This window comes from Terrabacter aeriphilus (genome assembly GCF_039542985.1).
Taxonomy (GTDB): domain Bacteria; phylum Actinomycetota; class Actinomycetes; order Actinomycetales; family Dermatophilaceae; genus Terrabacter; species Terrabacter aeriphilus.
Genome location: NZ_BAABIW010000006.1, coordinates 338,155 through 393,999 on the forward strand (window position 1 = coordinate 338,155; position 55,845 = coordinate 393,999).

Genomic DNA, 55,845 nt, shown 5'->3' on the forward strand with positions numbered 1-55,845 from the left:
ACGGTGTTGCGCGCCTGGGGCAGGAGGTGTTCGAGGTGGTGCACGACGCGCCCACCCGTCGCCATGCCCGACGCCGAGACGATGACCGACGGGCGCCCCGGAGTGTTGAGCCGCATCGACTCCTCCGCGGTGTGCACGGCCCGCAGGTCGGGCAGCGCCGTGATCGCGTCGACGGCGCCGGGGCGGGTCTCGGCGCGGTGCGCGGCCGCCCGGTAGACCTCGAGCGCGGCGAGGGCCATCGGGCTGTCGACGTAGACCGGCACGTCGGGGATCTCGCCGCGCTCGCGGAGGTCGGCCAGCGCGAGCAGGACGATCTCGGTGCGGTCGACGGCGAACGCCGGGATGACGACCGACCCGCCGCGCCGCACCGTGCGCCGGATCGCGTCGGCGAGACCGGCGTGGTCGGGGTCGCCCTGCTCGTGCACGCGGTCGCCGTACGTCGACTCGATGACGACGGTGCGGGCCGCCGGCGGGCGGTCGCGGCCGAGCAGCAGCGGGTGCGAGGTGCGGCCGAGGTCGCCGGAGAAGAGCACGGAGGCCGCGCCCGCCTGCACGAGCGTGCTCGCCGACCCGAGGATGTGACCGGCCCGCACGAAGGCGACGGTGACGTCGCCGCCCACCCCGCCCACCCCCTCCGGCCCGACCCGCACGGCCTCGCCGTATGCCTGGGGCTCGATGAGCGCGATGGCGCGCTCCGCGTCGGCCGCGGTGTAGAGCGGCAGCGGCGGGTCGTGCTTCGACCAGCCGCCGTGGCGGGCCGCGACGCTCTCCTCCTCCTGCAGGTGCGCGCTGTCGCGCAGCACGATGGCGGCGAGGGCGGCCGTGCCCGACGTGGCGAGCACCGGGCCGGCGAAGCCGCCGCGCACGAGGGCGGGCAGGTAGCCGCAGTGGTCGAGGTGGGCGTGCGATAGCGCCACGGCGCCGAGGCTGTCCGGCGGCAGCGGCAGGGAGTCCCAGTTGAGCGACCGCCACCGTCGCTCGCCCTGGTAGAGGCCGGCGTCGACGAGGAGGCGGGCCCCGGCGTCGAGCAGGAACTTGCTGCCCGTCACCGTGCCGGCCGCGCCGAGGAAGGTGAGCACGGGCGCGTGGCCCGAGGTGGTGAGGTCGGCCATCGTGCACCTCCGCGACGGGGCCGACGGGCTGTGGCCCACGGTCCCAGCGTCGCCCCCACGGGTGCGGACCCGCCAGGGGCTTAGGTCCCGCGAGAGCCGAGGCGGCCGTTGCCGTGCGGTGCGGGGTCAGCGGCTCCCGGTCGCCTTGTCGATGGCCTTCTGGGTCGCCTTCTCGGCCTTGTGCTTGGCCTTGGCCAGCTTGCGGTGCGCCTTCTTGTCGTCGGGGGAGGCCGTGTTCTCCTCCAGCGCCTTGGGCAGGTGGCCGGTCGAGCGGCGGTAGTAGGTCGCCGCGCCGCGCTCGGCGGCGACGCGGGCGGCCGCGACCGCCATCGACGAGAGGGCCGTGAAGAGGATGACGTCGCGGGTGCGCTCGCGCTCGAAGTCGCCCTTGACCGGCACGTTGCGGCCGGTGGCGAGCTTCCACCCCTTCTGCGCGGCGTCGGTGGCGATCTTCGTCGCGAGGATCGTCGAGCCGACGCTGAGGATCTTGTAGACCGCACCCCCGGCCGGGGAGTGCTGCGTCCCGCCGGCCTTGGCGGCGGCCTTCTTCGTGCGCTTGGAAGCCATGCCCGAACTGTACCCACGGAGCCGGGAGTAGAGTCGGGCCCACAACTGAAGAGCACCACCCGTTCATCACGACAGGGGAGCGCCCTTCGCGCTGAGAGTGCGGCAGCCCAGACGGCCCAGCCGCAGACCCTCGAACCTGCTCCGGTTAGCACCGGCGAAGGAAGTCGGGATTTCTCGGGTCGCCGGAGGGCTCGCGCAACGACGTCACCCGGTGACCTCCCCCAGGTATCCACTCGTTTCCACTGGAGCCCGGGAGTCACACATGTCCAGCACCACCACGTCCACCGGCAGGGCCCGCACCATCACGGCGAGCGGCCCCCTCACCCGCTGGCGCACCATCGACCTGCTCACCTGCGCCTTCCTCGGCGTCGCCTTCGGCGTCGCCTACTGGGCCTGGGGCCTCGTCTACGCCGTTCCCTCCGGCGTCGTCTCGGCGGGTTTCCCGCCGCTCGGCGCCCTCTTCAACTGGCCCTGGCTCGTCGCCGGCATCGTCGGCATGCTCGTCATCCGGCGCCCCGGCGCGGCCGTCTTCACCGAGCTGCTCGCGGCCGTCGTCTCGGCGCTCGTCGGCACCCAGTGGGGCCTGACGACCGTCGTCTCGGGGCTGCTGCAGGGCCTCGGGGTCGAGCTCGGCTTCGCCGCGTTCGGGTATGCCGTCTACCGCTGGGGCCCGCTGCTGCTCGGCGGCTTCCTCGGTGGCGCCTTCGAGGCCGTCTACGAGTGGTACTCGTACTGGAGCGACTGGGGCTGGGGCTACAAGGTGTCCTACCTGCTGCTCCTCGGCGGGTGCGTGGCCGTGCTCGGCTCCCTGCTCGCGCTCGGCCTCACGCGGCTGCTGGCCGGGGCCGGGGCCCTCAACCCCTTCCCGCCCGGCCAGGAGGTGCGCGAGCGGCGTGCGGTCTGACCCGTCCGTGCCACCTGCCGACGCGCCGGGCGCCACGACCGGGGAGACCCTGGCCGGGGCGGCGGCGGGCGCGGGCATCCGCGTCCGCGACCTGACCTGGCGACCCTACGGCCGGGCCCGGCCGGTCCTGCGCGACCTCGACCTCGACGTCGCGCCCGGAGAGCGCGTGCTGCTCGCCGGGCCGAGCGGCTCGGGGAAGTCCACGCTGCTCCGGGCCGTCGCCGGCCTGCTCCACACGGCCGACGCGGGGGACCTCTCCGGCGCCGTGACCGTGGGCGAGCTTGCGCCGCAATCGATTCCGGGCGCTGTGGGCCTCGTGCTCCAGGACCCGGGTGCCGGGCGGGTCGCGTCCAGCATCGGACGTGACGTCGCCTTCGGCCTCGAGAACGTCGGCTGCCCGGCGGCCGACATGCCGGCGCGGGTGGCCGCGGTGCTGGCCGAGGTCGGCCTGACGATGCCGCCCGAGAGCAGCCCCGACACGCTGAGCGGGGGCGAGTCGCAACGGCTCGCCCTCGCCGGCGCCCTCGCCATGGAGCCGTCCGTGCTGCTGCTCGACGAGCCGACGGCCATGCTCGACGCGACCACGGCGGCGCAGGTGCGCCGGGTCGTCGACGGGGTCGCCACCCGGCGCGGCCTGACGCTCGTCGTCGTGGAGCACCGGCTCGACGGCTGGGTCGACCTCGTCGACCGGCTCGTCGTGATCGACGACGACGGCCAGGTCGTGGCCGACGGCCCGCCGGGGGAGGTCCTCGAGCAGCACGCGGACTCCCTTGCCAGGCAGGGCATCTGGGTGCCCGGTCTGCCAGAGCCCGAGCCGCTCCGCGTCGACCTGCCCCCCGTCGGGTCGAGGGCCGCCGGTGGAGTCGTGGCCGGTGGAGTCGTGGCCGGTGGCGCGTCGGTCGGCGAGGTCGTCGTGCGGGCTCGTGGCCTGCGCGTCGAGCACCGGAGCCGGCGGCTCGGGGAGCCCTCGCGCACGACGCTCGCCGTCGACGGCACCGACCTCGTCGCGCGGTCGGGCCGCGCCCTCGCCCTCGTCGGGCCGAGCGGGGCGGGCAAGTCGACCCTGCTCACCGCCCTCGGCGGCCTGCGCGAGCCCACCGCAGGGCGGGTGAGCCTCACCGTGCCCCACGAGGCGACGGTCGACGGTCCGCCCCACCGGTGGACGTCGCCGGAGGTCGCCCGCGCCGTCGCCTGGGTGCCGCAACGCGCCTCCACCGCCATGCTCGGGCGGACCGTCCGCGGTGACGTGCTGACGACACCGGACGCCCTCGGCCTGGACCCCGCCATGGCGGCCGCGCGCGCCGACGCCCTCCTCGCGGCCCTGGGGCTGCAGCACCTGGCCGATGCCGACCCGCGTCACCTCTCCGGTGGGGAGCAGCGCCGCCTCGCCATGGCGTCAGCCGTCGCGCACGCGCCGGCCCTCCTCCTCGCCGACGAGCCGACGGTCGGGCAGGACCGCCGCACCTGGGCCGCCGTGACCGGCCTGCTCGCCGCGGCGCGGGAGGAGGGCGCGGCCGTCGTCGTCGCGACCCACGACGCGGGCGTCGTCGCGTCCGCCGACGACGTGCTCGCCGTCACCGCGCCGGCCGGGATCCCGACGACCCCGACGACCCCGCCCGAGCAGGCCCGGCGCCCGCTCGTGGCGCGGGCGGGACCGCTCGCGCTCCTCGCGGCCGCCCTCTGCGTGCTCCCGCTGCCGGCGCTCCTCGACACGTGGCGCCAGGGCCTCGTGGTCCTCGGCGTCGAGGTGGTGCTGGCCCTGCTCGCGCTGCTCGCCCCGGGAGCGGGCCCCGCCCCGCAGGGCCGCATCCGGGGCGTCGCGGCCCGGCTCGTGCCGGCCGTCGTCGCGGTCGCCGGCGTCGCGTGGTCGGCCTGGCTGCTCGGCGGGCGCGACCTCGAGGTCGCGGCCGGGGCGGCCCTGCGGGTGCTCTGCCTCCTCGTCCCCTCGGCGGTCGTCGTGGGCCACCTCGACCCGGAGGCGCTCGGCGACCACCTCGCCCAGCGCCTCCACCTGCCGGCGCGACCGGTCGTCGCCGCGACGGCCGCCCTCCAGCGGCTGCAGTCGTTCGACGCCCTGTGGCGCGAGCTGATGACGACCCGGCGCGTGCGCGGGGTGCAGGCCGGCCGGCACGCCGTGGCCGCCCGGGCCCGGGAGGCCGTCGTCGTCACCGGCGGACTGCTCGTCGGTGCGCTCGGCCAGGCGTCGAGCCTCGCGCTCGCGATGGATGCCCGGGGCTTCGCCGAGGCGCGGCGGCGCACGTGGGCCGGCCCCGCGCCGTGGCGCGCGGCCGACACCGTCGCCGTCGGGGCGGGCCTGCTCGTCGTCGTGGCCGCCGTGGCGGCCCGGCTGCTGCTGGGTTGACCGCCGTCCGGGGCACAATGGGCCGCGCACACCTCGCGACAGGAAGGGGCCGCTCGTGCCCAGGACAGGCCGACTCCGTCGGGACGCCGCTGCTCACCGCTTCCGGACGGCCGGGGCGTGGTGCGCCGCCGGGGCGCTCGTGGCGGCGCTGGGCGCGTGCGGGCAGCCGCAGCCGTCCCCGGACGACGGCGTGGCCCCCACGGTGAGCGTGCCGGTGCAGCCGACGATCACCGCGGTCACCCCGAGCGACGACGTCATCGACCCGTCGGTCGAGCCGAGCGACGGCGAGCTCTTCGACGCCGCCTCGAGCCTGACGGACGCGTCCTGCGAGGCGACCGGTGGGGTGTGGAGCTTCACCGGCACCCTGACGAACTCCGACACGGAGAAGCACACGTTCACCGTCGCGGTCTTCATCGTCAAGCGCTCCGACGGCAGCGACGTCGCCGGCAAGGAGGTCGACATCACGCTCGAGCCCGGCGCCACCGCCCCCGTGTCGATCCCGAGCTTCCACACCGGCCCCGGGACCGGGGTCGAGTGCCTGAGCGGCGTCACCGTCAAGGGGCTGTGACGATGCGACTCTTCCTCGTGCGCCACGGGCAGACCCACGCGAACGTCGCCCGCCAGCTCGACACCGCGGTGCCCGGCCTCGACCTGACCGACGAGGGCCGGGCCCAGGCACGGGCGCTCGCCGACCGCCTCGGCGGCGAGGACCTCGGGGCCATCTACACCTCCGACCTCGTGCGCACCCAGCAGACCGCCGGGCCCCTCGCCGAGCTCCTCGGGCTCGAGATGGTGGTGCTGCCCGGCCTGCGCGAGATCCAGGCCGGCGACTACGAGATGTCGACCGACTGGCAGCCCTACGTCGACGCCGTCATCCGCTGGCGCGACGACCCCGCGCACGCGATCCCCGGCGGCGAGAGCGGCGCCGGCTTCTTCGCGCGCTACGACGACGCCATCGCGCGAATCGCCGCCGACGGGCACGCCTCGGCCGTCGCGGTGAGCCACGGCGCCGCGATGCGCGTCTGGTGCTCGGCGTCCCTCGGGCTGCCGCCCGAGTTCTTCGACGGGCGCCGGCTCGACAACGCGCACGTCGTGACGATGGAGGGCGACCCCCGCTCGGGATGGCGACTGCTCGCGTGGGGTGACGAGCCGGTCACGCATGGCTGACGCGCGTCGCCCCGCGGCGTGGCGCTGGGCCGGCTGCGCCGGGGCGGTCGTGCTCGCCGCGGCCTCGTGGGGCTCGGGCGCGCTGCCCCGGCCGAACACCGGCGTCCTCTGGCCCGGCGTGGCCGCCTGGTCGGGCCAGGGCGGCTCGCCCCTGCTCGCGACCGTGTCGGTGCTCGCCCTCGCCGTCCTCGTCGTCGCGTGGTGGCGGCTGCGCGAGGCCGACGTCGGCGTCCGGTGGTGGTGGACGACGACGGCGCTGTGGTTCGGCCCGCTCGTGCTCGCCATGCCGCTCTACAGCCGCGACCTCTACTCCTACGCCGCCCAGGGCCTGCTGTGGGACCAGGGGCTCAGCCCCTACGACCACGTCGTGCGCGAGCTCGACTCCCCGTGGCGCAGCTCGACCGCGCCCACCTGGCTCGACAGCCCCACGCCCTACGGCCCCGTCTGGCTGCTCCTCGCCCGCGCGGTGGCCGCCGTCTCGGGGGAGCTCTGGGTGGCGCTCCTGCTGCTGCGCCTGCTCGCCGTCGCCGGGGTCGTCGTGCTCGCGTGGGCCGTGCCCGACGTCGCGCGCCGGCTCGGGTGGTCGCCGGTGCGCGCCACGTGGCTCGGCGTGGCGGTGCCCCTCGTCGGGGCGCACTTCGTCGGCGGGGCGCACAACGACGCCCTCATGGTCGGCGCCGTGCTCGGCGGCGTCGCGCTCGCGCTGCGGCGGCGCTTCGGGCTCGCCTGCGTCGTCATCGCCCTCGGGGCCATGGTCAAGGTCACCGCCGTCGTCGCGCTGCCCTTCGTCGCCGTCCTCTGGGCCCGCCACCTCGCGACGGGGCGGGCGGCGCGGACGGGAGCGGCGGCATCCGTGCGCTGGTCGGAGGTCGTCCGCGCGGGGCTCGCCACCGTCGTCGGCGCCGGGGTCCCGATGCTGCTGGGTGGCCTGCTGACGGGCCTCGGGTTCTCCTGGCTCAACCCGACGGGCACCCCGGGCAAGAACGAGCAGTGGACCTCCCTGCCGACGTCCGTCGGCATCGCCGTCGGCGCGGTCGGTCACCTGCTCGGGCACGAGGAGTGGCGCGACGCCGGCATCGCCGCCGCCCGGGCGGTCGCGCTCGTCGTGCTCGCGGTGCTGCTCGTGCTCGTCTGGCTCGCCGCGCTCAAGCCGGCCGACACCGCCGGCCTGTCCGCCGAGGAGGCGGCTGCCGAGGCGCGGCTGCGGCCGGTGCGGGGCATCGGGTGGGCGATGCTCGCCGTCGTCGTGCTCGCGCCCGTCTTCCTCGGTTGGTACTACCTCTGGATGCTGCCGCCGCTCGCCGTGTCGCTCGGCGCCCTGTGGCGCGACCGCCTCGAGGGGCCGCTCGCCGTCGTCGCCACCGTCGTCTGCTTCGCCACCCTCCCCGAGGGCTACAGCCTCGGGCTCACGACGACGGTCGTCGGGGTGCCGTTCGCGCTCGTCGTGCTCGTCCTCGTCGTGCGCCGCGGCCTGCGCACGGTCCGGCGCGCCGACTGGCCCGGCCTGCTCGACCTCGACCGGCCCCTGCTGCGGCGTCACGGCTCGGCGACAGTTGCCGCACGTGCTTCCGGTCCGGACCGGGGTGCCCGAGACTGACCCGGTGAGCGACTCCGGCTTCGTCGACGAGGCCGAGGCCGGTCGCGGGCACCGCTCCCGACCGCGCCCGGTGCCGAGTGGTGTCGCCCGGGACGCTCCGGACGGGCGCGCTCCGGAGCCTCGGGCCCGGCGACGGCGTCGACGTGCCGTGCTGGCCGCCTTCGCGCTCGTCGTGGTGGGCCTCGTCGGTTTCGGCGGCTGGGCCTGGGCCGGCCGGGTGCACGCCGACGACCTCGCGGCCTACACGTCCCTCGCCCACCAGGTCGAGGAGCTCGACCGCACGATGACCCCGCTCGGGCACGGTGAGGTCCCGCCCTGCCGCGAGGCCACCGACGGCAGCGTCACCCGCACCTACCCGCCCTCGACCGGCCCGCAGGCGGCCGAGCTCGTCGGCTTCCTGCTCCAGAAGGGCTGGCGGCAGTCGTCCGGCGCGGCCCCCGCGCCCGTCGTCGCGCACCTCTCGCGCGACGTCGCCGGCCACGAGCTGACGATCGACGTCTCGGCGGCGTCGATGAACCAGCTCGTCGAGGCGCTCACGGCCCGCAGCCCCGCCTCCGCGTTCGGCTGCCTGGGGCGCTGACCGGGGCGCTGACCGGGGCGCTGACCGGGGCGCTGACCGGGGCGCTGACCGGGCCACCCGGCATACCTGCTCGGCACGGGGACGTGACGGACACGTCAGGTCACATGGTGGGAATCGCCCGGAGACTCGCCGGGTGGGGTGCGACCCTTGCCCCATGCGCGCGGTCACCCAGAGCAAGAAGCTGCAGAACGTCTGCTACGAGATCCGGGGGCCCGTGCTCGCCGAGGCCAAGCGGCTCGAGGACGAGGGGCACCGCATCCTCAAGCTCAACATCGGCAACCCGGCGCCGTTCGGCTTCGAGGCGCCCGAGGACATCCTCGTCGACGTCATCCAGGAGCTGCCGACGGCGCAGGGCTACAGCGACAGCAAGGGCATCCTGTCGGCCCGGCGCGCCGTCAAGCAGCACTACGAGCTGCGCTACTTCCCGGCCCTCGGCGTCGAGGACATCTACCTCGGCAACGGGGTGAGCGAGCTCATCGTCATGGCGATGCAGGGGCTGCTCGACAACGGCGACGAGGTGCTCATCCCGGCGCCCGACTACCCGCTGTGGACGGCCGCGGCGAGCCTCGCGGGCGGCACGGCCGTGCACTACGTCTGCGACGAGCAGGCCGGCTGGGCGCCCGACGTCGACGACATCCGGAGCAAGATCACCGACCGCACCCGGGCCGTCGTCGTCATCAACCCGAACAACCCGACCGGCGCGGTCTACCCCCGCGAGGTGCTCGAGGCGATCGCGCAGGTCGCGCGCGAGCACGAGCTCATCGTCATGGCCGACGAGATCTACGACAAGATCCTCTTCGACGGGGCGACCCACACCTCGATCGCCTCGCTCGCGCCCGACCTGCTGTGCCTGACCTTCAACGGGCTCTCCAAGGCCTACCGCGTCGCGGGGTTCCGGTCGGGGTGGCTCGCCATCACCGGCCCCAAGGAGCACGCCCGCAACTACATCGAGGGCCTCGACATCCTCGCCAACATGCGGCTGTGCGCCAACGTGCCGGCGCAGCACGCGATCCAGGTCGCGCTCGGCGGCTACCAGTCGATCAACGAGCTGATCCTGCCCGGTGGCCGGCTGCTCGAGCAGCGCAACGTCGCCTGGGAGATGCTCAACGCCATCCCCGGCGTCTCGGTGACCAAGCCCGAGGGGGCGCTCTACCTCTTCCCGCGGCTCGACCCCAAGGTCCACGACATCCGCGACGACCAGCGCTTCGCCCTCGACCTGCTGCGCGAGCAGAAGCTGCTCGTCGTGCACGGCACAGGCTTCAACTGGCCGACCACCGACCACTTCCGCATCGTCTTCCTGCCCCGCGTCGAGGAGCTCGAGGACGCGGTCGGGCGCCTCGAGAAGTTTCTCGCCACCTACTCCCAGTAGCCCCCGCCCCGTGAGCCAGCCGTGGCCGGATGCCGGTGGCGCGGGGGCGCTGCTCCGCTCGGCGAGCCCGCCGTGGCCGGATGCCGGTGGCCTGGGTCGGCAGGGCGGCAGGTCAGGTGGCGCGGCGGGTCAGCGGGAGCGGGCCCACCACTTGAGGAGCAGGCCGAGCACGACGGCCCAGACGAGCGTGAGCGCCAGGCTGATCGCGACCGCGAGCAGCGCCGGTCGACGGCCACCGGTCTCGCGGCGGGCCAGGCTGAGGCCGGCCAGGGCCAGGCCGAGCACCTGCGGCAGGAAGACGAAGCCGAAGACGACGGCCGAGAGGGCGGCCGCCACCGCGCCACGGGCCAGCGGTGCGTCGGCGGCCAACCGGGCGCCGGACGCGAGGCGGGGACGTTCGGGCTCGCTCACGCGTTCAGGGTAACGATGGAAGCCATGACCGAGCGCGGTGGAACGAGCCGAGCCAGCCACGCAGGCCGACCCGGCCGACCCGGCCGGTGGAGCAGGGGAGCCCTGGCGGGTGCCGGCGTCGTGGCCGTGCTCGTGCTCGGCGGGTGCGGCGGCTCCGAGCCGACGCTCGCCGACCTGCCGGCCGGCGTCGCCGAGGCGCGGCCGAGCATCTCCGCGGAGGAGGCCGACTTCGTGCTGGCCGCGCAGGAGCTCGGCGCGACGGTCACCGGCGCCACGGTCGACGACGACATCGAGACCGGCACGACGACCTGCTGGGCGCTGCAGAACGGCGGGGTCGACCTCGCGCAGATCGCCGTCGACGACGAGACCGGCAAGCCGCTGGCGAACACCGGCGAGGCCCTGCGCACCAAGCAGCTGATGGCCGCCGGCGTGCAGACCTTCTGCCCCGACCACGACGACCAGATCGGCCAGCTGCGGCTGCCCTGACCGCCCGGCCCCGGGCCCGAGGGCCGGGCCTCAGAGCCAGTCGGGCGGCCGGGGCACGACGATGCCGACGAGCGGCGACCCGTCCGACGCGGTGCCGAGCTGGACGACGGACGCACGGTCGGCCTGCTCGCCGATGACGCGGCACTCGACCCCGACGCACCAGCGCGGCACCGAGCCGCGCTCCTGCTGGACCGCCATGAAGAGGGTGCTCGCCATGAGCCGGCCGTCGCGGGTCTCGCGCACGGCGGGGTCCTGGTAGACGACGATCGTCGGCGTCGGCGTGGCCGCGGGATGGGCGGCCGCGGCGGCGGCGATCGCGGCGTACTGCGCGCGGGTGGCCTGGTGGGGCCCGAGGTCGGCCCGCCAGGCGAGCACCCCGCCGACCGCCAGCACCGCGAGCAGGGCTGCTCCGACGGACTCGCGCCGGAGGATCCCACGCCGGCCGGGCGTCGGCCGGTCGGTGTGGTGGTCGCGCGGCAGCAGGAGCAGGGCGGCCGGCAGCACCGCCGCGAGCCAGCTCCAGAGCTGGCCCCGCGCCTCGGTGACGAGGCCGGTGGCGACCGTCTGCGCGGCGTCGACCCCGCAGGCCACGACGAGAGCGACGAGCAGGCGCTGCAGCCGGGGCCGCACGGCCGGGTCGCGCCAGCCCACGGCGATCGCGACGACGGCGACGACGGCGACCCACCACTGGGCCGACCACAGCTCACCGGCGGTCGAGAGCCACCGGCCGACGTTCTCGACGAGTGCCGCGGGCGAGGTGAGCGGGTTGGCGTGGCGCCAGGCCGCGAGCTGGAGGCCGAAGTGCCCGTTGAGCACGAGGTTGAGCGTGTAGGCCACGCCGATGCCGGCCGCGAACCCCACGCCCCACGTGACGACGGTGAGCCCGATCCGGCGCCACCGCGCCTCTCCGAGCGCCACGACCGCCAGCACGAGGAGCACGACGCCGGTCGGGGGGTAGGTGAGCACTGCGCCGGCCGCGCCGAGCACGAGCCAGGCGGCGAGGCGGGCCCGGCGCCGGGTGGCCCACGGCAGGAGCCAGAGCGCCGCAGCCCCCCACATGACCGAGGGTGTCAGCGTGCCGGGCCAGTAGAGCAACTGCACCCAGACGCACGACGCGTAGAGCGCGACGCCGAGGAGCGCGTCGACAGCAGGACGAGGACGGATGCCGGCGACGTGCAGCACGCGCCAGGCGCCCGCGACGAGCAGGGCGTAGGCCACGGCATACGTGAGCGCGGCCGTCAGGGTGGTGCCGTGCTGGCCCACGAGCCACCACCACGCGCTGTTGAGCCAGCGGCCCTCGCTCGCGTTGTAGTAGGAGGGCGGCACGGCACCCGGGGTGCCCTCCGGCAGCAGGAAGGCCCAGTCGTCCTGCCGGATGAACGGCGTGACGGCCTGCGTCACCCCGCCGCTCACCAGGAACGCGGCGAGCAGGACGACGGGCACGAGCACGCGCCGCCGCGCGGTCGCTCCGCTCACGGGTGCTGCGTGCTCGGCAGGGTGAGGATCTCGGCGCCGTCGGCGGTGATCGCGATGGTGTGCTCGCTGTGCGCGGACCGGCCGCCCGTGGCGCTGCGCAGCGTCCAGCCGTCGGGGTCGACGACGAGCGAGGCCGTGTCGAGCATGACCCACGGCTCGAGGGCGAGCAGCAGTCCCTCGCGCAGCCGGTAGCCGCGCCCGGGACGGCCGGTGTTGGGCACGTGCGGGTCCTGGTGCATCGTCGAGCCGATGCCGTGGCCGCCGAACTCGGTGTTGACCCGGTAGCCCGCCGCGGAGAGCGACGAGCCGATGGCGTGCGAGACGTCGCCCAGGTGGGCGCCCGGCCGGGCCGCGGCGATGCCGGCCGCGAGCGCGCGCTCGGTCGCGACGACCATCGCCACGCTCTCGGTGGGTCGGGCCTCGCCGACGATGAAGCTGATGGCGGAGTCGGCGGCGATGCCGTCGGTCAGCACGGCGAGGTCGAGCGTCAGCAGGTCGCCGTCGGCGAGCACGTAGCCGTTCGGGAGCCCGTGGAGCACGGCGTCGTTGACCGACGTGCAGACGTAGTGGCCGAACGGGCCGCGCCCGAAGGACGGCGCGTAGTCGACGTAGCAGGACACGCCACCGGCACCGAGGATGAGCTCCTTCGCCCAGGCGTCGATCTCGAGCAGGGTCGTGCCGACGGTGGTGCGGCGACGCAGCTCGGCCAGCACGTCGGCGACGACGCGGCCCGCCGCGCGGGCGCGCGGCAGCTCGGCGGGGGTGAAGATCTCGATCATGGTCTCTCCCTGTAGGTGCCCCACACCTATCCCGCCGCGCGGGGCGTTCGCAAGCCGGGCGCGGAATACCGGGGCCTGCGTGGCCCGTTGGCACCCACGTGAGTCCTGCCCCGACAGCCCAGCTGAACATCCTCGACCTCGTGCCCGTCCTCGACGGCGGCACCGCCGGTGAGGCGATCGCCTCGACCGTCGACGTCGCCCGTCACGCGGAGAAGTGGGGCTACCAGCGCTACTGGATGGCCGAGCACCACAACATGCGCGGCGTCGCGTCGAGCTCGACGGCGGTGCTCATCGGGCACGTCGCCGACCAGACGGAGACGATCCGGGTCGGTGCCGGCGGCATCATGCTGCCGAACCACGCCCCCTACGTGGTGGCGGAGCAGTTCGGCACGCTCGCGACGATCCACCCCGGGCGCATCGACCTCGGCCTCGGCCGGGCGCCGGGCACCGACCCGTTCACGACGCGCGCGCTGCGCCGCAGCGAGGCCGCCGCGATGAACTTCGCCGGCGAGGTCGAGGAGCTCATCGGCTACCTCGGTGACCCCGACCCCGACGCCAGGGTTCGCGCCATCCCCGGCGAGGGCACCCACGTGCCGATCTGGATCCTCGGCTCGAGCCACGGCGGTGCCCAGGTGGCGGCCGCGCTCGGCCTGCCCTACTCGTTCGCCTCGCACTTCGCACCGGCCGCGCTGATGAGCGCCCTCGAGGTCTACCGCTCGCGGTTCACGCCCTCGACCGAGCCCGGCGGCCTCGACGCCCCGCGCACCATGGCCGGCGTCAACGTCATGGTGGCCGACACCACCGAAGAGGCCGAGCGCCTCTTCACGAGCGTGCTCCAGCGCTTCCACGGCATCGTCACCGGCCGCCGGGCCGGGCTGCCCGAGCCGCAGGGCGACATCGCGAGCCTCATGGCGACGTGGTCGCCGGCCGAGCGCCAGGCCGTGAGCGAGATGACGCGCGTGTCGCTCGTCGGCACTCCCGACGAGGTGCGCGACGGCCTCGCCGGCTTCGTCGAGGCGACCGGCGTCGACGAGGTCGTCGTCACGTGCGGCGCCCACGACCACGAGGACCGCCTGCGCTCCTACGAGCTGCTCGCGGACGCCTGGCTCTGACCGCGCCCGGCTCCCGACCGACGTCTGAGAGGCTGCACCCATGAGCGAGAGAGACCCCCAGGACCTGCGCCGCGTCACCCTGACCCGTGACGCCGTCGGGCGCTACACGGTGCGCAACGACCGCGGCGGCTCGATCACGACGAGCTCGGGCACCGACGAGCTCTCGCCCGTCGAGCTGCTCCTCGCCGGCATCGCCGGCTGCACGGCCGTCGACGTCGACACGGTGACGACCCGGCGCGCCGAGCCGGAGCAGTTCGAGGTCGAGGTGACCGCCGACAAGGTCAAGGACGAGCACGGCAACCACCTGCAGGACATCGAGGTGCGCTTCCGCGTGCGCTTCCCCGACGGCGACGGCGGTGACGCGGCCCGCGAGATGCTGCCCAAGCTCGTCAGGCGCTCGCACGACGAGTGGTGCACGGTCAGCCGCACCGTCGAGCTGGGTCAGCCGGTCACGACCACCGTCGAGTGAGGGGCCCGGTCCCGCGACAGCGCTTCGGTCCGGCGACCTGCATCCGTTCGGGTGACAGGTCACCCGACCGAAGCCCGTTCCGGGCGCCCGAGGCCGTATGCCGTCAGGCGCGGTGCGCGGCGTCGATCCACTCGATGGGGTCGCCCCACCCGAGCCGGGTGACCCCGTGCGCCTCGAGCGCGCGCACCGCGAGGGTGCGCCGGTGCGCGGCGAAGGTCAGCACGTGCGCGACCATCGCGCCGTAGGAGCAGACGTAGGGCGGGTCGCTCGAGGCGTCGACGAAGACGTCGTCGAGCCGACCCTGCTCGACGGCGTCGCGCACGTGGCCGAGGAAGACCGGCGCGGCCTCGGCGAGCCGGCGCCGCGCCGACGTCAGCGACTCGTGCTCCTCGACGGAGAAGTCGTAGTCGCGGCTGGCCATCGTCGCGTTCCACATCGCCATCTGGCCCACGAGCCGGCTGACGATGCGGCGCAGGGTCGAGGGGTCGGGGTCGTCGTCGATGCCGATGACGATCGGCTCGTCGAGCTGCTCGTCGGTGAGCGCGGTGGCGCACTCGATGAGCTCGCCGGTCAGCCAGATGTGGTGCTCGACCATCTTCTGCACGAGGTCCATGGCGGTGACCTTTCGCTGGGCCGGCAGGCGGATGCCGCCGGGCGGGTGGAAGTGGATGTCGTTGGCCGCCTCGAGCCGGATCGTCCCCGGGGCCCGGCGCCACGCGCTGGGCGTCGAGCCGTAGGCGCGACGGAACGCCCGAGTGAACGCCTCGTGCGAGCCGTAGCCCGCCTCGACGGCGACGTCGAGGACGGTACGGCGGCTCGCGGCGAGGCGGTAGGCGGAGCGTTCGAGCAGCACCCTGCGGCGCAGGGCGCTCGGCGCCTCACCGGCGCCCGCGCTGACGATGCGGTCGAGGTGGAACCGTGACAGGTGCAGCCGGCCCGCGATCTGCTCGCCCGTCAGGCCGGGCTCGTCGAGGGTGTCGACGAGCACGTCCAGCCAGGCGCTGAAGGTGTCTCGGGGTCCGGTCACGTCACGATCCTGCGCTCCGCCACCCCACGCATACCTGATCGGTTTTGCTGTGTGGGCAAGGGAACCCGGTCAGTGGTGGACGACCACCTTGTCGCCGACGCGGACCTTGAAGAAGAGCGCCTTGATCTGCGCGTGGTCGGCGATGTTGACGCAGCCGTGGCTCGCGCTCGCGTAGCCGAGCCGCGCGAAGTTCGACGAGTAGTGCACGGCCTGGCCGCCCGAGAAGAACATCGAGTAGGGCATCGGCGTGAAGAAGAGGTTCGAGATGACGTACTCGTACTTGCGCGACACGCGGAAGGTGCCCTCGCGCGTCTCGAGGCCCTTCTTGCCGAAGCGGGCCCACATCACCATGAGCGGCTTGCCGTCGACGACCCAGGTGAGGGTGCGGGTGTCCTTGTCGACGCACATGACCCGACCGGTGCGGCACCGCTTGTCGAGCGACGACGCGGCAGGCATGAGGGGGCGGGCGCCGGAGAGGTAGCGGTGCTGGTCGAACGTGCCGGGCGTCCACGTGAGGGCGCGCAGGCGGGCCCAGGTGCGCGCGTCGACGACGCCGGACTGCGGCACGTCGTAGGTGCGCTGGAAGGCGAGCACCTTCTGGCCGAGCGTCCACCCGTAGACGCCGGAGAACGCATACGGCCACAGCTTCTTGGCGCCGAGGCGGCGCTGCAGCTCACGCACGGTGATGACCGACGCGCTGGTGCTGACCACGAGCGGCGACCGGGTCCTCGACACGAGCTGGTCATAGGTGCGCTGGTCGAGCACACCCGACTGCGGCAGGTCGTAGGTGCGCTGGAACGCGAGCACGTTCTGGCCGAGCGTCCAGCCGTAGTAGCCCGAGATCCGCAACGTCCACCACGACGGGCGGACGATGCGGATGCGCACCTGGAGGTCCTTGACGAGGTTGCTCTTCGTGCCCTCCTTGGCGAGCACCTTCGTGGACGTCAGGCGCACGAGGCGCGACCACGTGCGCTCGTCGACGACGCCCGACTGGGGGAGGTGCTGGGCCCGCTGGAAGGCGAGCACGCTCTGGCCCAGCGTCCAGCCGTAGACGCCGGAGATCCGCAGGGTCCAGTAGTCCGCCTTGACGAGGCGCAGACGCACCTGGAGGTCCTTGACGCGGTTGCCCTGGGTGCCCGAGGCGATGACGAGACGCGAGGCGGTCTGCTTCACCAGGGTGGCCCACGCGTCGCGCGTCACCTGCTGTCCGGTGCCGGGCAGGTCGTTGGCCGTGAGGAAGGTGCGCACGGCGGCAGCCACCGCGCTGTCGTAGCGGCCGTCGACCGAGCCCGAGGCGATGCCGAGCACGGCGAGGCGCGCCTGCAGGTCCTGCACGGCCCAGCCGGTGTCACCGCTGCGCAGCACGACGGGGCTCGGGGCGGTCGTCGTGGGGGCCGGGGTGGTCCGGGTCGACGTGGTCGGGGCCGTCGTGGTCGGGGCCGTCGTGGTCGGCGTCGTCTGAGTGGCGGTCGTCGCGGTTGCCGTCGCGGTTGCCGTCGCGGTGGTCGCCTCCGCCGGGCCGGCCGCCGTCGTCGACGGTGCGGAACCCGACGTGGTCGGGGCCGGCGTGCCGGTCAGGTCGTCGGCGCGGGCGGCCGGAGCGGCGGCGACGAGCGCCGTCGTGACGAGCGTGGCGGCGAGCGCCCGAACGGCCCGCCCCCGGTCCATGCGGTTGGTCCTCACGGTGTCCCCTGGTGTCCTGACCGCCTCGCGGTGCGTGGAGTGCGCGCGACCGCGCCCCTCATTGTGGCAGGCCGAGGCCGGTTTGGCCCGCTATGCGCGCAACGGTTCCCGCGGGGTTCTTCAGCGCGGCGGCGGCATCCGGCGCACCGTGAGGATCTGCTCGGCGCGGCCGACCGGACCCTGCTCGTCGTGCAGCGTCGTCGACGTCAGACCGAGCCCGGTCGGACCCATCGACACGCGCGTGTCGAACCCGACCCAGCCGCGCACCGGCTCGCGGAGGAGGTGCACCGTGAGGTCGACGTTCGGGAACATCCACTCCTTCGGCGAGACCCGCACCGCGATGCCGTTGGCGGTGTCGGCGAGTCGGACGAGATCCGCTGTGGGGGAGACGAGCTCGCCGTCGACGAGGGGGTGCCGGGCGCGGATCCAGGTGCGGGTGCGGCCGGGGCGGCGCGCCGGGTCGGCCCGGAACTCCAGCCCGGCGATGAAGCCCCCCTCCCAGGTGTCGGTGCCGGCCCACGCGGGCAGGTCGTCGGGACCGGGGATCGGCTCGAGCTCGACGCCGGCGACCGGTGTCGAGTCGTGCGCCGCGAGGCGCCACGCGTGGGCGCGCACGACCGCCCGGTCGTCGACGGTCATCGTCGCCTCGACGAGCTCGATGGTGCGCCCCGGCCGGGTCGTACGCACCTCGACACGGCTCGGCCGGGCGGGGATGACACCGAGGATGTCGAAGGAGAGCCGCGCGAGCAGCAGTCCCTCGCGCGGCTCGTGCAGGTCGATCTCGTGGGCGAGCAGGCCGCTCACGGGAGCCATGTGCTGCTCGTCGTCGCGCCACGCGCCCTGGGTGTGCACGGTCGGCGCGTAGTGCCCGGGCCCGAGCCGTCGGTAGGAGGCCGGGGTGTCGTGGTCGAGGCCTGTGGTCCGGTCGGTGCTCACCCGCCCCACCCTAGGAGCGGTCCAGGCCGCCGAGGAGGACGTCGAGGCCGAAGCGGTGCGCGGCCCGGGCGTCGGCCGCGGCGTCCATGGCCTCGCCCGCCGCCCGGCCGATGCGGCTCGCGCGGGGGTAGCGCTCCTCGACGCCGAGGGCGGCGAGCTCGGCGCCCTCGCGGGCCCACCACTGCTCCGGCGACTCCTGCGTGCGCTCGCCCGCCGCGGCCTCGAGCGCGCGCGCCGAGGACCGCACGAAGGTCAGCACGAGCGCGAGCGCCTGGTCCCTGGCCGCGTCGTCGAGGGGGAGGGGCTCGACGGCCGCGAGCTCGCGCTCGTACTTGCCGAGCGTGCCCGGGCCGAGCACGGCGCGCTCGGTCTCGACGTGGGCGAGCCACGGGTGGGCCGCGAAGAGCGCGAGGTTCTCCTCCGCCACCTGCTCGAGCATCACGCGTGGCGTCCCGGCGAGCGGGCTCCACGCCATGTCGAGCCGGCACTGGTCGACCATGAGCTCGAGCAGCGTCGCCTTGTCGTCGACGTGCCCGTAGAGGGTCATCACCCCGACCCCGAGGCGCTCCGCCACGCGCCGCAGCGACACGTCGTGCAGCCCGTGCGCGTCGGCCTCCCGGATGCCGGCGGTCACGACGTCGTCGACGCCGATGCGGGGGCGGCGCCCCGGGCGGGCGGGCTGGGGTCGTTCGTGGCGCCACAGCAGGCGCACGCTGCCCATGCATCCTCCGTCGGTCGTCGGAACAGATCCGGTATGCCGTACGTTAACGATCCGTACGCCATACGGAAACAACCCAGGAGGGTGTCCCATGACCGTCACCGTGACCGGCTCCGCCATCTCGCTCAACGTCGCCGACCCCGAGGCGTCCGCCGCCTTCCTCGTCGAGCACCTCGGCCACGCCGTCGAGATGCGGGCCGACGGCTTCGTCTCGCTGAGCCACCCGTCCGGGGGGTCGAACGTCGTGCTGCTGCGCACCGGGCTCGCCTCCTTCAAGCCGGCCGAGGTGGCGGGTGCGGCGGGCCCGGGCCTGCTGCTGGCCTTCGTCGTCGAGGGCCTCGACGCCGCCCACGAGCGCCTCGTGGCAGCCGGGGTGCCGGTCGTCACCCCACCGGAGACCGAGCCCTGGGGCGAGCGCTACGTGCAGTACCGCGATCCCAACGGACTCGTCGTCCAGCTCGTCGAGTGGGTCTGATCAGCCGGGCGCCGGGTCGGTGAGGCCGTCGGGCAGGCCGAGCCCCAGGTCGACCATGCGCACGAGCCGCGGCGCCAGTGCGTCGACGGCGCCGGGGGGCAGGTCGCGCAGCGGGCCCTCGAGGGCGAGCATCGCCATGCCGTGCACCGCCGACCAGGCGAGCAGCTCGGCGCCGGGTCGCTGCGTGGCCGCCAGCACGCCGACCTCGACCATGTCGTCGAGCGAGTCGGCGAGCAGCTGGAACGGTGTGCGTCCGGACTGCCCGGCTGCGTCGGCCGAACCGGACCGGCGCAGGTCGACCGGCACGGCGAACGCGGTGCGGAACAGGCCGGGCTCGTCCATCGCGAAGCGGAGGTAGCCGACCCCGACGGCCCGGAAGCGGGCGCGGGCCCGGGCCCGGGCGTCGAGCCGGTCGGGCACGGCGTCCATGGTCGCGGCGATGACGTCGGCCGCGCGCGCCTGGGCCCGGGAGACCACCTCCTCGAGCAGCGTGCCCCGGTCGGTGAAGTGCCGGTAGGCGGCGTTGGCGGAGACGCCGACGCGGCGCGTGGCCTCCCGGAGCACCACCTTGTCGGGGCCGCCCTCGCGGGCGAGGTCGATGCCGGCCTCGAGGAGGGCCCGCCGCAGGTCGCCGTGGTGGTACGTCGCCCGGGACGGCGCGCTCGGCCCGACGGGTGCGGTCGCTCCCGCCTCGGGGCCGGGTGCTGCTGCGGACGGCGTCACGTCCCCATTCTGCTCCCGCCTCAGAAGCCGAAGCGCCGGGCCGTCGCGCGCACCGCCTCCGCCGACGCCCGGAGCCCGCCCAGCTCGGCGTCGGTCATCGGCACCTCGACCCGGTCACCGACCCCGCCGGCGTGCACGATGGCCGGCACGGAGAGGCAGACGTCGCCGATGCCGTAGTAGTCGTCGAGCAGCGAGGAGACCGGCAGGATGCGGTGCTCGTCGTAGAGCACCGCCTCGATGATGCGCGTGGCGGCGAGCCCGATCGCGTAGTTCGTCGCGCCCTTGCCCTCGATGACGCGGTAGGCCGACTGCACGACGTCCGCGGCGATCCGCTCGCGCGCGGCCGCGTCGAGCGCGACGGCGCCGTCCGGCGTGCGCCACCGCAGCAGCGGGACCGAGCCGACCGAGGCGGAGTCCCACAGCGGCAGCTCGGAGTCCCCGTGCTCGCCGACGACGTAGGCGTGCACGCTCTGGGCCGCCACCCCGATGTGCTCGGCGAGCAGGAAGCGCAGCCGGGACGAGTCGAGCACGGTGCCCGAGCCGAAGAGCCGCGCGGGTGGCAGCCCGGAGATCTGCAGGGCGGCGTAGGTCACGACGTCGACGGGGTTCGTCACCATGACGTGCACCGCGTCGGGTGCGACCTCGACGAGCCGCGGCAGGATCGAGCGCACGATGCCGATCGTCGACTCGGCGAGGTCGAGCCGCGACTGGCCGGGCCTCTGCTTGGCCCCGGCCGTGAAGACGACGACGTCGGAGTCGGCGAGCACCTCGACGTCGTCCGAGCCCTCGACGTGGGCCATCGGCACGAACTGGATGCCGTGGCTGAGGTCGAGGGCCTCCGCGCGCACCTTGGCGGTGTTGACGTCGTAGAGCGCGACGGTCTGGGCGACGCCCCGCATCAGGGCGGCATACGCGAGCGTCGCCCCCACGGCACCCGCGCCGACGATGCCGAGCTTCGTCGTGCGTCGCCGACGCGTGTCCTCCGCCAGTGCCTCCACCGTCATGGTCCGCTCCTCGCGCGTCGCCCGGGCCGTCGCCCCCACGCTAGTGCGCCCGCGCAGGTGCGACGATGGGTTCGTGGACGCAGCACCGGCCTCCAGCGCCGCCCTCGAGGGCTACCCCGTCACCCCGCCCGCGCTGCGCCGACCCGTCGTCTTCGACCAGGTGTGGCGCGACCTGACCTTCGTGCACTGGCCCGTCGACCCGGACGCGGTCGCGCCGTTCTTCCCCGCGGGCACCCGTCCCGACGTCTTCGCCGACGGGCGCACGTATGCCGCCCTCGTGCCCTTCGTCATGGACGGCATCCGGCTCGGGCGGGCCCCGTCGCCCCGGCTGCCGTGGCTCGGCAGCTTCCTCGAGACGAACATCCGGCTCTACTCCGTCGACGACGCGGGCCGGCACGGCGTGCTCTTCCGCTCGCTCGAGACGGAGCGCGCGCTCGTCGTGCTCGCCGCCCGCGCCGGCCTCGGCATCCCCTACACCTGGGCGCGGATGCGGCTCGAGCGGGACGGCGACGTCGTGACCTACGAGAGCCGGCGGTGGGCGCCCGCGCGCGGCCTGCGCAGCCGGCTCAGCGTGCGCGTCGGGCAGCGCGTCGAGCCGACGCCGCTCGAGACGTGGCTGACGGCCCGCTGGGGCGCGCACACCCGCGTGGCGGGACGCACGATCTGGGTGCCGAACGAGCACGAGCCGTGGCCGCTGCACGAGGCGGAGGTCGTCGGTCTCGACGACGACCTCCTCGGGGCGAGCGGCGTCACGGCCACCGGACCGCGGCTGCGCGCGCTGTGGTCGCCCGGTGTGGCCACCCGCTTCGGGCGGCCCTCCCGGGTGGCCTGACCCCTGCAGCGGGCGGCCGACGCCGCCCGCCGGGCGCGTCAGGCGAAGAGCTCGCGCACGCAGTCAAGGAACATCGCGCTGTGCGCGTCGACGTCGGCCTGCGTCGTCGACGGGCTCATGAGCGCCATGTTGTGGAACGGCGTCAGCAGGATGCCGCGGTTGAGCGCGTAGAGGTGGAGGTACTGCTGCAGCTCGAAGTCGTCGGCGTCGTGGGCCTGCTGGCCGTCGTGCGAGGGCTCGAGGGAGAAGTTGTACTCCGCCCGCGCCCCGAGGCGCGTGACGTGCCAGGGCGCCCCGACCTCGTCGATGCCCGACTGCACCCCGTCGGCCCACGCGTCGGCGAGCGGCACCATGTGCTCGAACGCAGCGGGCGTCATGACGTGGTCGAGCGTGGCCTTCATCGCCGCCATCGACAGGCCGTTGCCGGCCAGCGTGCCGCCGATGCCGCCCACGTCGACGTCCTCGAGCTCGACCGAGCGCACGATGCGGTCGGCGATGTCCTGACTGAAGCCGAAGGTGCCGCAAGGGATCCCGCCGCCGATCGACTTGCCGATGACGAGCAGGTCGGGCTCGAGGCCGTGGGCGCCGGTGTAGCCGCCCGGGCCGGCGCAGATCGTGTGCGTCTCGTCGTTGACGAGGAGGGCGCCGTAGCGCGTGGCGAGCTCGCGGACCCCCTCGTTGTAGCCGGGGTCGGGCAGGACGATGCCGATGTTCGTCAGCGCGGGCTCGACGAGGATCGCGGCGACGTCGCCGTGGGCGAGCGCGCGCTCGAGCGCGTCGAGGTCGTTGAACTCGACGACCCGGGTCGTCTCCGCCGTCGCGACGGGCGCGCCGATGTTGCCGGGGCGGTCGACGGTGCGCCCCTCGGGGCCCAGCGTCGCGAACGCCTCGTCGACCGAGCCGTGGTAGCACCAGTTGTGCACGACGACCTTGCTGCGCCCCGTCAGGTGGCGGGCATAGCGGATCGCGTGCCGGTTGGCGTCGGTGGCGGTCAGCGTGAACTGCCAGTACGGCAGTCCGAACCGCTCGGCGAGGCCCGTCGAGACGGCGATGGCGTCCTCGGTGGGCAGCATCGTCGTGATGCCGCGGGAGAGCTGGCGGGTGACCGCCTCGACCGTGGGCGCGGGGGAGTGGCCCATCATGGCGCCGGTGTCGCCGAGGCAGAGGTCGACGTGGTCGATGCCGTCGACGCAGGTGAAGTGCGCGCCCGCGGCGTGGTCGACGAAGACCGGGTGGTCGCCGGGCCACTTGACCATCCAGCTCATCGGCACGCCGCCCGGCATGTGCTGCGCGGCCCGCTCGGCGAGGGCCCGGGAGCGCGGTCGCGCCGCCGTGAAGGCCTCCCGCTCGCGGGCGTGGAGGTCGGCGAGGCGGGTGCGGTCGAGGGTGCTCATGCGGGCATCATGCCGCGTCGGACGTCTCGGCGGAAGTGGTGGAGGGATGCCCGGTTCGCGACGGAATCCGAAGTCGTTGACTGTCGTTCCAACGAAAAGAGTCGAGCCGAACCCTTCAACGGGCACAGGCTGCGGTGGCATGATCCCCGTCATGCCCCCGAGCGGATACCGCGGCCTCAGCCTCTGGCACGACACGATCGACCCCATCGAGCCGCGGGCGGCCCTCGGCGCCGACCTCGACGTCGACGTGGCCGTCGTGGGCGCGGGCTACACCGGGCTGTGGACCGCCTACCACCTCGTCACGGCCGACCCGACGATCCGGGTCGCCGTCGTCGAGAAGGAGGTCGCCGGCTTCGGTGGCTCGGGTCGCAACGGGGGCTGGTGCTCGGCGCTCTTCCCGGCCTCGCTGACCCGGATGGCCGCCGAGCGGGGTCGCGCCGCGGCGGTGCGCATGCAGCACCGGCTGCACGACACCGTCGCCGAGGTCGGCCGGGTCGCCGCCGCCGAGGGCATCGACTGCCACTTCGACCAGGGCGGCTACCTCGCGGTGGCCCGCAACCCCGCGCAGCTCGACCGGGTGCGCGCCGAGGTGGCCGAGCACCACGCGTGGGGCTTCGGCGACGAGGACCACCGCCTCCTCGACGCCCACGAGGTGACGCAGATGGCGGGCGTCAGCCAGGCGCTCGGGGGGTCGTGGACCCCCCACTGCGCGGCGATCCACCCGGCCCGCCTCGTGCGCGGCCTCGCCGACGCCGTCGAGCGGCGCGGCGTCACCGTCCTCGAGCAGACCCCGGCGGTCGAGGTCGGCAGCCGCCGCGTCGTCACGCCGCACGGCACGGTGCGCGCCGAGCACGTCGTCCTCGCGACCGAGGGCTACACGCCGACCGTGCCCGGCCGTCGCCGCGCCCTCGCCCCGATCTACTCCCTCATGACCGCGACCGAGCCGCTGCCGGAGTCGACGTGGGCGCAGATCGGCCTCGAGCGACGCACGACGTTCGCCGACAACCGGCACCTGACGATCTACGGCCAGCGCACGCGCGACGGACGGATCGCCTTCGGGGGCAGGGGCGCTCCCTACCACTACGGCTCGCGGGTCGCGCCGCGCTACGACCGCGACGAGCGGGTGCACGCGAGCCTGCGGCGTATCCTCGTCGAGCTGTTCCCGGTGCTCGACGGCGTGACCTTCACGCACGCCTGGGGCGGCAACCTCGGGGTGCCGCGTGACTGGTTCCCGTCGGTGCACCACGACCGGCACACCGGCCTCGGCTTCGCCGGCGGCTACGTCGGCGACGGCGTCGCCACCTCGGCGCTCGCCGGCCGCACCCTCGCCGCCATGATCCGCGACGACGACCCCGACGAGCTCGCCGCGCTGCCCTGGGCCGGGCGCACGTCGCGGCCGTGGGAGCCCGAGCCGCTCCGCTGGCTGGGCGTCAACGCCGTGACGGCGCTGATGGGGTCGGCGGACCGCTCCGAGCGGCGCACGGGCCGCCCGTCCCGAGCCGCCTCGGCGTTCTGGTCGGCGCTCGGCCAGTAGCGCGCCGACCGGTGGCGCCGACCGACGACCGTCGGTCGCACGACGTGCTCTCGGCAGGCGTGGCGCTGCGCGCCTCAGGTCTCGGCCGGCGGGCAACGGTCGTCCGTCGGCGGCGCCCCCGCCGTATGCCGTGAGCCGGGCGGGCGGGTCAGGCCCGGTGGCCCGTGTAGACGCCGTCCGTCAGCACCGGCACGACGTCGGAGGCATCCACCTCGGCGGCGACCGCCACGTCGTCGGCCCAGTCCTGCTCGACGAGCTCACGCCCGCTCGCGCAGTCGGCCAGCGCCTCGCCCGCCCGGGCCTCGACCGCGCGCCAGGCCGTGCCGGCCAGCTCGGCCTCGGGGCTGAGCAGGAGCGCTCCGCCGCGGTGCTCGAGCCTTGTCGCGAGGGCGGCCACAACGGCCCCCGCGCCCCAGAGGTCCTCGACGGCGGGGCGCAGCGACCCGTCGGGCCAGCGCTCCCCGCTCGGCACCACGACGACGGTCGGCCCACCGCCCGGCCCCGGACGGGGAGTCGCGACAAGCCGGTCGGTGAGCCAGCCGACGATCCACCCGGCCACGGCCGACGCGTTGCGGAGCGAGCCGGCGACGACGTCGGCCCCGGTGCCGGCGAGCACGGCGCTCGTCGTGGCGCCGTTGGGAGAGGGCAGCACGAGGTCGCGCAGCCCCGCGGCACCGCGGATCGTCGAGGGCGACAGGCTGATGCCGCCGGTCGCGCGCCCGACGGGGCGGGGCACGGCGAGCACGGCGCCGCGCTCGGCGGCGAACGCCTCGGCCGTCGCGTCCTTCCACCGGTAGGGGTGCACGCGCACCCCGGCGTCGACCGCGACGGAGACGCACGTCGTGAAGCTGAGGACGTCGACGACGACCGCACAGACGGGTGAGCCCGACGCGACGGCATACCTCGTCAGGGCCTCGGCGCCCGCGGCGCCCCACTCGAAGCGCACGACGTGGCGGTCCTGGGAGTGCCAGCGCGGCAGGGGCGCGCCCGTCGGCTCAGCCACCGAGCGCCACCGTCCAGTAGGTCCGGTTCGCGTCGGTGGTCGCGAAGCCGACGCCGACCTGGTTGTAGGAGCAGTCGAGCAGCGTCGTGCGGGAGCGTGCGACGCCCAGCCAGGCGTGCACGACCCCCTCGGGGCCAGCGTGGTCGACGGAGACGCTGCCGCCGACCATCGGCCCGGCGTAGCCCAGGTCGCGCGCCCGCTGCAGCAGCGTGACGCCCGAGGGGCTGGTCAGGGAGAGGTAGCCGGCGTCGGCCATGTCGGCGGTGTGGAGCTGGGCCGCCCGCCGCAGCACGAGGCTGGGCGAGAGCGGGGCGCACCCCTCCCGCCGGCGCTCGGCGTCCACGAGCGCGACGACCTCGCGACCCATCGCGAGGCGGATCGCCGCCAGGTCGGTCCACGCCGCGCCCCGCTGCTCCAGCTCGTCGAGCTCGCCCGCGTCGCGCAGCTGCCCGAGGCGCACCACCCCCGGACTCCCGTCGTCCGCCACGGTCTGGGAGACGCTGCCGGGCGGCCCGACGCGCAGGTCGGAGGCCGACCAGAGGATGGCGACACCGCCCGCGACGAGCAGGACCGACGCGGTGAGCGTCAGCACGACGGCGCGCAACGACCCCGTCGTCCCCACCTCCGCATGCCGTCCCATGTGCGTCCTCCGTCGCCGTCGCGAGGCGTACCCTACGCGCCCGTGGGGCGGGCGTCGTCGAGCGCGCGCACGAGTCGCGCGGGGGCGGTGAGGCGGTACGACGCGTCGACGAGTTCGCCCACCTCCTGCCAGTCCAGCTCGTCGGGTGACCCGCACGCGCGCAGGTCGAGCCCGACCCAGCCGGAGGGCCCGACGTAGGCGGGGTCGAAGAAGCGGTCGTCGCCCAGCAGGGCCGGTCGCTCGGACGCGTCGGGCAGCACGAGCACCGACTGCCGGTACGGCTCCGGGTCGTGGTCACCCCTGACGACGCCGCCGTAGGTGAGGAAGACCTTCGTCGTGAAGAACGTCGGGCGTCCGTGCGACACCTTCTCGTCGGCACCGGGGAAGGCGAGGCAGATCGCGCGGACGCGGGCGAGGTAGGGGTCGCCGCCGTCGAACATGATCGGGTGGGCCATGCCCACCACGGTAGGCCTCAGGCGCTGCAGGCGCCCCCGCAGCCGCCGGCGCCGCAGCCACCGCCGCAGCCGCCGCCCGCCGCGACCGGCTCCGGCACCTCGTGGCGCGTCTCCCACGCCGTCTGGAGGGCCTGCGTGAAGACCTCGGGCGGCTGGGCGCCGGAGACGCCGTACTTGCGGTCGAGGACGAAGAAGGGCACCGACTCGATGCCGAGCATCTTGGCCGTCGCCTCGTCGCTGCGCACGTGGTTGCCGTAATCGTCGGACTCGAGCATCGCGCGCACCACGTCGGGGTCGAGGCCGATCTCGCCGGCGAGCCCGACGAGCACCTCGCGGTCACCGACCGCGAGCCCGTCGGTGAAGTAGGCCCGCATGAGGCGCTCGTGCGCCGCGTCGGCGAGGCCGTGCTCGGCGGCGAGGTGGACGACGCGGTGGGCGTCGAAGGTGTTGCCGTAGCGGGCCTGCTCCCAGTTGAAGGCGAGGCCCAGCTCGGCGGCCGCCTCAGCCATCGAGCGGTGCTGCGCGACGGCCTGCTCGCGGCTCGTGCCGTACTTGCGGGCCACGAGGTCGACGAGCGGGAGGTCCGACACGGGCTGCGCGCCACGGTCGAGCTCGAAGCTGTGCCAGGTCACCTCGACCTCGTCGGCGTGCTCGAACGTCGCGAGCGCGGCCTCGAGCCGGCGCTTGCCGAGGTAGCAGAACGGGCACACGATGTCGGACCAGATGTCGATCTTCACGGTCGTGCAACCTACCCGCCCCCGCCGGTTGTTCCCGCCCTCAACCGTCGAAAGGCCACTTCTGGTGGGTCCGCCACCGTCGACAGGCCACCCTTTGCGGGTCCGCTCGGGTCGAGAGGCCGTTCGGTGCGAGCGGATTCTGGCCTCTCGACGCGCGCTGACTCACGAAGGGTGGCCTCTCGACGCGCGCTGACTCACGAGTGGTGGCCTCTCGACGCGCGCTGACTCACGAAGGGTGGCCTCTCGACGAGCAGGTATGCCGTCCGGTTTGGCCTCTCGAGGTGCGCTGACCCACCAAGAGTGGCCTCTCGACGGTTTGGTTCGGGTGGGGTCAGGGGTGGGGGTGGCGGCGGGTGTGGGGGTTCGGGTGGACCCGGTCGAGGACGGCGGTCGCGACCTCGGCGTCGCGGGTCTCCGGGAGCCAGTGCCCGGCGTCGAGCTCGACGAAGGCGTAGTCGGCGCCCACGTGCTCTCGGGTCAGCTCCGCGGCGGTGCGCCCGAGGAACGCGTCGCGCGAGCCCCACACGTAGGTGGTCGGCACCTCGACGCGGTGCGCGCCGACGTGCGAGCGGCCGGCCGCGCGGTACCAGTTGATCGGCCCGGTGAGCGCGTCCGCGTGGGCCAGCCGGGCGGCATACCTGCTGCGCTCGGGATCGGGCAGGCCCGAGCGGGCCATCAGGGTGGTGAAGGTGGCGGCCACGACGCGCTCGGGCACCCAGGGCACCTGGAACGCGGCCATGTACCAGGACTTGCGCTTCTGCTCCAGGCCCCGGCGCCAGGCCCGCGACATCGCGGCGGGATGGGGCGTCGACAGCACGGTGAGCGAGGCGATGCGGTCGGGGTGGTTGGCCGCGACGAGCCAGGCGAGGGCGCCGCCCCAGTCGTGACCGACGAGGTGCACGCGCTCGCGGCCGGTGGCGTCGACCAGGGCCAGCACGTCGGCCACGAGCTCCTCGAGGCGGTACGCGTCACGGCCGGCCGGGCGCGCGGCGGGGGAGTAGCCGCGCTGGTCGGGCGCGAGGGTGCGCAGCCCGGCCGCGTGCAGCCGCTCGGCGACCCGGTCCCAGCCGGTGCGGTCGGTCGGGAAGCCGTGGAGGAGCACGACGACCTCGCCGTCGGCCGGGCCCGCATCGGTCACCTCGAAGTGCAGGCCGTCGCGGGTGAAGGTCGCGATGCGGTCGTCGTCAGCAGGCATGACCCCATCCTGCCCCCGATCCTGCCCGGTCAGGGTCGTCACCCAGGGGAGGTGCCGGAGGCGGCGAGGGCCGCCCGCGACCTACGGTGGTGCCATGCCCGACGAGACCGCAGCGCCAGACGCGACCGCTGCGCCAGACGCGACCGCCGCGCGCCGGACACGGCGACCGTGGTGGCACCTCTCGCGCACCGGGCTGCTCCTCGGCGCCGCCTACTTCCTCACCTCGATGTCGCCGAGCCTGCTGCCCCGCACGTGGTACTACCAGGGCCTCATCAGCGGGCTGTGCGCCGTGGCGGGCTACGCGCTGGGGGTCGTCGTCGCCTGGGTCGTGCGCACGGTCGGGCGGTGGATCGGGCTCCGGGTCACCGTGAGCGAGCAGGCGCGGCACGTGCTGCTCGTCGCGGCGCCGGTGCTCGGCGCGGTGGCGGTGCTCGGGCTCACCGTGGCGAACGTGCGCTCGCAGGCCCGCACCGCGGCGGTCGTCGGGCTCGCGCCCCTCGACCCGTTGGACTGGGCTCTCGCGCTCGTGCTGGCCACCGTCGTCGCCGTGCTCTTCCTCTCCGTCGCGCGCGGGCTGCGGAGCGCCACCCACGGCATCGCCGAGGCGGCGGGGCACGTCGTGCCGCAGACGATCGCGACCGTCATCGCCGTCGTCGTCGTCGCCATCGCCGCGGCGTGGGTCACCGACAACGTCCTCTTCCACCGCGGCATGCAGGCGTTCGCCGGCATCGCCGCCCAGGTCAACTCCAGCTCACCGAGCGGTCGCACCGCCCCCGTGTCGCCACTGCGCTCGGGCGGCCCCGGGTCGCTCGAGCCCTACGACAGCCTCGGCTTCCAGGGGCAGATGTTCGTCACGAGCGCCCCGACCGCGGCCGAGATCTCCTCCGCCACGGGGAGGTCCGCGGACGAGCCGATCCGGGTCTATGCCGGCCGCACCGACGACCGCAGCGTCGCCGACGTCGCCGACGCGGTCGTGCGAGAGCTCCAGCGCACGCGGGCGTTCGACCGGCGCGTGCTCGCCGTCATCACGACCACCGGCACCGGCTGGGTCGACGACTGGTCGGTGCAGTCGATCGAGTACCTCAGCGACGGCGACAGCGCGGTCGCCGCGATGCAGTACTCCTACCTGCCGAGCGCCATGTCGATCATGACCGACCGCGACACCCCCCGCGAGGCCGGCCGGGCGCTCTTCGACAAGGTGTATGCCGTGTGGCGCACGCTGCCCGAGGGCTCGCGCCCGCGCCTCGTCGTCGGGGGCGAGTCGCTGGGGTCCTACGGCGGCCAGGCCGCGTTCACCGACGCCGCCGACATGCTCTCCCGGGCGCAGGGCGGGGTGTGGGTCGGGACCCCGAGCTTCACCGACATCGCGGCGGAGCTCACGGCGCAGCGCACCGAGGGCTCGCCCGAGATCGTGCCGGTCGTCGACGACGGCCTGCACGTCCGGTTCGCGGCGAACGGCGACCAGCTGACGCACGACTACTACGGGCGCGACTACGGCGCCTGGGACTTCCCGCGGTTCGTCTACGCCCAGCACCCCTCCGACCCCGTCGTCTGGTGGAACCCGGCCCTCCTCGGCGCCGAGCCGGACTGGCTGCGCGAGCCGCGCGGCCGTGACGTCAACCCCGACGTCACGTGGATCCCCTTTGTGACGTTCTGGCAGCTGACGACCGACATGGCGGTCGGCCACGACCCGCCCGACGGCTACGGCCACCGCTACGGCGCGGAGCTCGTGCCGGCGTGGGGCTCGGTGCTCGGCGGCTCGCCGACCGACGACTACAGCCGCATCACGGCCGGCATCGAGGAGACCGTCAACCGCGTCGAGTGAGCCGAGCGCCTAGGCTCGTGCCGTGCCAGCTCAACGCTTCCGCGGCCACATCGCCGGTGTCGGCTCCACCTCGGGTGTCCGGGTCGTCATCGGGTCGTGGCACACCACGCCCCTCGGCGCGTTCGGTGACGCCATGGTCGAGACGGCCGACGGGCACCGGGTGCTGCTCGCGCCCACGCCCGAGGTGGCCTCGTTCATCGAGTCGACGTATGCCTTCGACGAGGTGCGCATCGAGGCGATCACCGTGACGAGCGGGCCGCAGCGGTGGCGGGTCGAGTCGCCGTCGCTCGAGCTCGACCTCGCGGTCGGGGCGCGGCTGCCGCTCGGGCGCCTGCTGCGCGCCGTGCCGGCCCGCATCGCCGCCAGCCCGGCCTGGGCGACCGTCGTCGACCCCGTCGCCCGGGTGGTCATGAAGGGCGTGCGCACGCGGGGCACCGCGCTCGCCGGGCGCCGGGAGTACTATGGCGCGACCGACCTGCACGCCGTGACCGCGCTCGAGGGCCGTTTCGAGGGCAGCCCCCTCGGCACCCTGACGCGGGTCGAGCCGGCCTGCCGCTTCGGCTTCTCGTCGACCCCGGCCACGCCGTCGGTGACCTCGGTCGTGACGACCGTCGTCACCCGGGCCGAGCCGGGGGCGGCCCCCGCGGCGTGACGCGCGGACCGACGCACGGCGTACGGCGAACCCGCTCAGGCGCTGGTGCCGCCGAAGCGGGCGAGGAGGTGCCACACCCGCTTGAGCGCCTGCTCGTCGTGGCGCCCCTCGCGTGACGCCGCGCCGATCACGGGCGGCGTGAGGACGCCGTCGACGGCGAGCGCCTCGCCGAGCACGACGAACTCGGGCCCGCGGTAGTCCGGGTGGGCCCGCAGGGTCTCGACCTCGAGGCGGAAGCCCCGGTGCCACTCGACGGGGACGCCCAGGCGCCGCGCGTCGGCCTCCACCCCGGTGCCGCAGTAGGCAGGGTCGAGCACGAGGGCCTCGACGTCCCGGCCCAGGTCGACGACGCCGTGCACGTGCGCCTCGACGTAGTCGTCGAGCAGGTCGTGGCCGGCTTCCGCCGCGACGTCCGCGAGGCCGAACGCCGCTGCGGTGCCGAAGTGCTCGGGCTCGAAGACGCTGTCGGGGAAGCAGAACGTCGTGCGCTCCAGCGTGGCCGACGTCAGCCGCACGTGGGCCGAGCCGAAGCGCGGCGCGGCGCCGTAGCCACGCCGCTGCAGGTCGAGGCCGCCGTACTTCGGGCGCAGGGCGGCCTCCGCGGCGTCGTAGGCGCCGCCGAAGATCCGGCTCTCCCACCGCCACCGGTCGCCACCGGGGTGCGCGGTGAGCCCGCCGTTGCTCGTGCCGGTCTCGAACTGGGAGCGGTAGCTGCCGTCGCGCGCCATGGCGGCGAGGATCGGCTCGCCGCGCACCAGGCGGTCGGGGTGGAAGTTGAGCGTGACCCGCGCGGTCGGGTCGAGGGCCGGACCGGCCGAGAGCCGGCGCACGTGCGCGAGCGCCCGCCGGACGGCATCCGGCTGCGTCGTCACGTCGTCGTGCACCGTCTGGGGGCTCAGCTGGAGAAGAAGAGGCCGGCCATGCCCTTCTTGCGGTACTGCTTGCCGCCCCGGCTGCCCCACGCCGGGCCGCCGTACTGCTGGGGCGGTGGCTGGGCGGCGAAGCGGCTCTCGAGCTGGCTCAGGTGCTCGAACTCGCCGAAGTCGAGGAAGATGCCGCGGCACTGGTCGCACTGCTCGACGTGCACGCCGTTGCGGTCGTAGGTGCGCATCGTGCCGCGGCACTTGGGGCAGACGAAGCCCTGCGGCTGGTAGGCCGCGCCGGTCGAGTCCTGGTGCGGGAACGGGGGTGGCTGCTGGCTCATGGGGCCCATCCTCACATTCGCGAGCAGGCCGCCACCAGAGCGTCGACCGGGAGTGCGCTGTGAGCGGGCTGGACGACGCCGCCCCGCGCGGTGCCTCCGGGGCCGGCCACCGCCCGGACGGCGGCGACGAAGACGGCGCACCGCGCCGGCAGGTCGAGCCGTGGCCACGGGTCCTCGCCGGGCGGCACCGCGCGGCCGCCGGCATCGGCGTAGGCGCCGAGGAAGCGGTCCCAGTCCTCGTCGGCGAGCAGGCCGGCCGCCCAGTAGCCGGCCGGGCGGGCGAGGTCCCAGGCCGGGTCGCCGAGGCCGAGGTCGTCCGGGTCGAGCAGGCGCAGCCCCGCGCCGGTGCGGGCGAGGTTGCCGAGGTGGAAGTCGCCGTGCACGACCGTCCGGATCTCCCGCCCGGTCCGCCCGGCCCCCTCGTCCGCCACCTCGTCGAGGAGGCGGTCGCCGAGCCCGCCGAGCATCACGGCGGTGCTTCCGCCCGGGCCGCCGAGCCGGGCGCGGGCCCGGGCGAGGCGTGCCGGCCAGCCGTGGTCGCGCAGCGGCAGCGTGCCCGGACGGTCGGTCGCCGCCAGGGGCACCGGCCAGCCGTGCAGGTCGGCGAGCAGCCGACCGGCCTCGGCCCAGGGCTGCTCGCCGTCTTCCGGGTCGAGCACCCCCACCCGCGGCCACACGCTCGTGAGCCGTCCGTCGGCCGCGCGCCCCGGTGCGTCGCGCAGGGGCTGCACCCAGACCTCGCGCGCCCCGTCCCCGTGCGCGACGACGGCGAGGCGCTCGGCCAGCCGGGCGGCATCCGTCCTCGGGTGGTGCAGCTTGGTGACGGTGTCGCCGGCGACGACGACCTCGGCACCCGAGGGGGTCGTCGCGGAAGTCATGCACCGATTGTCGCGCCCGCTTCACATCCGGAGGGGGTAGGACTGGGGCATGGGCCGCATGATCGACGTTCCCGAGCACGACCTCACCGCCTATCGCGCCGACCCGCCGGGCGAGCCGCGCGGCGCCGTCGTCGTCATCCAGGAGATCTGGGGGCTGGTCGACCACGTCAAGGACGTCGCCGACCGCTTCGCCGCGCAGGGCTACCTCGCCGTCGCGCCCGACCTGCTCGGCCACGTCGGACTGACGCCGGAGGTGGGCGCGCGCATCTTCGAGCTCATGGCGAGCGCGTCGGAGGAGGACCGCCTGGCCGCACAGCCGCAGCTGCGGGAGGCGACGACGCCCGCCCGCCAGCCGGAGTTCGCCGCGTGGGCCGTGCCGGCGCTGCGAGCCGTCGTCGACGGCGTCGTCGACGAGCCCGGCGTGCGCGGTCGCGTCGGGGTCGTCGGCTTCTGCTTCGGGGGCACGTATGCGTTCGCCCTCGCGGCCGCCGACCCGCGCCTCCGGGCGGCCCTGCCGTTCTACGGCAGCTTCCCCGAGTCCGCCGACCCCGCGACGATCGCGTGCCCCGTGCTCGCCTTCTACGGCGAGGACGACCACGGCATCACCGACGCCGTGCCCGACCTGGAGTCGCGGATGGAGCGGGCCGGCGTCGACTTCTCGGCGCGCGTCTACCACGGCGTCGGGCACGCCTTCTTCAACGACACCTCGCCGGTGCGCTACAACGCCGTGGTCGCGGCCGACGCGTGGGAGCGCACGCTCGCGTTCCTCGACGCCCACCTCGGGTCATGAGCGAGAGGGCCGACGCGCCCGCCCTCGTCCTCGGGCCGATGCTGCGCCACGTCGGCGAGACGGACGCGACGGTCTGGGTGGAGACGGCCGCCGCCGCCCTCGTCACCGTCGATGCCGGTGGCCGTCGCTGGTCGGCGCCGACCTTCCGCGTGCACGGCCACCACTACGCGCTCGTGGTTGTCGACGGGCTCACCCCCGGGTGCGACCTGCCGTATGCCGTGTCGGTCGACGACGCCGCCGCGTGGCCGCCGCCGGCGAGCCCCTTTCCCGCCCCCCGCATCCGCACCCTCGACCGCGGCCGCCCCACGCGGCTGCTCTTCGGCTCGTGCCGCACGAGCGTGCCCCACGACCGGGAGGGCCACGCGACCAACGGCGTCGACGCCCTGCGCACCCTGGCGCTCGCACTCGCCCGCGGTGAGGAGGAGTGGCCCGACCTCGTCGCCTTCCTCGGCGACCAGGTCTACGCCGACGAGACCTCGGAGGCGATGCGGGAGTTCATCGCGACGCGCCGCGACATCGCCGAGCCGCCGGGAGAGGAGATCAAGGACTTCGAGGAGTACGCCCACCTCTACTGGCTCGCGTGGAACGACGACGCGAACCGGTGGCTGCTCTCCACCGTGCCGAGCTGCATGGTCTTCGACGACCACGACATCCGCGACGACTGGAACACGTCGTGGACGTGGCACGAGCAGATCAACCGGACCCCGTGGTGGCACGAGCGGCTGATGGGCGGGCTCTCGTCGTACTGGGTCTACCAGCACATCGGCAACCTGTCGCCGGCACAGCTCGACGAGGACGAGGTCTACGCGAAGGTCGTTGCCGCGCAGTCTGATCCGCGCAGTTCAGGTGGCTCCCAGGGGGTCGAGGAGGAGCTCGACCTGACGGACGCGGTCTTCGACCTCGCCCGGCGCACCGACCGGCACCCCGAGGCGTACCGCTGGAGCTACCGGCGCGACCTCGGCGACTGCCGGCTCGTCGTCGTCGACTCGCGCGCGGCGCGCGTGCTGGAGCCCGAGCACCGCTCGATGCTCGACCCCGCGGAGCTGCAGTGGCTCGACGAGCAGCTGACGGGAGACGTGGAGCACCTGCTCATCGGCACCTCCCTGCCGTTCCTGCTCCCGCCGGGCCTGCACGACCTGGAGGCCATCGACGAGGTGCTCGCGAGCGGCACGCACGGCCCGCTCGTGGCCCGGGCGGCCGAGAAGGCGCGGCAGTCCATCGACCTCGAGCACTGGGCTGCCTTCAACGACGGCTTCGTCGAGGTGTTCGCGATGGTGCTCGAGGTCGCGCGCGGTCGGCGCGGGACGGCCCCGGCCACGGTGACCTTCCTCTCCGGCGACGTCCACAACTCCTACGTCGCCGAGGTCGTCGACGCGCGGGAGCGCCACGGCGCCCGGTCGCGCATCGTCCAGGCCGTGTGCTCGCCCATCCGCAACCCCATGCCGCGCGGCGTGCGCGTCATGATGTCGGCGTTCGCCCGCAGCCTCGTTCGGCCGATGCACGCCGTGGCCGCCCACTCGCGGCGCGTGCCCGAGCCGCCGTGCTCGTGGGAGGTGACCGACGGTCCGTGGTTCGACAACTGCCTGGCCGAGCTGACCGTCCAGGGGCCCGACCTGTCGATCGTCTGGCGCGGCGGCGAGATCCGCGACGGCGACGACGCCCACCCGGTGCTGACGACCGTGGCGACCGTGCGGCTCCCGGGGGGCTGAGCCCGGCTCCCTGGCTGAACGGCCTCACTCGTCGGGGTGGAAGATCTCCTCGATCCGCGCCTCGAAGAGCGCCGCGAGCCGGAACGCCAGCGGCAGGCTCGGGTCGAAGCGCCCCTTCTCGAGCGAGATGACCGTCTGGCGCGAGACACCCAGCGCCTCCGCGAGCTGGGCCTGCGAGAGCCCGCGGTCGGCGCGTCGCGCCGCGATGTCGTTGTCCACCTCAGCGGCTGCGGCGCTCGAGCACCACGTAGCGCACGGAGGCGTCGCCCATCGCGAGGACGACGATCGCCAGGAGCACGAGCTGGGTCTCCAGCACGGGGTCGACGACCGACACGACCGCGAGACCGAGCCCGAGCACGACGAGCAGGTCGGTGAAGGCCCCGGCGGCCGCGGCCTGCACCCAGCCGTGCTCGACGTTGTCGGTGGGGTTGCGGTCGCGCCGGACGGTCAGGGGCGCGACGAGCAGCAGCCAGGCCAGGGCGCCGAGGGGCGCGAGCGTGGCGGCGCCGAAGACGGCGGCGGTGAGGGCGAACGGCCGGTCGCCGATGCTCCCCGCGAGCGCGCCGACGGCTCCGGCGCCGACGAGGGTGGCGACGCCCGCGGCGAGGCGGCGGCGGCCGAGGGCGGCGGGGGAAGGGGTCACGGGAGCCTCCACGTCGGTGCGCTCGACGCGGTGTCAAGCGTGCTTGACGTAAAGGATGCTTGACGTGCGTGGCGGCGTCAAGGGGTGGTCGCCGGTCGGGGTGAGATCGCGGTGGCGGTCGGGAACACCCGGGGCCGTCCGAGAGTTGAGTCGAGTGAACGCAAGATTTGCGAGTCCGGTTTTGACAATCATGCCGAAGTCGGAGCAGATTGAGCGAGGACCTGCTTCACCAGACCACAGCATCAGCACCCAAGGAGTCACCCATGGCACGTGCGGTCGGAATCGACCTCGGTACCACCAACTCGGCCGTCTCCGTCCTGGAGGGCGGCGAGCCGAGCATCATCGCGAACGCCGAGGGCGGGCGCACCACGCCGTCCGTCGTCGCGTTCTCCAAGAACGGCGAGGTGCTCGTCGGCGAGGTCGCCAAGCGCCAGGCCGTCACCAACGTCGACCGGACGATCCGCTCCGTCAAGCGCCACATGGGCACCGACTGGAAGTCGCCCGAGATCGACGGCAAGACGTACACGGCCCAGGAGATCAGCGCCCGCATCCTGCAGAAGCTGAAGCGCGACGCCGAGTCCTACCTGGGCGAGGCCGTCACCGACGCCGTCATCACCGTGCCGGCCTACTTCGACGACGCCGAGCGCCAGGCCACCAAGGAGGCCGGTGAGATCGCGGGCCTCAACGTCCTGCGCATCGTCAACGAGCCGACCGCGGCCGCGCTGGCCTACGGCCTCGACAAGGGCAAGGAGGACGAGCTCATCCTCGTCTTCGACCTCGGTGGTGGCACGTTCGACGTCTCCCTCCTCGAGGTGGGCAAGGACGCCGAGGACGGCTTCGCCACGATCCAGGTGCGCGCCACGAACGGCGACAACCACCTCGGTGGCGACGACTGGGACGACGTCGTCGTCCAGCACCTCATCACCCAGGTGAAGAACAAGACGGGCCAGGACCTCTCCAAGGACAAGATCGCGATGCAGCGCCTCCGCGACGAGGCCGAGCGGGCCAAGAAGGAGCTCTCCACCGCGACGAGCACCAACATCTCGGCGCAGTACATCTCGATGACGCCCGAGGGTCCGATCCACCTTGACGAGTCCCTGACGCGTGCGCAGTTCGAGCAGATGACGAAGTCGCTCCTCGACCGCACCAAGGCGCCGTTCCACAAGGTCATCGAGGACGCTGGCATCAAGGTCGCCGACATCGACCACGTCGTGCTCGTCGGTGGTTCGACCCGTATGCCGGCCGTCACCGCGCTCGTCACCGAGCTGACCGGCGGCAAGGCCCCCAACAAGGGCGTCAACCCCGACGAGGTCGTCGCCATGGGCGCGAGCCTGCAGGCCGGTGTCCTCAAGGGCGAGCGCAAGGACGTCCTGCTCATCGACGTCACGCCGCTCTCGCTCGGCATCGAGACCAAGGGTGGCCTGTTCACCAAGCTCATCGAGCGCAACACCGCGATCCCGACGAAGCGCTCGGAGATCTTCAGCACCGCCGACGACAACCAGCCCTCGGTCCTCATCCAGGTGTTCCAGGGTGAGCGCGAGATCGCCCAGCACAACAAGTCGCTCGGCACCTTCGAGCTGACCGGCATCGCGCCGGCGCCCCGCGGCGTGCCGAAGATCGAGGTCACCTTCGACATCGACGCCAACGGCATCGTCAACGTCAGTGCCAAGGACCAGGGCACCGGCAAGGAGCAGAAGATGACGATCACCGGCGGGTCGGCCCTCTCCAAGGAGGAGATCGACAAGATGGTCAAGGACGCCGAGGCGCACGCCGACGAGGACCGCAAGCGTCGCGAGGAGGCCGAGGTGCGCAACCAGGGCGAGCAGCTCGTCTTCTCGACCGAGTCGTTCCTCAAGGAGTCCGGCGACAAGGTCCCCGCCGACGTCAAGACGCCGGTCGAGGAGTCGCTCGCCGACCTCAAGGCCGCCATCGCCGAGGGGTCCGAGGCCACGGCCGACGACATCAAGGCGAAGGTCGAGGACCTCAACACGAAGTCGCAGGCCATGGGCCAGGCCGTCTACGCCTCCGAGCAGGCGGCCGCCAACGCCGCGGGTTCGGCTGGGGCGCAGGACGGTCCGGGTGCCGGTGACGGTGCGTCCGACACGTCCGGTGCGTCCGACGACGACGTCGTCGATGCCGAGGTCGTCGACGACGACGAGGCCAAGGACGCCAAGTGACCGAGTCCGACACCCACGGCACGTCCGGCGAGCAGCCCGACGTGACCGCGACGGACGCGACGGGTGCCGGCGGCGACGCCGCCGGCACCCCGCCCCGGGGCGGCTCGGGCGAGCGTCACCACAGCTACTACGAGGGCGGCGCGGGCGCCTCGTCCGAGCCGGGTGGCGAGGACGAGTTCGACCACCAGGGCTCCGACGGGTCCTCCACCGACGGCGAGGGCGAGACCCAGGCCCTCGCGGAGGAGGACACCATGGCGGCGACGCTGCTCGCCGACCTGCAGCGCCTGCAGGCCGAGTACGTCAACTACAAGAAGCGCGTCGACCGCGACCGCGAGGTCATCCGCCACACGGCCGTCGGCAGCGTCGTCGAGTCGCTGCTCCCGGTCCTCGACGACATCCACATGGCCCGCCAGGCCGGCGACCTCGCCGGTGGCCCGTTCGCGGCCATCGCCGACAAGCTCGAGGCCACCCTCGGCCGCTTCGGCGTCGAGCGTGTGGGCGAGGCCGGCCAGGAGTTCGACCCGAACGTGCACGAGGCGCTCATGCACGTGGAGGCCGAGCTGCCCGAGGGAGCGACGGGGACCACCGTCGTGCAGGTGCTCCAGCCCGGCTACCGCATCGGTGACCGGCTGGTGCGCGCGGCGCGGGTGTCGGTTGCCGACCCCGCTTGACGTGTCCGCCGCCGGGCTGCACCCGCAGCCCGGCGGCATACCCGATGATGGCAGCGTGACCACCGCTGCAGACACCGCGACGAAGGAGGTGCGCCATGGCTAGTCAGGACTGGTTCGAGAAGGACTTCTACGCGACCCTCGGCGTGCCGCAGGACGCCGACGCCGCGACGATCAAGAAGACCTACCGCAAGCTCGCCCGCACGATGCACCCCGACCACAACGTCGGGGACCCCAAGGCGGAGGAGCGCTTCAAGGAGCTCGGTGAGGCGTATGCCGTCCTCTCCGACCCGGAGCAGCGGCGCGAGTACGACGCGATCCGCGCGATGTCGCACGGGGGAGCGCGCTTCACGGCGGGCGGCCCCGGTGGCGGCGGCGCCGGCTTCGACGACATCTTCTCCGCCTTCGGCGGCGCGGCCGGTGCGGGCGGCCCCGGCGGCCGGATGCGCTTCAACACCGGCGGCGGGGGTGGCGGCCAGCCCAACCTCGAGGACATCCTCGGCCAGATGTTCGGTGGCGGTGCCCCCGGGGGTGCCGGCGCGCCCGGCGCCGGCTACGGCGGCTACGGCGCGCCGGCCGGCCCGCGCCCGGGCACCGACGTGTCCGCGGCCACCCGCATCGGCTTCCGTGAGGCCGTGCAGGGCTCGACCGTCTCGCTCAGCTCCCCGGACCTCGGGCGGATCACGGCGCGCATCCCTGCCGGCGTCAAGGACGGGCAGCGGATCCGCCTGCGCGGCAAGGGCCGTCAGGGCGACCCCGGCGCGCCGGCCGGCGACCTGATCCTCACGGTGTCGGTCGACAAGCACCCGGTCTTCGGCCGGGACGGCGACAACCTCACGGTCGACCTGCCGGTGACCTTCGCCGAGGCCTCCCTCGGCGCCACGGTCGCCGTGCCGACGCTCGACGGCGGCCAGGTCAAGGTCAAGGTCGCACCGGGCACGCCCAGCGGACGGGTGCTGCGCGTCAAGGGGCGCGGCGTGCGACGCGGCGACCACACCGGCGACCTGCTCGCCAGGGTGCAGGTCGTCGTGCCACAGCGGCTGACCGACGAGGCCCGTGAGGCCGTCGAGAAGATGGCGGCCGCCGAGGTCGGCCACGACCCCCGGGCCGAGCTGTTCCAGCGGGCCCGGACCTGACGCCCTGACCGACGCCGGCCCGCAGTGAAGGAGGAGGTGACGAGGATGGCACGCAGGAGCGCGCGCCCGGGTGGGCACGACGACGACGCGCCCGTCTTCGTCATCTCCGTCGCGGCCGAGCTGGCGGGCATGCACGCCCAGACGCTGCGCCAGTACGACCGCCTCGGTCTCGTCTCGCCGTCGCGCACGCGCGGGGGCGGCCGGCGCTACAGCTCCCGCGACGTCGCGATGCTCCGGGAGGTGCAGCGCCTCTCGCAGGAGGGTGTCTCGCTCGCCGGCATCCAGCGCATCCTCGACCTCGAGAACCACGTCAGCGCGCTGCGCTCGCGCGTCGAGGAGCTGACGGCCGAGCTGTCCGCGGCGCAGGCCGCGCTCGCCTCGGGCGCCCGCGTGTTCGCGGTCGGTCCGAGGGGCGAGGTCGTCGCCGTCCGCCCGGGGCAGCGGCCGCCGCGGTCGCCCTCGTCCCAGGCGCTCGTCGTCTGGCGCCCCGAGCGCTGAGGCGCGCCCGGCCCCGGCCTCGCGCGCGGGGTCCACGCGCGCGGGAGTTTCTCGCGCGCGCGGGCGCATGTGTAAGACTGTGCGAGCCTCGAGCCAAGGGGCAGCCCGTTGCTTGATGCCGCCGGAGGCCTACCGTTGTTCTCTGTCCCGGAGGTCGTGTGACCCCGCAGCGCCCGGACGGCGACATCTCGGCACGCGTGCCCGACGTCCCACGACCCGTCGAGCCCTCGACGGCGAACGAGATGCAGCTCCTCTTCGACCGCACCGACTGGGCGTCCACGCCGCTCGGACCGGTCGACACCTGGCCCACCGCCCTGCGCACCATGGTCGACGTCTGCCTGTCCTCGGGCTTCCCCATGCTCGTCTGTTGGGGCCCCGACCTCGTCATGATCTACAACGACGGCTACCGCGCCATGCTCGGGCAGAGCAAGCACCCCGCGGCGCTCGGCCGACCCGTGCGCGACGTGTGGCCCGAGGTCTGGGACGTCGTCGGCCCGATGTTCGACGGCGTCCTCGGTGGTGGCCCGGCGACGTGGGTCGAGGACGAGCTGCTCGTCGTCGACCGCTTCGGCTTCCTCGAGGAGGCCTTCTTCACGTGGTCCTACGGCGCGATCCACGACGACGAGCACGGTGGTGTCGTCGGGGTGCTCAACGTCGCGACGGAGACGACGGCCAAGGTGCTCGCCGAGCGCCGGGTGCGCGCCTCGACCGAGCTGACGAACGCCCTCGTGGGCGCCACCGACCCCGCGGAGGTGCGCGAGCGCGCCCTCGCGGCGCTGCGCGCCCACACGGCCGACCACCTCGGCGCCGACCTCGTGTGGGGCAGCACGGCTCCCGGCCCGGACGACGTCGGCGGCCGGCACGCCGTGCCCGTCGTCGAGCCGGGGCTCGCCCTCCCGACGGCCCACCTGCTGCTCACCGAGAACCCGCGCCGTCCGTGGGACGCGGCCCTGCAGGTCTACGCGGAGCTGTGCGCCTCGCAGGTCGCCATGGCCCTCAGCGGCATCCGCCACCTGCAGGACGAGCGCCACCGCGCCGAGAGCCTCGCCGAGCTCGACGCCGCGAAGTCGGACTTCTTCGCCAACGTCAGCCACGAGCTGCGCACCCCGCTCGCCCTCATCGCCGGGCCGGTGCAGGACGCCCTCGCCGCCGACGGCCTGGCCCCCGACCAGCGTGACCGGTTCGAGCTGATCCGGCGCAACACCGACCGGCTCACCGGGCTCGTCGACCGCATCCTCGACCTCACCCGCCTCGAGTCGGGGGCTGTCGAGCCGCACTGGGTGCTGGCCGACGTCGAGGAGCTGACGACCGGCATCGCCGAGAACTTCCGCCCCGCCGTCGAGCGCCTCGGCCTCGAACTCGACGTCGCCTGCGACGAGCTCGACCGCGAGGTCCACGTCGACGTCGACATGTTCGAGCGGATCGTGCTCAACCTGCTCTCGAACGCCCTGAAGTTCACGCCCGAGGGCCGCATCGGCGTGCGGCTCGTCGCGCACGAGCAGGGCTACGCGGTGTCGGTGACCGACACCGGCATCGGCATCGCGGAGCGCGACCTCGAGCGGGTCTTCGACCGCTTCCGCCAGCTCGACCGCACCGACGACCGCCGCTCGCGCGAGGGCGCCGGCATCGGCCTGGCCCTCGTCAAGCAGATCGTCGAGCTGCTCGGTGGCCGCATCACGGTGCGCTCTGCCGTGGGTGCCGGCAGCACCTTCACCGTCGACCTGCCGTGGGGCTCGGCCGCCGTCGACGCCGCCAACCGTCCGTCGATCACCCCCCGCCCCGTCGCCTCGTTCCTCGGTGAGGTCGACGACTGGGCGCCGCGCGCGAAGGCGGCGGTCGCCGCCGTGGCCGTCGACCCCGACGTCGTCGACGACGGGGACGCGCGCGGCGAGCTGCCGCGGCCCGTGCTGCTCGTCGTCGAGGACAACCACGACATGCGCGACTACATCGTGCGCCACGTCGTCGAGGACTACGACGTCGTCACGGTGCGCGACGGCGTGGAGGCCCTCGCCCGGCTGCGGTCCGCGCGCCCGTCGATCGTGCTCGCCGACGTCATGATGCCGCGCATGGACGGGTTGACGCTCGTGCGCGAGATCCGTGCCGACCCGGCGCTGCGCGACCTGCCCGTCGTGCTGCTCTCGGCCCGCGCCGGTGTCGACGCCAGCGCCGCCGGCCTCGAGCACGGCGCCGACGACTACGTCGTCAAGCCCTTCCAGCCGCGTGAGCTGAGGGCGCGGCTCGCGGCCAACCTGGCCCGCGCCCGGTCCCGGTCGCGCGACGGTGCGTGGCTCCGGGCGATCCTCGGCGCCCTCCAGGAGCCGTTCGTCGTCGCCGACGCCTCCGGTGCCGTCGTCGAGCTCAACCAGGCGTTCACCCACACCTTCGGCTGGTCCGTGGCCGACGGCCCGCTCGTTCCGCCCTATCCGTGGGCCACCGACGGGGGGACGGGCGAGCTCGAGACCACCGGCACCCCGGCCGCCGAGGACCGCTACCGCATCCTGCGCAAGGGCGGCGGGGAGGCGTGGGTGCGGGTGCGCTCGGCGAGCGTGCCGGGCACCACCGACCACGACGGCTTCGTCCTGGCGGTCTTCGACGACGAGACCCGCGAGCGCGAGTCCCGGATGCGGCGCGAGCTCGCAGGTCGCATCGCCGTCGACCTCGCCGCCGCCGACGACCTCGACCACGTCGTGGCGACGGCCGTCACCGGGTTCACCGTCCTCTTCGACGGGGAGGTGACCCTCCGCGTCGCGCCGAACCGTGGGGAGCCCGTCGTGCTCTCGCCGCGCGGCCGGGTCAGGTCGGGGGAGCTGCCCGAGTCGGTGCGCCACGGCCTCGAGTCGACGCCCCGCGCCCACGAGGTCCTCGTCGGCGAGAAGCGCGACGGCCTGCTGCTCGTGCCGACCGCCCACGAGTCCGACTGCCGCGCCTGGGTCGCCTTCGACGAGCCGCGCCTCGTCTCGAGCGACGAGCTCGTCGTCGGCGACCTGCTCGCGCAGGCCTTCGGGCAGGCCGTCGACCGGGTGCTCGCCCAGCAGGCCCGGGAGGTCAAGGAGGGCCAGCTCCAGGCGGCGATCGAGAGCCACCGCCTCATCGGCCACGCGGTCGGGGTGCTCATCGAACGACACAAGGTCACGGCCACGCAGGGGTTCGAGATGCTGCGTCAGGCGTCGCTCAACCGCAACATCAAGCTGCGCGAGATCGCGACGCGCGTCGTCGAGACCGGGCAGGACCCGGACACGGCCTGAGCGCGGGCGGGGCGCGCTCAGGCCGCGTCCGCCCCTACGCTGGGCCCCGTGACCACGCCGGCCGAGACGGAGCACCTCATCGTGCTGCCCGACCGGGAGACGGCCGAAGGGGTGGCCGACGACCTCGAGGCCGAGGGGTTCCCCGGCGTGCGGGTGGTCCGCGAGGCGCTCGCCGGCGAGGACGACTCCGACGACCACGAGTGGGCCGTCTACGTGCGCACGCCCGGCGACCCGACGTATGCCGTCCGGTTCGCCGCGCTCGCCGCCGACCTCGACGGGTGGTACGACCCCGACCCCGTCGACCGACCCTGAACCGTCCCCTCCGGGCCGCCCGCACGCCGCCCGCACCCCGCCCGCCGCCCGCACCCGGCGGTGTCCTGTGTCGCCCCCGTCACGTCCTCCAGCAGCACGAAGTTGAGTGGAATAGACTCAAGTAGAAACCGGTTGCCCCGAGCAGACCCAGCACGAGGAGGACGAATGGCAGAGCTGTCCCTCACCAGCAAGGCCCAGGAGGCGGTCGCCCAGGCCGCGACGACCGCGACGGGCAAGCACCACCCCAGCATCGAGCCGGCGCACCTGCTGCTCGCGCTCGCGGCACAGGCCGGCACGACGACGCCGGCGCTGCTCACGACCGGTGGCTCGAGCGTGCAGGCGGCCACGACGGCGGCCGAGCGCGCGATGGCCTCCCTGCCGCAGGTGAGTGGCGGTGCCCAGCAGCCGATGCTGTCGCCGACCTCGCTGCGGGTCGTCCAGCAGGCCCAGCAGTACATGACCTCGATGGGCGACACCTTCGTCTCGACCGACCACCTGCTCCTCGCCCTGGCCCGCACCGGCCAGTTCGGCCTCGACGCCGACGCCATCGAGCGGGCCGTCCCCGAGCTGCGGGGCGGTCGCCCCGTGACGTCGGAGAACCCCGAGGGCACCTTCGAGGCGCTCGCGAAGTACGGCACCGACCTCACGGCCCGGGCCCGCGAGGGCAAGCTCGACCCCGTCATCGGCCGTGACGCGGAGATCCGCCGGGTCGTCCAGGTGCTCTCGCGCCGCACCAAGAACAACCCCGTCCTCATCGGCGAGCCCGGGGTCGGCAAGACCGCGGTCGTCGAGGGCCTCGCCCAGCGCATCGTCGAGGGCGACGTGCCCGAGAGCCTGCGCGACAAGGTGCTCTACTCCCTGGACCTGTCGGCCATGGTGGCCGGCGCGAAGTACCGGGGCGAGTTCGAGGAGCGCCTCAAGGCGGTGCTGGAGGAGATCAAGGGCAGCGACGGCCAGATCGTCACCTTCATCGACGAGATCCACACCGTGGTCGGCGCCGGGGCCGGGGAGGGTGCCATGGACGCCGGCAACATGCTCAAGCCCATGCTCGCGCGCGGCGAGCTGCGGCTCGTCGGGGCGACGACGCTCGACGAGTACCGCAAGCACATCGAGAAGGACGCCGCGCTCGAGCGCCGCTTCCAGCAGGTCTTCGTCGGCGAGCCGTCGGTCGAGGACACCATCGCGATCCTGCGCGGCCTCAAGGAGCGCTACGAGGCGCACCACAAGGTGACCATCGCCGACTCGGCGCTCGTGGCCGCGGCGTCGCTGTCCGACCGCTACATCAGCGGCCGCCAGCTGCCCGACAAGGCCATCGACCTCATCGACGAGGCGGCCTCCCGGCTGCGCATGGAGATCGACTCGAGCCCCGTCGAGATCGACGAGCTGCGCCGCTCGGTCGACCGGCTCAAGATGGAGGAGTTCGCGCTCGAGCAGGAGAGCGACGACGCCTCCCGCGACCGGCTCGAGCGGCTCCGCAAGGACCTCGCCGACCGCACCGACGAGCTCGCCGCGCTGACCGCGCGCTGGGAGGCCGAGAAGGCCGGCCTCAACGCCGTCGGCGACCTCAAGGCGCAGATCGACGACCTCCGGATGCAGGCCGACCGGCTCCAGCGCGAGGGTGACCTCGCCGCCGCCTCGAAGATCGCCTACGGCGACATCCCCGCCCTCGAGAAGCAGCTGGCGAGCGCGCAGGAGCGCGAGGCGGCAGCGACCGCGGTGGGGGAGGAGCCGATGGTCAAGGAGGAGGTCGGTGCCGACGACATCGCCGACGTCATCTCCGCCTGGACCGGCATCCCCGCGGGGCGCCTGCTCGAGGGCGAGTCCGAGAAGCTGCTGCAGATGGAGGCGCACCTCGGCGCCCGGCTCATCGGCCAGGCGAGCGCCGTGCGGGCCGTGTCCGACGCGGTGCGCCGCACCCGGGCGGGGGTCTCCGACCCGGACCGGCCGACCGGCAGCTTCCTCTTCCTCGGCCCGACGGGTGTCGGCAAGACCGAGCTGGCCAAGAGCCTCGCCGACTTCCTCTTCGACGACGAGCGCGCCATGGTGCGCATCGACATGTCCGAGTACTCCGAGCGGCACTCGGTGGCCCGCCTCATCGGCGCGCCCCCCGGCTACGTCGGCTACGAGGAGGGCGGCCAGCTCACCGAGGCCGTGCGGCGCCGGCCGTACTCGGTCATCCTGCTCGACGAGGTCGAGAAGGCCCACCCCGAGACCTTCGACATCCTGCTCCAGGTGCTCGACGACGGCCGCCTCACCGACGGCCAGGGCCGAACCGTCGACTTCCGCAACGTCATCCTCGTGCTCACCTCGAACCTCGGTTCGCAGTTCCTCACCGACCCGACCCTGAGCCCCGAGGGGCGCCGCGAGTCGGTCATGGGGATCGTCCGGTCGGCGTTCAAGCCCGAGTTCCTCAACCGGCTCGACGAGGTCGTCGTCTTCGACGCCCTGAGCCGCGACGACCTCGCGCACATCGTGGACCTGCAGGTGCACGCGTTCGCGCACCGGCTCTCCGACCGCCGGATCAGCCTGTCGGTGACCAACGACGCGCGGCAGTGGCTCGCCGAGCGGGGCTACGACCCCGTCTACGGCGCCCGGCCGCTGCGCCGGCTCGTGCAGCGCGAGATCGGCGACCGGCTCGCCCGCGGGCTGCTCGGCGGCGAGGTGCGCGACGGCGCGAGCGTCGTGGTCGACGTCGACGACACGGGCGACGCGCTCACGCTCTCCTGATCAGCGCTCGAAGAGCGTGGCGTCCCAGCCGAACCCACAAGCAGCGGTGACGTTGTCCTCGCGGTCGTCGGTGAACCAGACGTCCGCGGGGGCCACGGCGCGCCCGAGGTCGGCCTCGATCGCGTGGTGCGCGGCGGCATACGCCAGCGGGTCGGGCTTGGCCACGCCGAAGTCGGCGCTGTTGAGCACGCCGTCGAAGAGTCGGTCGATGCCGAGCAGGCGCAGCTCCTCGGGCACGAGGTCGGTGCCGTTGGTGAAGACGTAGGTGCGGTGGCCGCCCTCCCGCAGCACCTCGAGGCGCTCGACCGTCTCGTCGACGACGGTGCCGCGGTGCTCGCGCCAGCGGGCCATCTGCTCGCGGACCCGCTCGGGCTCGGGCACGACCTCCTCGAGCGCGGTGCAGATCGCCGCGAACCACGCGTCGAAGCCCTGCCGCCCGGTGATCGTCGGCAGCAGGAGCTCGCTGCGGAACGCCGTCGCCGACACGTGGCCGGCGGGCAGGCCGAGCGCGGCCTCGATGGCGGGGTTCGCGTCGTGCGGTTCGAAGTCGCGCACGACGCCGTCGAGGTCGAAGACGTAGGCGGCGTGCTCCCTCATGCGGTCGGGTCGTGCCGCTCGTCCGTGCCGGAACCGCCGCTGGTGCCGGTCCAGGTGGCCGTGCCCTCGTGGACGCTGCCCTCGGCGCGGCCGGTCACGACGTCGGCGACCGACGGCCCCTCGCGCTCGCGCCACTCGGCCTCGCGGCGGGCCAGCTCGGCGTCCCGCGCCGAGAGCTCGGACTCGCGCGTGTCGAGCCCCTCGTGCCGGGCCGTCAGCTCGTTCTCGCGGCGGCGCAGGTCCTCGTCGCGCAGCGACGCCTCCTCGAAGCGGCGCTCCTGCTCCTCGCGGGCGGTCTCGGCCTCCCGGCGGATCGTCTCGACGCGCTCGGTCTCCTTCAGCTCGCGGCGCTGGCGGGCGCGACGCCGGGCCGCGGCTGCCACGAGCGCCCAGCCGAGGGCGAGGAGCAGCACGGTGACGGCGCCGTAGACGGCGAGCTCGAGGGCCGTGGCGTTGCGGGTGAAGCCGAGGGCCGTCACGGCGATCGTGCCGCCGGCCGCGTGCGACGCGAGGTAGGTGACGACGCCGGCTCCGGCGCCGAGCAGGAGGAGGACGACTCCGAGCAGGGCCATGGGGTGCTCCTAGGTCGAGAGAACAGGTGGAGGGTGGATCCCGACCCTAGCCATACCCACCCGGCCCGCCCCGCCCGGCGGACCGGACCGCGGCCCCCGCTCGGTTAGCCTGACCCCCATGCGCATCCCCGGAAAGCTCGTCGCCGTCGCCCTGGCCGCGCTCGGCGTCGTCGCGGTCTCGTCCTGCTCGAGCGAACCCGAGGGCGCGCCGGCCGGCCAGACGCAGGCCTCGCCCGCGCAGCTGCTCGCCGCCGCCAAGGCCAAGGTCGACGCGGCGCCGTCGGTGCACCTCACCCTCGCGAGCTCGAACGTGCCGGACGGGGCGAGCGGCGTCGTGTCGGCGGACGGCTGGGGCCAGCACCCGCCGGCGTTCAAGGGCACCTTCAAGGTCTCGCTCAAGGGCGTGCAGGCCGACGCCGAGATCACGTCGGTCGACGGCGAGGTCTACGCCAAGCTGCCGCTCGTGCCGGGCACGAACAAGATCGACCCGAAGACCTTCGGCCTGCCCGACCCGGCCGTGCTCTTCTCCACCGACAAGGGCCTGACGACCCTGCTCACCTCGACGACCTCGCCGGCGCTCGGCGAGAAGAAGCGCCAGGGCTCGGAGGTGCTCTCGACGGTGACCGGCGCGCTGCCGGGCAAGGCCGTCACCGACCTCTTCCTCATCGGCGACAGCTCGGGCACCTTCTCGGCGACCTACGGGCTCACCGACTCCTCGGAGCTGCGACAGGCCGTGCTGACCGGCCCGTTCTTCGGCGCAGGCACGAGCTCGACCTACACGCTGACGCTCGACCAGTACGGCGCCCCGCTCACGATCACCAAGCCCTGACCGGCCGGTGACCGCAGCCGAGGGCGCCCGGCGCCTGCCCCTGCTCGCCGCCGCCTCGGCCGCCGTCGCCCTCGCGGCCGCCGACACCTACGTCGTCGTGCTGGCCCTCACCGACATGATGGCGGGCGTCGGCATCGGCATCGACGCGCTCCAGCGGGCGACCCCGATCATCTCCGGCTTCCTGCTCGGCTACATCGCCGTGCTGCCGCTCATCGGCCGGCTCTCCGACCTGCTCGACCGCCGCCGCGTGCTCCTCGGCTGCCTCCTCGTCTTCGTGGTCGGCTCGGCCGTCACCGCCCTCGCCGTCGAGCTGCCGGTGCTCGTCGGCGGGCGCGTGCTGCAGGGCGTCGGTGGCGGCGGGCTCGTGCCGGCCACGCTCGCGCTCGTCGCCGACCTGTGGCCGGTGGAGCGCCGCGGCACCCCGCTCGGGGTCGTCGGCGCCGTGCAGGAGCTCGGCTCGGTGCTCGGGCCCGTGCTCGGTGCCATCGTGCTCGCGTGGGCGGGCTGGCGCGCGATCTTCTGGCTCAACGTCGCTGCCGCGCTGATCTTGTATGCCGTCATCCACCTCCTCGGCCCCCGCTCCGCGCGTCGCGGGGTCGGGCTCGCGGCCGTCGGCCTCGGAGCGCTCGTCGTGCTCGGCCTCGGCGTCACCGGGCTCGCGCTCGCGGCGCCGGAGGCGCTCGTCACCGACGTCACCCTCGGGGCACCCTTCGTGCCGTTCGCCGGTACGGCGCGGCTGCTGACCCCGGTCGGGGTCGTCGGCCTCGGGCTGCTCCTCGTCGCCGCGGTCGTGTCGGCCCCGCGCTGGTGGGCGGTCCTGCGCCGGGTCGACCTCGTCGGCGCCCTGCTCGTGGCCGTCGCCCTCGGCAGCCTCGTGCTGACCTTCGCGTCGTCGGACCCCGAGAAGGAGGTCGTCGGCCCGCTCGGTCACGGGTTGCTGCCCGTGGGTGGGGTCGCCCTGCTCCTGCTCGTGTGGTGGCACCGCCGGGCGACCGACCCGCTCGTGCCGCGCGGCGTCGTCGGCTCCCGGGGCCTGCGGGCCTTTCTCGTCAGCCTGCTCGTCGGGGCGGCCCTCGTGGCCGTCGTCGTCGACGTGCCCCTCCTGGCTCGCCTGACCGACAGCTACGACGCGACGGGAGCCGCCCTCGTGCTCGTCCGCTTCCTCGTCGCCGTCCCCGTCGGGGCGCTGCTCGGCGGCTGGTCGCTGCGCCGCCTCGGCGACGGCGCCGTGGCCGGGGCCGGGCTGCTCCTCGCCGGTGGCGGACTGCTCGTCATGTCGGGCTGGACCCTGGCGTCGATCGGGCAGACCGTGCCCACGACGGTGGTGCTCGTCGTCGTCGGGCTCGGCACCGGCCTCGCCCTCGCGCCCGTCAACAACGCGGCGCTCGCCGACTCCCCGCCCGGCGCGCACGGGGTGGCGAGCGCGCTCGTCGTCGTGGCCCGCATGGTCGGCATGGTCGTCGGGCTCGCGCTGCTCACGTCGGTGGGCCTCAGCCGCTACTACGACGCGGTGCGGCGACTGCCCGACCCGCTCGACACCGACGCGCTCATCGGCGCGGGCGTCGTGCAGGTGCAGACCGTCTTCCTCGGCGGGGCGCTCGCGGCCCTGCTCGGCGCCGCCGTCGCGGTGTCTCTCGGGCTGCGCCGTGCACACCCGGACGGCCGGCGGCGCTGACCCCCGGCCGGCGGTTCAGACGCCGAGCTGGAAGACGACGGGGGCGTGGTCGGACGCGCCCTTGCCCTTGCGCTCCTCGCGGTCGATGGCCGCGCCGACGACCCGGCCGGCGAGCGTGGGGGAGCACAGCGCGAAGTCGATGCGCATGCCCTGCCGCTTGGCGAAGCGCAGCTGGGTGTAGTCCCAGTAGGTGAAGGTGCCGGGCTCGCTCGTGTGCGGTCGCACGACGTCGGCGTAGCCCGCGTCGAGCACCGCCTGGAAGGCCGCGCGCTCCGCCGGCGAGGTGTGCGTGCGGCCCTCGAAGTACTCGGCGCTCCACACGTCGGCGTCGGTGGGGGCGATGTTCCAGTCGCCGAGGAGGGCGATCTGCGCCTCGGGGTCGTCGGCGAGCCAGCCGCGGCCGGCGACCGAGAGAGCCTCGAGCCAGCCCAGCTTGTAGTCGAGGTGCGGGTCGTCGAGCGCGCGGCCGTTGGGCACGTAGAGCGACCACACGCGTACGCCCGCGCAGACGGCGCCGATGGCGCGCGCCTCGGGCACGACGGGGTCGCCCCAGCCGGGCATGCCGTCGAAGCCGACCTGCACGTCGTCGAGCCCGACGCGGGAGACGACGGCGACGCCGTTCCACTGGCTGAGGCCGTGGTGGGCCACCTCGTAGCCGAGCTCGGCGAAGCGCTCGAGCGGGAACTGGTCGTCGCGGGCCTTCGTCTCCTGGATCGCGAGCACGTCGACGTCGGATCGCTCGAGCCAGGCGGCGACGCGGTCGATGCGGGAGCGGATGGAGTTGACGTTCCAGGTGGCGATGCGCACAGTCCGTCACCCTAGACGGCACCGCCGACGACCGATGTCTAGGGTGAGGCGCATGACGCCGGAGCGCACGACCCGTCCGACGGCCCTCGTGACCGGCGCGAGCGCCGGCATCGGCCACGAGTTCGCCCGGCAGCTCGCCGCGCGGGGCCACGACCTCGTGCTCGTCGCCCGTGACCGCGCGCGCCTCGACGCCGTCGCCGCGGAGCTGACGAGCCGGTATGCCGTGTCCGCCGAGGTGCTCGTGGCCGACCTCTCCGACCGGGCGGCGCTGCAGGCCGTCGCCGAGCGGGTGGCCGACACCGGGCGCCCCGTCGACGTCCTCGTCAACAACGCGGGCTACGGCCAGCGCCGCAGCTTCCTGCGCAACGACGTCGCCGTCGAGGAGGCCGCCTTCGACGTGCTGACGCGGGCCGTGCTCGTGCTCTCGCACGCCGCCGGCGTGGCCATGCGCGAGCGGGGCCGTGGCCGCATCGTCAACGTCTCGTCGGTGGCCGGCTTCATCGCCTCCGGCTCGTACTCGGCCGCCAAGGCCTGGGTGACGACGTTCAGCGAGGGCCTCGCGAGCGAGCTCGCCGGCTCGGGGGTGACCGTGACCGCGCTGTGCCCCGGCTTCACGAACACCGAGTTCCAGGAGCGCGCCGGCATCAGCAAGCCCGGCCCGGCCTTCCTCTGGCTCGACCCGGTCGAGCTCGTGTCCGACTGCCTCGACGACGTCGACAAGGGGCGGGTCGTCTCGGTTCCGGGGCTGCAGTACAAGGCGATCGTCGGGCTGCTGCGCGTCGTGCCCCGCTCCCTCGTGCGCAGCCGGGCCCGCCTCGTGAGGCGCTGACCGCCACCGCACGTCCTCGGGAACCCGGCCCGGCGCGGGCTTTGACTTCGAGTGCTCGAAGTTCCTAGCGTCGGAGGGGTGAGCGCACCCACGACCGGACACACCTACACGATCAAGGAGGCCGCGGCCCTGACCGGCCTGCCGGCCAGCACGCTGCGCTACTACGAGACGATCGGCGTCATCGCACCCGTCAGCCGCGGCGCGAGCAGCGGCCACCGGGTCTACGGCGAGGCCGACCTCGACCAGCTCATGTGGGTCGCGTGCCTCGCGGCGACGGGCATGTCGGTCGCCGACATGCGCAGCTACGTCGCCAACGGGCCGCTCGGCGCGCAGCGGGCCGACGAGCAGATCAGCCTGCTCACCGAGCAGCAGCGCCGCCTCGAGGTCGAGGCCGAGCAGGTCGCGCTGCGCCAGCGCTACGTGCGGATCAAGGTCGACTACTGGCACGCGGTCGCCGCCGGCGACGCCGACCGCGCCGAGCTCCTCTCCGAGCAGGCCCGTGCCCTCGCTGATGCCCTGCGCCGGGTGCGCCCCCAGTAGCCCCGGCCTGACCGCCCCGCCCCGCAGCACCGCCCACCCCCAGGCGCGGCGCGTGCCGCGCGGTGCCATGCCCGTTCCTCGCCCCACCACCCGCGCACCGACCGAGGAGGACGACCGTGCAGATCACCCGCAGCACCACCGAGACCGGCACCGCGAAGGGACCGGCCGACTGGTTCACCGGCGACGTCTGGATCGACGCCGTGGCTGCCGCGCCCGCCCCGTCGCGACTGAGCGCCAACCTCGTGCACTTCATGCCCGGCGCCCGCACGCACTGGCACCGTCACCCGCTCAGCCAGACCGTCTTCGTCACCGAGGGCATCGGCCTGTGCCAACGTCGCGGCGGCCCCGTCGAGGTCATCCGCGCGGGAGACCGCGTCCTCTTCGAGGCCGACGAGGAGCACTGGCACGGCGCCGCCCCGAGCCGGCTCATGGTCCACCTCGCCGTCAACGAGGGCGACGCGGACCACGACGTCGTGCACTGGCTCGACCCGGTCACCGACGAGGAGTACGCCGTCCCGCCCACGCGGAGCTGACCGACGCCGTCCCGGCGCGGTCCACCCGACCGCGCCCCCCACACCCCGAAGCCGCACCGCCCACCTCCAGGAGGAGAACCCATGCAGGTCCACGCCTACGCCGCCCCCGCCGCCGGAGAGCCGCTGGCCCCGACGACCATCGAGCGCCGCGCCGTCGGGAGCAACGACGTCCTCATCGAGATCGAGTTCGCCGGCATCTGCCACTCCGACATCCACACCGTCAACGGGGACTGGGGCCCGCAGCCCTTCCCCGTCGTGCCGGGGCACGAGATCGTCGGCCGCGTCACCGAGGTCGGCTCGGCCGTCACCCGCCACGCCGTGGGCGACCGCGTCGGGGTCGGCTGCATGGTCAACTCGTGCGGCGAGTGCGTCAACTGCCAGGCCGGCGACGAGCAGTACTGCACCGACGGGATGGTCGGCACCTACGCCGCCACCGACCGCGACGGCACGACGACCCAGGGCGGCTACTCGACGCACGTCGTCGTCGACGCCGACTACGTGCTCACCGTGCCGGCGGGCATCGACCCGGCCGCGGCCGCGCCGCTGCTCTGCGCCGGCATCACGACCTACGCGCCCCTGCGCAAGTGGGAGGCCGGCCCGGGCCGCAAGGTCGCCGTCGTCGGCCTCGGCGGCCTCGGCCACATGGCGGTCAAGATCGCGCACGCCCTGGGCGCCGAGGTGACGGTGCTCTCGCAGTCGCTGAAGAAGCAGGAGGACGGTCTGCGCCTCGGCGCCGACGACTACTTCGCGACGTCCGACCCGACGACGTTCGAGCAGCTCGCCGGCCGCTTCGACCTCATCGTCAACACCGTGAGCGCGAAGATCGACCTCGACGCCTACCTCGGCCTGCTCGCCGTCGACGGCACCCTCGTCAACGTCGGCGCCCCTGCTGAGCCGCTCGACGTCAACGTCTTCTCGCTCATCGGTGGTCGTCGTTCGTTCGCCGGCTCGATGATCGGCGGCATCGCGCTGACGCAGGAGATGCTCGACTTCTGCGCCGAGCACCACATCGGCGCCGAGGTCGAGGTGATCCCCGCCGCGAAGGTCAACGAGGCCTACGAGCGCGTGCTCGCGTCCGACGTGCGCTACCGCTTCGTCATCGACGCCTCGACCATCGCCTGACGATCGCCCGACGATCGCCTGACGGGCAGCCGCCGGGTCACCCGGGCGGCGGCACCTACGATGGAGCCTCGTGACCACCATCGACACCGCCGCCGCCCGTGCCCGCCTGCTCGAGATCATCAGGGAGAAGGCGATCGTCCACGGTCGCGTCACCCTCAGCTCCGGCAAGGAGGCCGACTACTACGTCGACCTGCGCCGCATCTCGCTCGACGGTGAGGCGGCCCCCCTCGTCGGCATCGTCATGCGCGAGCTGACGAAGGACCTCACGTATGCCGCCGTCGGCGGCCTGACGCTCGGCGCCGATCCCGTCGCGACCTCGATGCTGCACGCGGCAGCCGCCTCCGGTGACCGTCTCGACGCCTTCGTCGTGCGCAAGGCCGGCAAGGCGCACGGCCTCCAGCAGCGCATCGAGGGCCCGTCGATCGAGGGCCGGCGCGTGCTCGTCGTCGAGGACACGACGACGACGGGCGCCTCGCCGCTCGCGGCCGTCGAGGCCGCCCGCGAGGACGGCGCCGAGGTGGTGGCCGTCGCGACCATCGCCGACCGCGCGACCGGAGCCGGCGAGCGGATCTCCGCCGAGGCCGGCGTGGAGTACCGCTACGCCTTCTCGCTCGAGGAGCTCGGGCTCGCCTGACCCGAACCCGTCGGCGCGGCACCCGGCGTCGGTGACGCGCGCGCGGGCGGCCCGGTCCGCAGCACGAACCCGTCGCGCAGGGCGGCCACCGACGACGGCGGCGTGATGACCGTCGCGGTGCCCGAGCGCGGGCGCCGCGACGGCCCGGCCGCGTAGGCGTTGCCGGGCAGCCACGCGAGCAGGCCGTCGGGCGTCACGACGGCGGGCCCCGACCCGAGCAGCACGAACGCGCCCTCGGGCACGTCGGCCCACGCGTACGCGTGCAGGCGCCGGGTGCGTCGGCGGGCGTCCCATCGCTCGTCGTGCAGGATCGCGTCGAGGCCCGGCGCGGGCAGGTGGCTCGTGCGGTGCGCCGCGGCGACGAGGTCGCGGAAGGCCACGTGGTCGGCGCGCCGGCACTCGGCGCACGGCCGGTGGCCGGCGGCCAGGGCCACGGCCTCGTCGAGGAAGAAGAGCGGCGTGTAGCGGTGCGGGTCCCACTGGCGCACCTGCCGGT

57 protein-coding genes and 1 riboswitch (2 of these 58 cut by a window edge) are annotated in these 55,845 nt (G+C 74.3%); of the genes, 31 read left to right on the forward strand and 26 right to left on the reverse strand.

The genetic code is table 11. The features are described from left to right. Both ABD979_RS03785 and ABD979_RS03790 read right to left on the reverse strand, forming a co-directional pair. Nucleotides 1–1,112: the 5' portion of an MBL fold metallo-hydrolase RNA specificity domain-containing protein gene (locus ABD979_RS03785; RefSeq protein WP_345506105.1), read on the reverse strand. Its footprint begins 307 nt before the window's first position; 1,112 of the gene's 1,419 nt are visible here — the first part of the coding sequence; its start codon is at nt 1,110–1,112; the stop codon falls past the left edge of the window. Nucleotides 1,113–1,238: 126 nt separating this feature from the next. Continuing rightward, nucleotides 1,239–1,679 (reverse strand): DUF4235 domain-containing protein, encoded by a 441-nt coding sequence (locus ABD979_RS03790; RefSeq protein ID WP_345506106.1) that lies wholly within the window; start codon nt 1,677–1,679, stop codon nt 1,239–1,241. 63 nt (nt 1,680–1,742) lie between these two features. Next, nucleotides 1,743–1,859: riboswitch (TPP riboswitch) on the forward strand. Nucleotides 1,860–1,941: 82 nt separating this feature from the next. Between ABD979_RS03790 and ABD979_RS03795 the strand changes: the two genes are divergently transcribed. From ABD979_RS03795 to ABD979_RS03825, 7 genes are all read left to right on the forward strand, one after another. After that, on the forward strand, nt 1,942–2,583 hold the full coding sequence (locus ABD979_RS03795) for an ECF transporter S component (RefSeq protein ID WP_345506107.1): 642 nt from the start codon (nt 1,942–1,944) through the stop codon (nt 2,581–2,583). A 7-nt stretch (nt 2,584–2,590) separates the two neighbouring features. After that, entirely contained in the window at nt 2,591–4,945 is a 2,355-nt protein-coding gene (locus ABD979_RS03800) for an ATP-binding cassette domain-containing protein (protein ID WP_345506108.1), read from the forward strand. A 55-nt stretch (nt 4,946–5,000) separates the two neighbouring features. Next, nucleotides 5,001–5,513, forward strand: a complete 513-nt coding sequence (locus tag ABD979_RS03805) for a hypothetical protein (protein WP_345506109.1) — start codon at nt 5,001–5,003, stop codon at nt 5,511–5,513. Between the two features lie 2 nt (nt 5,514–5,515). Next, entirely contained in the window at nt 5,516–6,112 is a 597-nt protein-coding gene (locus tag ABD979_RS03810) for a histidine phosphatase family protein (protein WP_345506110.1), read from the forward strand. Further along, nucleotides 6,105–7,709, forward strand: a complete 1,605-nt coding sequence (mptB, locus tag ABD979_RS03815) for a polyprenol phosphomannose-dependent alpha 1,6 mannosyltransferase MptB (RefSeq protein WP_345506111.1) — start codon at nt 6,105–6,107, stop codon at nt 7,707–7,709. The genes ABD979_RS03810 and mptB overlap by 8 nt, the downstream gene beginning before the upstream one ends. A 4-nt stretch (nt 7,710–7,713) precedes the next feature. Continuing rightward, on the forward strand, nt 7,714–8,289 hold the full coding sequence (locus tag ABD979_RS03820) for a hypothetical protein (RefSeq protein ID WP_345506112.1): 576 nt from the start codon (nt 7,714–7,716) through the stop codon (nt 8,287–8,289). A gap of 154 nt (nt 8,290–8,443) precedes the next feature. Beyond that, the gene (locus ABD979_RS03825) at nt 8,444–9,658 is read left to right on the forward strand and encodes a pyridoxal phosphate-dependent aminotransferase (protein WP_345506113.1); all 1,215 of its coding nucleotides are present in this window, start codon (nt 8,444–8,446) and stop codon (nt 9,656–9,658) included. Nucleotides 9,659–9,787: 129 nt separating this feature from the next. Here the strand turns inward: ABD979_RS03825 and ABD979_RS03830 are convergent, their stop codons facing one another. Beyond that, entirely contained in the window at nt 9,788–10,069 is a 282-nt protein-coding gene (locus tag ABD979_RS03830) for a hypothetical protein (RefSeq protein WP_345506114.1), read from the reverse strand. 24 nt (nt 10,070–10,093) lie between these two features. On the opposite strand from ABD979_RS03830, the gene ABD979_RS03835 reads away from it, so the two are divergent. Further along, nucleotides 10,094–10,555, forward strand: coding sequence for a hypothetical protein (locus tag ABD979_RS03835; RefSeq protein ID WP_345506115.1), 462 nt, complete (start codon nt 10,094–10,096; stop codon nt 10,553–10,555). A 30-nt stretch (nt 10,556–10,585) separates the two neighbouring features. Here the strand turns inward: ABD979_RS03835 and ABD979_RS03840 are convergent, their stop codons facing one another. Further along, nucleotides 10,586–12,031: a hypothetical protein gene (locus tag ABD979_RS03840; RefSeq protein ID WP_345506116.1), complete on the reverse strand. Its 1,446-nt coding sequence runs from the start codon at nt 12,029–12,031 to the stop codon at nt 10,586–10,588. Continuing rightward, nucleotides 12,028–12,810: a type I methionyl aminopeptidase gene (map, locus tag ABD979_RS03845; protein ID WP_345506117.1), complete on the reverse strand. Its 783-nt coding sequence runs from the start codon at nt 12,808–12,810 to the stop codon at nt 12,028–12,030. Before map ends, ABD979_RS03840 begins: the two co-directional genes overlap by 4 nt. Before the next feature lie 98 nt (nt 12,811–12,908). Between map and ABD979_RS03850 the strand changes: the two genes are divergently transcribed. Together ABD979_RS03850 and ABD979_RS03855 are read left to right on the forward strand one after the other, a co-directional pair. Further along, nucleotides 12,909–13,922: an LLM class flavin-dependent oxidoreductase gene (locus ABD979_RS03850; protein WP_345506118.1), complete on the forward strand. Its 1,014-nt coding sequence runs from the start codon at nt 12,909–12,911 to the stop codon at nt 13,920–13,922. 40 nt (nt 13,923–13,962) lie between these two features. Further along, nucleotides 13,963–14,391, forward strand: coding sequence for an OsmC family protein (locus tag ABD979_RS03855; RefSeq protein ID WP_345506119.1), 429 nt, complete (start codon nt 13,963–13,965; stop codon nt 14,389–14,391). A gap of 103 nt (nt 14,392–14,494) precedes the next feature. Here ABD979_RS03855 and ABD979_RS03860 read toward each other — a convergent pair whose 3' ends face one another. The 4 genes from ABD979_RS03860 to ABD979_RS03875 form a co-directional block, all read right to left on the reverse strand. Continuing rightward, a complete protein-coding gene (locus tag ABD979_RS03860; RefSeq protein ID WP_345506120.1) occupies nt 14,495–15,418 on the reverse strand; it encodes a helix-turn-helix transcriptional regulator in 924 nt (307 codons plus the stop codon). A 69-nt stretch (nt 15,419–15,487) separates the two neighbouring features. Beyond that, nucleotides 15,488–17,101: a L,D-transpeptidase family protein gene (locus ABD979_RS03865; protein ID WP_345506121.1), complete on the reverse strand. Its 1,614-nt coding sequence runs from the start codon at nt 17,099–17,101 to the stop codon at nt 15,488–15,490. A 120-nt stretch (nt 17,102–17,221) separates the two neighbouring features. Then, entirely contained in the window at nt 17,222–18,037 is an 816-nt protein-coding gene (locus ABD979_RS03870) for a thioesterase family protein (RefSeq protein WP_345506122.1), read from the reverse strand. A gap of 10 nt (nt 18,038–18,047) precedes the next feature. Next, entirely contained in the window at nt 18,048–18,758 is a 711-nt protein-coding gene (locus ABD979_RS03875; RefSeq protein WP_345506123.1) for a TetR/AcrR family transcriptional regulator, read from the reverse strand. Nucleotides 18,759–18,846: 88 nt separating this feature from the next. Between ABD979_RS03875 and ABD979_RS03880 the strand changes: the two genes are divergently transcribed. Beyond that, a complete protein-coding gene (locus ABD979_RS03880) occupies nt 18,847–19,230 on the forward strand; it encodes a VOC family protein (RefSeq protein ID WP_345506124.1) in 384 nt (127 codons plus the stop codon). On the opposite strand, the gene ABD979_RS03885 is transcribed toward ABD979_RS03880, so the two are convergent. Further along, a complete protein-coding gene (locus ABD979_RS03885; RefSeq protein WP_345506125.1) occupies nt 19,231–19,953 on the reverse strand; it encodes a TetR/AcrR family transcriptional regulator in 723 nt (240 codons plus the stop codon). Nucleotides 19,954–19,973: 20 nt separating this feature from the next. Beyond that, nucleotides 19,974–20,957 carry an L-lactate dehydrogenase gene (locus ABD979_RS03890; RefSeq protein ID WP_345506126.1) on the reverse strand — a complete coding sequence of 328 codons (984 nt, stop codon included), beginning with the start codon at nt 20,955–20,957 and terminating at the stop codon, nt 19,974–19,976. A gap of 73 nt (nt 20,958–21,030) precedes the next feature. Between ABD979_RS03890 and ABD979_RS03895 the strand changes: the two genes are divergently transcribed. Next, nucleotides 21,031–21,789, forward strand: a complete 759-nt coding sequence (locus tag ABD979_RS03895; RefSeq protein ID WP_345506127.1) for a YqjF family protein — start codon at nt 21,031–21,033, stop codon at nt 21,787–21,789. A gap of 38 nt (nt 21,790–21,827) precedes the next feature. Here ABD979_RS03895 and ABD979_RS03900 read toward each other — a convergent pair whose 3' ends face one another. Beyond that, a complete protein-coding gene (locus ABD979_RS03900) occupies nt 21,828–23,183 on the reverse strand; it encodes an aspartate aminotransferase family protein (protein ID WP_345506128.1) in 1,356 nt (451 codons plus the stop codon). Between the two features lie 151 nt (nt 23,184–23,334). Here ABD979_RS03900 and ABD979_RS03905 point away from each other — a divergent pair, with 151 nt between their 5' ends. Next, entirely contained in the window at nt 23,335–24,717 is a 1,383-nt protein-coding gene (locus ABD979_RS03905) for an NAD(P)/FAD-dependent oxidoreductase (protein WP_345506129.1), read from the forward strand. 148 nt (nt 24,718–24,865) lie between these two features. Here ABD979_RS03905 and ABD979_RS03910 read toward each other — a convergent pair whose 3' ends face one another. The 5 genes from ABD979_RS03910 to ABD979_RS03930 form a co-directional block, all read right to left on the reverse strand. Continuing rightward, nucleotides 24,866–25,720 carry a 2-phosphosulfolactate phosphatase gene (locus tag ABD979_RS03910; protein WP_345506130.1) on the reverse strand — a complete coding sequence of 285 codons (855 nt, stop codon included), beginning with the start codon at nt 25,718–25,720 and terminating at the stop codon, nt 24,866–24,868. Continuing rightward, nucleotides 25,713–26,360, reverse strand: a complete 648-nt coding sequence (locus ABD979_RS03915) for a CAP domain-containing protein (protein WP_345506131.1) — start codon at nt 26,358–26,360, stop codon at nt 25,713–25,715. Before ABD979_RS03915 ends, ABD979_RS03910 begins: the two co-directional genes overlap by 8 nt. Nucleotides 26,361–26,392: 32 nt before the next feature. Further along, nucleotides 26,393–26,815 carry an MmcQ/YjbR family DNA-binding protein gene (locus ABD979_RS03920; RefSeq protein WP_345506132.1) on the reverse strand — a complete coding sequence of 141 codons (423 nt, stop codon included), beginning with the start codon at nt 26,813–26,815 and terminating at the stop codon, nt 26,393–26,395. Nucleotides 26,816–26,832: 17 nt separating this feature from the next. Beyond that, complete coding sequence (locus tag ABD979_RS03925; protein WP_345506133.1) at nt 26,833–27,552, reverse strand: DsbA family oxidoreductase; 720 nt, start codon at nt 27,550–27,552, stop codon at nt 26,833–26,835. 331 nt (nt 27,553–27,883) lie between these two features. Further along, the gene (locus ABD979_RS03930) at nt 27,884–28,747 is read right to left on the reverse strand and encodes an alpha/beta fold hydrolase (protein ID WP_345506134.1); all 864 of its coding nucleotides are present in this window, start codon (nt 28,745–28,747) and stop codon (nt 27,884–27,886) included. 94 nt (nt 28,748–28,841) lie between these two features. Here ABD979_RS03930 and ABD979_RS03935 point away from each other — a divergent pair, with 94 nt between their 5' ends. Together ABD979_RS03935 and ABD979_RS03940 are read left to right on the forward strand one after the other, a co-directional pair. After that, nucleotides 28,842–30,572: an alpha/beta hydrolase gene (locus tag ABD979_RS03935; protein WP_345506135.1), complete on the forward strand. Its 1,731-nt coding sequence runs from the start codon at nt 28,842–28,844 to the stop codon at nt 30,570–30,572. 22 nt (nt 30,573–30,594) lie between these two features. Then, complete coding sequence (locus tag ABD979_RS03940; protein ID WP_345506136.1) at nt 30,595–31,224, forward strand: hypothetical protein; 630 nt, start codon at nt 30,595–30,597, stop codon at nt 31,222–31,224. Between the two features lie 35 nt (nt 31,225–31,259). Here the strand turns inward: ABD979_RS03940 and ABD979_RS03945 are convergent, their stop codons facing one another. Genes ABD979_RS03945 through ABD979_RS03955 form a run of 3 tightly spaced genes read right to left on the reverse strand, consistent with a single transcriptional unit; the run spans nt 31,260 to nt 33,306 of the window. Then, the gene (locus ABD979_RS03945; RefSeq protein WP_345506137.1) at nt 31,260–32,108 is read right to left on the reverse strand and encodes a DUF3626 domain-containing protein; all 849 of its coding nucleotides are present in this window, start codon (nt 32,106–32,108) and stop codon (nt 31,260–31,262) included. An 11-nt stretch (nt 32,109–32,119) separates the two neighbouring features. Then, on the reverse strand, nt 32,120–32,428 hold the full coding sequence (locus ABD979_RS03950; RefSeq protein ID WP_345506138.1) for a TFIIB-type zinc ribbon-containing protein: 309 nt from the start codon (nt 32,426–32,428) through the stop codon (nt 32,120–32,122). A gap of 11 nt (nt 32,429–32,439) precedes the next feature. Next, on the reverse strand, nt 32,440–33,306 hold the full coding sequence (locus ABD979_RS03955; protein ID WP_345506139.1) for a phosphotransferase family protein: 867 nt from the start codon (nt 33,304–33,306) through the stop codon (nt 32,440–32,442). Nucleotides 33,307–33,355: 49 nt separating this feature from the next. Between ABD979_RS03955 and ABD979_RS03960 the strand changes: the two genes are divergently transcribed. Both ABD979_RS03960 and ABD979_RS03965 read left to right on the forward strand, forming a co-directional pair. Then, on the forward strand, nt 33,356–34,096 hold the full coding sequence (locus ABD979_RS03960) for a dienelactone hydrolase family protein (RefSeq protein ID WP_345506140.1): 741 nt from the start codon (nt 33,356–33,358) through the stop codon (nt 34,094–34,096). After that, nucleotides 34,093–35,805, forward strand: a complete 1,713-nt coding sequence (locus ABD979_RS03965; RefSeq protein ID WP_345506141.1) for an alkaline phosphatase D family protein — start codon at nt 34,093–34,095, stop codon at nt 35,803–35,805. The genes ABD979_RS03960 and ABD979_RS03965 overlap by 4 nt, the downstream gene beginning before the upstream one ends. Nucleotides 35,806–35,829: 24 nt before the next feature. On the opposite strand, the gene ABD979_RS03970 is transcribed toward ABD979_RS03965, so the two are convergent. Both ABD979_RS03970 and ABD979_RS03975 read right to left on the reverse strand, forming a co-directional pair. Continuing rightward, nucleotides 35,830–36,024 carry a helix-turn-helix transcriptional regulator gene (locus tag ABD979_RS03970; RefSeq protein ID WP_345506142.1) on the reverse strand — a complete coding sequence of 65 codons (195 nt, stop codon included), beginning with the start codon at nt 36,022–36,024 and terminating at the stop codon, nt 35,830–35,832. Between the two features lies 1 nt (nt 36,025). Next, nucleotides 36,026–36,448 (reverse strand): hypothetical protein, encoded by a 423-nt coding sequence (locus ABD979_RS03975; RefSeq protein WP_345506143.1) that lies wholly within the window; start codon nt 36,446–36,448, stop codon nt 36,026–36,028. Nucleotides 36,449–36,711: 263 nt separating this feature from the next. On the opposite strand from ABD979_RS03975, the gene dnaK reads away from it, so the two are divergent. From dnaK to clpB, 7 genes are all read left to right on the forward strand, one after another. Further along, nucleotides 36,712–38,625 carry a molecular chaperone DnaK gene (gene dnaK, locus ABD979_RS03980; RefSeq protein WP_345506144.1) on the forward strand — a complete coding sequence of 638 codons (1,914 nt, stop codon included), beginning with the start codon at nt 36,712–36,714 and terminating at the stop codon, nt 38,623–38,625. Continuing rightward, nucleotides 38,622–39,296: a nucleotide exchange factor GrpE gene (locus tag ABD979_RS03985; protein ID WP_345506145.1), complete on the forward strand. Its 675-nt coding sequence runs from the start codon at nt 38,622–38,624 to the stop codon at nt 39,294–39,296. The genes dnaK and ABD979_RS03985 overlap by 4 nt, the downstream gene beginning before the upstream one ends. A 95-nt stretch (nt 39,297–39,391) precedes the next feature. After that, on the forward strand, nt 39,392–40,429 hold the full coding sequence (locus tag ABD979_RS03990) for a DnaJ C-terminal domain-containing protein (RefSeq protein WP_345506146.1): 1,038 nt from the start codon (nt 39,392–39,394) through the stop codon (nt 40,427–40,429). Nucleotides 40,430–40,474: 45 nt separating this feature from the next. Next, on the forward strand, nt 40,475–40,927 hold the full coding sequence (locus tag ABD979_RS03995) for a heat shock protein transcriptional repressor HspR (protein WP_345506147.1): 453 nt from the start codon (nt 40,475–40,477) through the stop codon (nt 40,925–40,927). 158 nt (nt 40,928–41,085) lie between these two features. Continuing rightward, complete coding sequence (locus tag ABD979_RS04000) at nt 41,086–44,172, forward strand: ATP-binding protein (RefSeq protein WP_345506148.1); 3,087 nt, start codon at nt 41,086–41,088, stop codon at nt 44,170–44,172. A gap of 48 nt (nt 44,173–44,220) precedes the next feature. Beyond that, nucleotides 44,221–44,484, forward strand: a complete 264-nt coding sequence (locus ABD979_RS04005; RefSeq protein WP_345506149.1) for a ribonuclease E inhibitor RraB — start codon at nt 44,221–44,223, stop codon at nt 44,482–44,484. A 165-nt stretch (nt 44,485–44,649) separates the two neighbouring features. After that, nucleotides 44,650–47,211 (forward strand): ATP-dependent chaperone ClpB, encoded by a 2,562-nt coding sequence (clpB, locus tag ABD979_RS04010; protein ID WP_345506150.1) that lies wholly within the window; start codon nt 44,650–44,652, stop codon nt 47,209–47,211. Here the strand turns inward: clpB and ABD979_RS04015 are convergent, their stop codons facing one another. After that, a complete protein-coding gene (locus tag ABD979_RS04015; RefSeq protein WP_345506151.1) occupies nt 47,212–47,808 on the reverse strand; it encodes an HAD family hydrolase in 597 nt (198 codons plus the stop codon). Further along, nucleotides 47,805–48,380 carry a hypothetical protein gene (locus ABD979_RS04020; protein WP_345506153.1) on the reverse strand — a complete coding sequence of 192 codons (576 nt, stop codon included), beginning with the start codon at nt 48,378–48,380 and terminating at the stop codon, nt 47,805–47,807. Before ABD979_RS04020 ends, ABD979_RS04015 begins: the two co-directional genes overlap by 4 nt. Nucleotides 48,381–48,498: 118 nt before the next feature. Here ABD979_RS04020 and ABD979_RS04025 point away from each other — a divergent pair, with 118 nt between their 5' ends. Both ABD979_RS04025 and ABD979_RS04030 read left to right on the forward strand, forming a co-directional pair. Further along, complete coding sequence (locus ABD979_RS04025; protein ID WP_345506154.1) at nt 48,499–49,209, forward strand: LppX_LprAFG lipoprotein; 711 nt, start codon at nt 48,499–48,501, stop codon at nt 49,207–49,209. Nucleotides 49,210–49,216: 7 nt separating this feature from the next. Next, complete coding sequence (locus ABD979_RS04030) at nt 49,217–50,884, forward strand: MFS transporter (RefSeq protein ID WP_345506155.1); 1,668 nt, start codon at nt 49,217–49,219, stop codon at nt 50,882–50,884. Between the two features lie 15 nt (nt 50,885–50,899). Here ABD979_RS04030 and ABD979_RS04035 read toward each other — a convergent pair whose 3' ends face one another. Continuing rightward, nucleotides 50,900–51,691 carry an exodeoxyribonuclease III gene (locus ABD979_RS04035; RefSeq protein ID WP_345506156.1) on the reverse strand — a complete coding sequence of 264 codons (792 nt, stop codon included), beginning with the start codon at nt 51,689–51,691 and terminating at the stop codon, nt 50,900–50,902. A gap of 52 nt (nt 51,692–51,743) precedes the next feature. Here ABD979_RS04035 and ABD979_RS04040 point away from each other — a divergent pair, with 52 nt between their 5' ends. From ABD979_RS04040 to pyrE, 5 genes are all read left to right on the forward strand, one after another. Next, entirely contained in the window at nt 51,744–52,520 is a 777-nt protein-coding gene (locus ABD979_RS04040; protein ID WP_345506157.1) for an SDR family NAD(P)-dependent oxidoreductase, read from the forward strand. 78 nt (nt 52,521–52,598) lie between these two features. Next, nucleotides 52,599–53,060 carry a MerR family transcriptional regulator gene (locus ABD979_RS04045; RefSeq protein WP_345506158.1) on the forward strand — a complete coding sequence of 154 codons (462 nt, stop codon included), beginning with the start codon at nt 52,599–52,601 and terminating at the stop codon, nt 53,058–53,060. Nucleotides 53,061–53,176: 116 nt separating this feature from the next. Then, nucleotides 53,177–53,593, forward strand: a complete 417-nt coding sequence (locus ABD979_RS04050; protein WP_345506159.1) for a (R)-mandelonitrile lyase — start codon at nt 53,177–53,179, stop codon at nt 53,591–53,593. Between the two features lie 81 nt (nt 53,594–53,674). After that, nucleotides 53,675–54,715 carry an NAD(P)-dependent alcohol dehydrogenase gene (locus ABD979_RS04055; RefSeq protein ID WP_345506160.1) on the forward strand — a complete coding sequence of 347 codons (1,041 nt, stop codon included), beginning with the start codon at nt 53,675–53,677 and terminating at the stop codon, nt 54,713–54,715. A gap of 70 nt (nt 54,716–54,785) precedes the next feature. Beyond that, on the forward strand, nt 54,786–55,349 hold the full coding sequence (pyrE, locus tag ABD979_RS04060; RefSeq protein ID WP_345506161.1) for an orotate phosphoribosyltransferase: 564 nt from the start codon (nt 54,786–54,788) through the stop codon (nt 55,347–55,349). Here pyrE and ABD979_RS04065 read toward each other — a convergent pair. Beyond that, nucleotides 55,313–55,845, reverse strand: partial view of a hypothetical protein gene (locus ABD979_RS04065; RefSeq protein ID WP_345506162.1) — the 3' portion only. Its footprint extends 181 nt past the window's final position; the window shows 533 of its 714 coding nt (coding positions 182–714); the start codon falls outside the window, past its right edge; it ends in the stop codon at nt 55,313–55,315. The two genes, pyrE and ABD979_RS04065, sit on opposite strands and share 37 nt — an antisense overlap.

Coding starts and splice junctions, on each gene's coding strand:
- ABD979_RS03810 (WP_345506110.1), top strand. CDS start 5,516: ATGCGACTCTTCCTCGTGCGCCACGGGCAGACCCACGCGAACGTCGCC.
- ABD979_RS04025 (WP_345506154.1), top strand. CDS start 48,499: ATGCGCATCCCCGGAAAGCTCGTCGCCGTCGCCCTGGCCGCGCTCGGC.
- ABD979_RS04040 (WP_345506157.1), top strand. CDS start 51,744: ATGACGCCGGAGCGCACGACCCGTCCGACGGCCCTCGTGACCGGCGCG.
- ABD979_RS04015 (WP_345506151.1), bottom strand. CDS start 47,808: ATGAGGGAGCACGCCGCCTACGTCTTCGACCTCGACGGCGTCGTGCGC.
- ABD979_RS03855 (WP_345506119.1), top strand. CDS start 13,963: ATGAGCGAGAGAGACCCCCAGGACCTGCGCCGCGTCACCCTGACCCGT.
- ABD979_RS04020 (WP_345506153.1), bottom strand. CDS start 48,380: ATGGCCCTGCTCGGAGTCGTCCTCCTCCTGCTCGGCGCCGGAGCCGGC.
- ABD979_RS03995 (WP_345506147.1), top strand. CDS start 40,475: ATGGCACGCAGGAGCGCGCGCCCGGGTGGGCACGACGACGACGCGCCC.
- map (WP_345506117.1), bottom strand. CDS start 12,810: ATGATCGAGATCTTCACCCCCGCCGAGCTGCCGCGCGCCCGCGCGGCG.
- ABD979_RS03915 (WP_345506131.1), bottom strand. CDS start 26,360: ATGGGACGGCATGCGGAGGTGGGGACGACGGGGTCGTTGCGCGCCGTC.
- ABD979_RS03965 (WP_345506141.1), top strand. CDS start 34,093: ATGAGCGAGAGGGCCGACGCGCCCGCCCTCGTCCTCGGGCCGATGCTG.
- ABD979_RS03825 (WP_345506113.1), top strand. CDS start 8,444: ATGCGCGCGGTCACCCAGAGCAAGAAGCTGCAGAACGTCTGCTACGAG.
- ABD979_RS03955 (WP_345506139.1), bottom strand. CDS start 33,306: ATGACTTCCGCGACGACCCCCTCGGGTGCCGAGGTCGTCGTCGCCGGC.
- ABD979_RS03905 (WP_345506129.1), top strand. CDS start 23,335: ATGCCCCCGAGCGGATACCGCGGCCTCAGCCTCTGGCACGACACGATC.
- ABD979_RS03960 (WP_345506140.1), top strand. CDS start 33,356: ATGGGCCGCATGATCGACGTTCCCGAGCACGACCTCACCGCCTATCGC.
- ABD979_RS03990 (WP_345506146.1), top strand. CDS start 39,392: ATGGCTAGTCAGGACTGGTTCGAGAAGGACTTCTACGCGACCCTCGGC.
- ABD979_RS03835 (WP_345506115.1), top strand. CDS start 10,094: ATGACCGAGCGCGGTGGAACGAGCCGAGCCAGCCACGCAGGCCGACCC.
- ABD979_RS03950 (WP_345506138.1), bottom strand. CDS start 32,428: ATGAGCCAGCAGCCACCCCCGTTCCCGCACCAGGACTCGACCGGCGCG.
- ABD979_RS03900 (WP_345506128.1), bottom strand. CDS start 23,183: ATGAGCACCCTCGACCGCACCCGCCTCGCCGACCTCCACGCCCGCGAG.
- dnaK (WP_345506144.1), top strand. CDS start 36,712: ATGGCACGTGCGGTCGGAATCGACCTCGGTACCACCAACTCGGCCGTC.
- ABD979_RS04055 (WP_345506160.1), top strand. CDS start 53,675: ATGCAGGTCCACGCCTACGCCGCCCCCGCCGCCGGAGAGCCGCTGGCC.
- ABD979_RS03875 (WP_345506123.1), bottom strand. CDS start 18,758: ATGGGCAGCGTGCGCCTGCTGTGGCGCCACGAACGACCCCAGCCCGCC.
- ABD979_RS03890 (WP_345506126.1), bottom strand. CDS start 20,957: ATGACGGTGGAGGCACTGGCGGAGGACACGCGTCGGCGACGCACGACG.
- clpB (WP_345506150.1), top strand. CDS start 44,650: ATGGCAGAGCTGTCCCTCACCAGCAAGGCCCAGGAGGCGGTCGCCCAG.
- ABD979_RS03795 (WP_345506107.1), top strand. CDS start 1,942: ATGTCCAGCACCACCACGTCCACCGGCAGGGCCCGCACCATCACGGCG.
- ABD979_RS03790 (WP_345506106.1), bottom strand. CDS start 1,679: ATGGCTTCCAAGCGCACGAAGAAGGCCGCCGCCAAGGCCGGCGGGACG.
- ABD979_RS03920 (WP_345506132.1), bottom strand. CDS start 26,815: ATGGCCCACCCGATCATGTTCGACGGCGGCGACCCCTACCTCGCCCGC.
- ABD979_RS03880 (WP_345506124.1), top strand. CDS start 18,847: ATGACCGTCACCGTGACCGGCTCCGCCATCTCGCTCAACGTCGCCGAC.
- mptB (WP_345506111.1), top strand. CDS start 6,105: ATGGCTGACGCGCGTCGCCCCGCGGCGTGGCGCTGGGCCGGCTGCGCC.
- ABD979_RS03935 (WP_345506135.1), top strand. CDS start 28,842: ATGCCCGACGAGACCGCAGCGCCAGACGCGACCGCTGCGCCAGACGCG.
- ABD979_RS03930 (WP_345506134.1), bottom strand. CDS start 28,747: ATGCCTGCTGACGACGACCGCATCGCGACCTTCACCCGCGACGGCCTG.